A 57,671-nucleotide genomic window follows, 5' to 3' on the forward strand; every position below is an offset into this window, starting at 1 on the left:
ATTCCGAAATCGTCAACGCCGCGAAAAAATATTACGAAAAACGCCATATAAAACTCTAATCCATACCGATCCGGAGTTTGAAGATCGTTCTCGGATCTTACTTTAGATTTTTCTCCTTTTTGTGATTCTGAGAACGGTCCGTCTCGATTGCGCCGTCGACCATGTGAATTCTGCGATCCGCAAAGGCCGCGTATTCCGGATCGTGTGTGACGTAGAGAATCGTCGTCCCATTCTCCGCATTGGTGCGTTTTAATATCTCCATCGCCTTATCTCCGTTAGCCGTATCCAGATTTCCGGTCGGTTCGTCCGCAAAGATAAAGGAGGGATTCATGATGAGCGCCCTTGCGATCGCGGCCCTCTGTTGTTCTCCCCCTGACATCTGCGACGGATACTTGTCCTTGCAGTGCTCAAGGTCGAATTGTTTCAACAGATTTCTTGCATATTCTTTTTTGATTCCTTCCGCTCCCGTCTTCCGCGCCGGCATGAGAATGTTTTCTATCGCAGTCAATTCCGGAAGCAGATAGTGAAACTGAAAAACAAAACCGATATGTTGATTTCGAAAACTGTGAGTCTCCTTGCTCCGAAGCTCAAAGAGATCCCTTCCGTCCAAAAATACTTTTCCGGAACTCGGTCGATCCAATCCGCTCAGCATATACAAAAGGGTGGACTTTCCGGAACCCGATCTTCCCGTCAGAGATACAAATTCCCCCTTTTTGAGTTGAAACGTTACTCCTCGAACTACCTGAGTCGGAGGTTCTCCGAACGATTTGACAAGCGACTCGCAGGTCAAAGCGTACGATTCTTCCTTGCCCGCGTTTTCGAGCGAATGATTTCGAACTTGATTGTGGTTCACGTACTACCTCGAATGATTTCTACCGGAGACAACTTGGAAGCGGAACGCGCCGGAATATAAGCGGCGATTCCGCTGGTGAGGACGGAAAGTAGGAACGCGTTTACGTAGATCATATAATTCCAAGAAATTTTCATAACGTTGATCATCGGCCCTTTTTGGTTCGCGCCGCCCAAAGGATATCCGTCCAGGGAATAACAGGCCAAACCTCCGAGAATCAATCCGAAGACCGCTCCGATCAAACCCAAAAGAAGTCCCTGAATGATAAACAAACGAATCGTGTCTCCTTCGTCGAAACCGACCGATCTCAGGATCGCGATCTCTTTCTTTTTGTGATTCACCACCATGTTCAACACGTTGTAGATTCCGAAAGCGACGACCAAAATAATCGTGAACGTAGTCGTGTCCCGGACTATATTCTGAGTTTTGAATACGGAAAGAATACTTTCGTAGGCTTGATCCCAACTCTGCACCTTATCTCTCGTAAAAAAAGCCCATTCCGTCGCGACGTCCGCCGCCTTGGAGACGTCCTTCAAACGGATCGCGATCTCAGAAACGATTCCGTTGGCCTGAGTGATTCTTTGAACCGTACGAAGGGAGGCGTAGACCGAAACTTCGTCGATCATCCGATTCCCTACTCTTATGATCCCTCCGACCTTTACGTTCGATATCGTACCGTTAGGCGAAATTACCTGCACTATATCTCCCGCTTCCGCCCCCAAACGCTCCAAAAGCCCTGCGCCCGCGAAGATGATATCGCCTCCACGGTCCAAATCTTTCAGATTTCCCTTCTCCACATACTTACCGATCGTAGTAACCCGCATCTGTCTCACGGGATCGATCCCCTGTAACTTGCCTGGAAGAGTTTGTTTTCCGAATTTGAAAATCAATTGGCGATTGAGCTGAGGAGCGTATGCCTCCACTCTTTCATCCTGATCCAATTTCAAAAACCAACCTTTAACGTTTGTTAGTTGGGTAGAATCCGTCTTCCCCGAAGGAGGTTTGATCCAACGTACGTAGTCTCCGTCAAAAAAAACTCCCTTGAAACTTTCTTCCTTTAGAACTTCGTCTCTCGGCGAAATACGGATCTGCGCGTCGTTGTTTACGAGTTGATCTGTGATGTATTCCTGAAAACCGAGCATCATACCCGAGAATACGACATACCCTGCGGTTCCCAGAAGAATCCCCAAAAACGTAAGAAACGTTTGTTGAGGTCTGCTGATCAGTTGTCTGATTGCTAAAAAGAACATAGTCCTAAACTAACGCCCTCCGTCCAGATAGACGGTGTCGGTTTCCAACACGACGTTCTCCAAAACCTCGCACCATTCTCCGTCGACCGCGCCCACTTTCGCGTCCAAGAGCATAACCTTGCCATTTCGCCTAACGCGAATTTTTCCTTTTTCGACGGATTTAACCGGAATCAAAAGTGCGTTCTCCTTTCTCGCGACTTCCACCGCGACGTCCGCGGTCATTTCGGGAAGAGTTCCTTCGGGCATCGATTCGACGTCGACCCTCACATAAAACTGACCGTCCGAAGGATATACTTTGTTGACCTTACCCGGAACCTTATTTCCTCGAATCGTTTCAAAACTCAACTCCGCTCTTTGACCGGGTCGTATTCTAAGAACCGAATCCTGATCCAATGAAAGAAGAATATAAGTCTTTTTTAAATCCATCATCGTTAGGACAGGAGCGCCCGGCATCACGACCTCGCCTTCTTGAAACGGAAGAGAAGTTACGGTTCCGGAAAAAGGAGCTCGGAAGCTGGTTCCCGAATCCGAGATCAGAAGCTCCTGTCCTTCTTTTACGATCTCCCCTTCTTTAACAAAAATCTTTCGAATCGAGGAAGTGACTCCGAGTTTGAGGTGATAGACCCGATCCGATTTTACGGTTCCCAGAGAATAAACCAACTCGACGATGGGTCCGATTTTAGGCGAAATTTCAGTTCTCTTTTCCCGAATCACAAGATAAGATCCGAAAGCGAGAATTAATACCAACGCTGCGATGGAAGCGATTCTGCCCAAACGAGAAGTCCAGATAAATTTTATAAAAACCAATGCTCTGTTCATTTTAATGAATCACACACCTTATCAAGCTAAAAGAAAACGACTCTTTGTATTCCACAAAGGACAAACGTAATACGAAAACAATCCGGAATTACAAAAGAAATAAATGACATTTATCATGGAACCGGACTCGAGCCAAGTCGTTTTAGCAAGTCTCGTCCGCTTGGAGAATCATTCACCGGAAATCTTTCCGATCCCTTCCATCCCTTTTTGAATCGTATCCTTGAGTCCCTTTTTACTTTTGGAATCCGAATTCAATCTTATGTTCAAGACATTGTTCTCGTATTCGATGATCGTTCTGAGTTTTTGAAACGAAGCTCGAAGCGAGTTGACGGAACAATTCTCGCTTAACGGATCAAAGGATTCTCGATTCGTTTTGACGAATTCGGGCTCTTCGATCGCGCTCAGATCCTTTGCAAACTCGGCTCCGTTTTGAAACAATTCTCTGGAGTCGTTGTAAGAATCGTTCGTGAACACCATCTTGTCATACAACTTATCCACGATCGAAGAATTCTTATCCGAAAGAAAGGATCTACAACTCAAAAGAAATCTATGTTCCAGATATAATTTTCTCTGTACTTCGAACAAACGCGCGTCGTTATCCAGCTTTGATTGTTCCTGATTGGTATGATTCACGCCTTCGTTGATTCTATAACCGCCGATTCCGATCGCAAAAAGGAGGGAAACGATCTGAAAATATTTACTGATCTCAGTATCTCCTCCGGCGATTTTTTTGATACTCGTATTGATCCATTCTATAAACATAAGATCCAGATCCAGAATCCCGTGTTCTCCAAATAAAAAGGAAAAGATAAATTTTAAAAAACCCAAAAGAAGAACGATCGACGCAAGGATACAAACTATAAAGGCGCCGATAAGAGCAAAAAGAAAAATATCGTTCCAAAGAACCCTAAAAAGATTGGAGGAATTCAGAATCGAATTCCATAACTTTACGATCCAATTCCCGTAATTATAATAGTCGTTGAGATACAAATAAGCTACCGAAGACGAAACCTTATATTCTTTCCCGTTGATTTTGGAAGAATGCAAATCCTCCTTCCATTGATCGCATTTCCGTTCTTCGAGTTTGCAGAGTTCGGTTAGAAACGATTTTCTTTCATTGGAGAATTTTTGATCTTCGGAACAAAAGAAACGATCGCAGGAAAACGTTGAAAGTTTACTTTCGGTCGAATAGATTCTCTGATCGGAACTCAAACTCATCACGTTGACGAACTGCGCTTCCAAACAAGCGAGAAACGAATCGATCGTTTTCGAATCCAATCCATCCTTGTTTTCCGGATCGTTCGATTTTTTTTCATTTGATGAACTTACGGACGAAGAATGGAACGTATATTTAGAATCGTCAGTGATCAAAAAAGAGGTTTTACAAAACTCGATCTTTCTTTGGGTCAGATCATACAATTCCACTTTTGCCTTTAGATCTTGGATCAGATCGCTTCTGCCGAGGAGGTCCACAAATACGATCAGAAACGAAATCACGACTATGACGATCAACGCTCTCAAACGCCTGCCGGGATAAAGTCGGGAATGTATCAGTTCTTTTAAATCCATTGATCGTCTCGGAAAATAAAATTTCGACGTTAGATCGCTTTTCGGAGAGAATCGAATTCGAATCGTCTCCTTCCGAAAAGCTCAAGGCCAAGGAATAAAACGCAAACCGTTTCAAAATCAATAGATTTTCTGAATATTAGGAATATTTTTTATAGAATAAAGATGGATTTGAAAAGCGCCGAATCTTTTTTATAGATGGAAAAGAAATTGATTCCGGACGGAAAAAAGTATGCTCTATCTAATCTTCAAATACGCGGTGACTTCGCTTTTGATCGTAACCGTTTCCGAAGTCGCAAAGAAAAACGATAAACTCGCCGCTTTCATCGGTTCGCTTCCGATGATTACGCTTTTGACGCTGATTTGGTTGAAAGCGGAGGAAGCGGATTCTTCCAAAATCGAAAATCACGCGTATTATACGTTCTGGTATGTGATCCCAAGTCTCCCGATGTTTTATTTCTTTCCTAAAATCCACCATTCGATCGGATTTTGGCCCGCACTCGGAACGAGCGTCGTTTTGACGCTGTTCCTTTACGGGAGCTTCGCCCTTTTTCTAAGAAAATTCGGAATCGACTTGTTTTGAAGATTGGGACCAATACAAAGCTCGATTCAAAAAGAGATCTCACGAGAATTTCAAAATCCTTTCGAACTTGTGCTCCACGAATCAAAGGAACGTAAAATGTACTTGCGAAGTAGGAATCTATGACTTAGATTCGAAACCGTTCCAATCCGATTTTGAAACAGCGACTCTAAACGAGGAATATGATCTCTTCGCAAAAGACATTGGCTCAAATTCGAAATCTCGATAGGTCCGAATCAGAATTTGTTGTATAGAATTCGTTTTTTTTTCGTCCATTGTCCCTATAGTGCAAAATACCTTGAAAAAAACAAAAATAATCCTTCTCATCGTCTTCTTTAACATTCTCGCCATTGTCTACGGAAGTATATTATATTTTATTTATATATCCGACCGTTTTCCGATCGCCTTTCTTCTGCTCGTGTCCCTTTCGTTAAAGTTAGTCGTCCCGATCGTCTGATTTTCGTAAACCTTACCGTTCGCTTTCCATTTTCCAAAAACGCGTGAGAATCATCTTTTATACAATAGAATTCTGCGAATTCGTTGGAACTTGGGATTCTTCACCGGCTTCTTGAAATATTATAATCAAGGCATTCATCATTTATAAGAGAGGAAGTATTTATGTATTTTTTCCCGTATCTTTTTTGTAAGATAGAAACCGGAAGGCCGCCGCTAAACGCCCAATGATTGATTTAAAATTCAAAACGTCGAAGATGAAAGTAAAAAAGAACAGAAGTTCGTCGGATTCTTTCCTGTCGATTCTCCTTGCGTTCGGGATTTTTGCATTTCACGCTTGGGGTTGTCTGCATAACGATTCCACAAGCGATACTCTCGTCTTATTGGGAAACCCGATTTCGGACACGCTTCCAAGCAAAGGAGCCGACCCGATCCTTCCCAGCGTTCAGTATTCAAACTCTTCTCTTGTCTTTGTAAAAAATATCGCCATTACTGCCTTGCAACCGAGTGCGACGGGCAATCCGACTTCATTCTCGATTTCCCCGGCGCTTCCTTCCGGACTCAATTGGGACGGTTCCACCGGAGAAATTACGGGAACTCCGACCACGGCTCAGAATGCGACTTCTTATACGATCACCGCGACCAACGAAAACGGATCCAGAACGACGACGATCGATATCACAATCCAAGCTCTGAATTCTTTTTGGGCGGGTTATCTGAAGGCTCCGAATCCGGAGAATATCGCTGCAAACGGGGATAGTTTCGGAATCAAGGTGGCGATTTCCGGCGACACGATGGTCGTCGGGGCTCCGGGGGAAGATAGCAACCAAACTTCTGTCACAAACTTTCCAGGCCCGGTTTTGACGGCGGCAACCGATAACGACGCGGCTGCGAATTCCGGAGCCGCTTATGTTTTCCGGAAAACCGGAACGACTTGGGCCCTAGAGGCGTATCTAAAGGCGCCTAACGCGGAATCGAGCGACTCATTCGGAACGAGCGTCGCGATTTCGGGCGATACGATCGTAGTCGGCGCGATCGGGGAAGACAGTAACGTAACGAACCTCGTCAACGCTCCAAACGCGGGCTTAACTCCCGCGGGAGACAACGACGCTTCGGCGAACGCAGGAGCGGCTTATGTTTTTCGCAGAACCGGCGCCGCTTGGGCTTGGGAGGCATATTTAAAACCGCCTAACACGGGTTCTACGATTCAATTCGGTAATTCGGTCGCCATCGTAGGAGATACGGTCGTCGTAACCGCGATCTATGAAGACTGCGATCAGACTTCAATCACGAACGCGCCTTCCACTTTTGTAAGCAACACGAATGCGACCGACGCGGGGGCGGCCTACGTGTATGCAAGGACGGGAACGACTTGGGCATTTCAGGCGTATCTCAAGGCGCCTAACGCGGAGGCAAACGACAATTTCGGTTCCAGCGTTTCCATCTCCGAAGATTCGAGCACGATCGTAATCGGCGCCAAAGGAGAATGGAGCAACCAAACTACGATCTCCAATGCTCCGGATCCGAACCTCACTCCGGCAGGCGACAATGATTCGGCCTTGTCGGCAGGAGCCGTCTATGTTTTTCGTAAAACCGGAACCAATTGGGCTTGGGAAGCCTATTTGAAAGCTCCAAACGCGGAGCAAACGGATAGCTTCGGAACGAGCGTATCCATCTCGGGAAATCGCATCGTAGTCGGAGCCAACGGAGAAGACAGCAATCTAAATACTGTGATCAGCACTTTGGGTCCAAGTCTGACGCCGGCGGGCGACAACGACGGAGCGACGAATTCAGGAGCCGCGTATGTGTTTGTCCGTTCCGGTTCGACTTGGTCTTGGGAAAGTTATCTCAAGGCGCCTAACGCGGAAGTCGTCGGCGGTTTTGGGGACGGATTTGGAATCAGCGTCGCGATCTCGGGCGATATGATCCTCATAGGAGCCGCAGGAGAAGACAGCGTTCTTCCTTCGATCGTAAATTCCCCGTCGGCCTTTCCGACCGCGGCAACCGATAACGACGCGGCTACGAATGCGGGAGCGGCTTATGTTTTTCATAGGACAAACTCCGGTTGGAACCTGCAATCCTATCTCAAAGCGCCTAACGCGGAGAACGTCGGAGGCACGGGCGACGGCTTTGGAATCGCCGTGGCGATCTCGAACGAATGTGTAGTCGTCGCATCTTCCGGAGAAGATAGTTCGCAAGCGTTGAATGTGTTCGCGCCTGCCACGCCTTCGACCGCGGCGACCGACGACGATGGAGCTCTGAACTCAGGCGCGGTCTATACGTTCGACCGATAAGACGACGCTCGCGTCCTCGTTTAATAATCGAAGGCCTTACTTCGTTTCCGGGATCGGAAGGGATTCTAAAAAAGAATCTGTTCCCCTTTCCCGGAGGATTTTCGAGGAAGAATTACGTCCGGAAATTCTTCCTCGAGAATTCTTAGCCTTTCGTAAAAACGCGAATTACGAGCGGAGAAAGTTTCTTTTTTTGCAACCTCCTCCGATAATCCGGCTCGTATTGAACGTATGAAATCAGCAAATTCCTCCCAAAACGATAAACGAATTCATAAAAGATATAAGGCTCCCGACGCGGAACCGGGTTTGCACCCGGGAAGTTCGCATCTGGTTCGAAGAATTTTGGACTGGTTCGGCAGATTCTACGGTAGTCTTTTTTACAAAGCCGAGGTCCAAGGACTTCACAATGTTCCCAAAGAAGGGACCGTTCTCGTCCTCGCCAAACACCAGAGAAACGACGACATTCCTCTGGGACTTTCCAAAGCGCTCTACAAAGTCCGTTGGAGCATCTGGGCCGTGATGAAAGATTCCATGGCGGCTCCGATCTTTTTCGACTTCTTTTTAAAATGCGGTGGAATTCCGTTAAACCGACTGGAGCCCCGCAAAAGCAAAAAGGACCTTCTCTTCGCGAGAAAAGTATTATACAACGGTAATATGCTCGTCATCTTTCCGGAACAGACTACGGTTCCTTACAAAATGGGAAGAGGAAGAGCGGGTGCGTTTCGATTTATCGTAGGCAAGCCCGAATCGCCGCTGCCGGTCCTTTGTCTCGGATTGGATTACCAACCCAGAGGTTTTTTAAGAAGAACCAAACTTACGATCCGGATCGGAGAATTAAAACATCTGCACCCCAATCAGGATCCGGAAGAATTCTTACACGAACGTATGCACGACATCGCAAGTCTCACCAATCTAACCTATCCTTTCGCCTATAAAAAAGGCGCGAGCGATAGTTACGAAGAATCAGAGTCCAACACGGTAGGTTCCGCAGTATGAGAATTCCTCCCGCAAAAGGAAACAAACGGGCCCTTCTCGTGGAAGGCGGCGGAATGAAAGGCGCATTCGCAGGAGGAGCATTACATTCTTTGCATACGATTCTTTCTCCCAAATATTTCGATCTCGTAGTCGCGGTCTCTTCCGGCGCTTGTTCCGCGGCTTATTACGTTACGATGCCGAAACCGGAACCCGAAAAAAGTTTAAAAACTCTTGCGATTTGGTATTTCGAGTTGGCCGGCCGAAAACTGATCTCTCCGTTTCATCCGTTTCGGGGAAAAACGTTTCTGGATCAGGAATATCTCGTGGACGATCTCTTCGGCGAAAAATATCCGCTTCCCGCCGAGAACTTTGAAAAATTCGGCCTCCCCGAATTCAGAATCGCGGTGAGTAACCTGCACACGAGAAGTATAGAATATGTGAGGGCCACCTCTGCAAACATATTCGATCTTTTGAAAGCGGCCACTTCCCTTCCGATCGCGACGAGAGGAAGGCATCGGGTCGACGGCACTCTCTATTCGGACGCGGCGGTTCTCAATCCTCTTCCTCTGGAAGATCTGATCGAAGCGGGTTATAAAGACATTACGGTTGTCTTAAATTCTCCCGTTGAAAAAGTTTCTCCTCCTTTCGGATTTTTTACGAGTTTTCTTTCCTTTCCTAAGGATTGGAAGATGGCCCGTTTGATGAGCCGTTGGCATCATCACCACTTCAACGTAGCGCGCGAAGTGGCGCAGAAACCTCCGAAGGGAGTTCAGATCCACATGATCTCTCCCGAAAATCAATTGCCGGTGACACTAGTGACAACAAACGGATCCAAACTGAAAGAGACCGTGGATTTGGGAATGAAGAAGGGAGAAGAAATCGGAGCCTTTCTTTTAAGAAAGTTTAGTAAAAAAGAATTTTCCGGTAAAAAAGCGCAGACCGATCGCAAACTCGTGAAACCGACCCGATCCAAATCGTCGAAGGCCAAACCTTCCCAAAAGAAAAAAGCGATTCGCTAAAAGAAGTTTACGCCGCGATCCTTTAAGAACGATCGCGGCCTTTCATTCTTCTTTTGATCTTTTCTTTTATCGCTTACACAAACTTCCCTCCAGCTTTTGAAATAGAATCTGGAGTTTGTCCGTTTTTCATTTCCTCGTTCAAGCCTTAGAACCTTGTATCAAAGAATCGTTTCAAAATAGGATGAAAGAAGCAAAGAAGTCGGAATAAAAAGAGACCGTATGAAATTCCGGCTCCGAAAAGAACCGACGCACGAAACCGGAATTTACTTTAGAAACTCATTTGATCTTTTCGCCGATCAACTCGTCCAAGGACAAAGCTCCTCCGCCTCCGATCATGAGAACCAAGGCCATCGCGATGGCGAGGATATGATATTCAAATCCTTCACCCGCTTGTGTGTTAAACCAATTCATAAAGAATCCGTTCGCTCTTACAAAAACCGCTGCTCCGATCATAGTGAGCGCGATTCCGAATGCGGAAAATTTTGTCGCAAATCCCAGGATCAATCCGAGGGCGCCGAAAGATTCCGCAAAGATGACGAGTAACGCGACCGCGGACGGAATCCCCTGCGACTGAAAAAAACCCATCGTAGCGCTGAACCCGAATCCTCCGAACCATCCGAATAATTTCTGAAGTCCGTGGGGAAGCATCACAACTCCGAGTGCGATTCTGACTAAAGTTAAGATCCAACTCGATTCCGTTTGAAAGAATTTTTCGATCATTTCAATCTCCTTTAAGATAAGGAAACTATAGAAAATGAAAACGAAAATGTAAATGGACGGATTGTATATTTTACGGTGCTTTTCGTCCGAAGTCCCGGAATCGTTCCGGAGAAATTCCAGTTTGGGATTTGAAATAGCGGCTGAAATAAGCGTTGTCCGCAAAACCCAATTCCCATGCAATTTGTGTAATATTCAATTTTGAATGTAAAAGCAGACGTTTGATTTCGAGTATAATTCGTTCGTGGATCACAGACTTTGCGGACTTACCCAATTCTTCGTGGCAGATTCTGTTCAGCGTATTCGGCGCGATTCCGATTCTTCTCGAATAATACGAAGTGTTTCTTTCCTTTAAAAAATTCTCCTCCAAAAGTTTTTGAAAAGAGACGATCGTCGAGTCCGGGAGAATTTCGTTCTCTTGCTGCAGATCGAATTCTTTTTTAGTCTGAAGAAGAACCACCTGCGTCAAAACGAGCAGCATTTTTTTTTCGGATTGAGAATCTTTTTCATCGATGAGTCTTTCAAAATCGGATCGGAGACGCAAAGAATCTTCGATCCGAATTTTTGGAGAACTCTGTGCGAATTGAAAAAAAGGATATTCTCTGAGAGTGGAAACATTCTCTCCTTGATCCGTGAAAAAATCGGACGAGATCTTGAGCGCAAAACCTTTCACAGGTTTTGCGAATTTCCAAGAATGAACCTGACCGGGTTTTAAAAAGAAAAGCGATTCGGATTCGATCGTATTTTCCTGAAAGTCGATCGTATGAGTTCCGGCGCCTTCCAAAAAGAAAAAAAGCGCGAAGTAAGTATGTCGATGCGAACTATCATATTCTCGAAAACTCGGAGGCAATTCCTCCAAACGACCGACGTAAAAAAGAGGTTCCGTCTTTTCCTCGACGAGGTCGGAAAGATGAAGCACGGGTGGAATACTTTCAACCTTTGACATTCTGTTTCCAAAAAAACAAAGATCTCGTAAAATTACAATCCGGAAGAATAGGAGATCCTTTTTTTAAGTTCCGAATTCTCGAAGACAAAACCCGCCCTAAAACGAGTGATTTTCCGAGTGGATCCCTCCTAAACCGCATTTCGGTTTATAGTGTTAAACCGAAATAGAGCGAGTTTCTCTTTTAAGATTCGGAATTACGATCGAAAAAAAGAAAATGGTTTCCCGATTCGGATTCCTTCTTTAAGACATTCCTTATGTTTCTTAAAAAGAATAGGATAACGAAGGCATTCTTCCTTTTGATTCTACTCTTTTTATTCTTCGTATCCTGCGGGCAAATCCTCGTATTCGAAAAACCTCCTCTTGTGTCGCGGGGAATTTTGGATCTGAGAACCGCGGACTGGGACTTTGTTTCCAAAGGTTACCTCAGTTTGGACGGAGAATGGGAATTCTTTTGGGAACGACTTTATGCGGGGATCGATCCTTCGACGAAGAGCGGAAAAGAATTCAGATCCGACTTTGTAAACGTTCCGGATTCCTGGACCAACTATTCGCACGACGGAAAAAATTATTCCGGCTTCGGTTATGCGACATACCGGATGCGCGTCCTCTTAAAAGAACCTAACAACGATATGGCGATCAAGATGTTGGAAGCGGCAACCGCTTACAACCTTTACGTAAACGGCGTGAAAGTTTTATCGAGCGGAAAAGTCGGAATTTCCAAAGAGACGAGCAGTCCCTTGTATCGTCCGGCGGTAAGCGCTCCGATCCGTCTGGAAAAAGAAAACGAGATCGTAATCGAGGTATCCAACTTTTCACATTCGAAGGCGGGCGTTTGGGCGAAGGTTTTGCTCGGCGATCACCGGAATTTGTCCGCACTTCGCGAAAGAACGATTTGGCTGGATCTATTTATCTCGGGCGGTCTTTTTATCGGCGTTTTATATCATCTCAGTCTTTTCTCACTTTTGCGAAGGGAACTTTCTCATTTTTACTTCACCTTGATCGGACTCGTTGCGATCCTTAGAATCGTGCTGACGGGAGAACGTCTTTTGTTCGCCTTACTTCCGAACTTTGATTTTGATCTCAGTTATCGACTCGAGTTGTTATCCGTTTATATAGGCGGTTTTATTTTGGCCCTTTTTTTGCGTTCCATGTTTCCGAACGAATTCCAGAAGAAGCCGGCTTATACTTTCGTCGCGGTCTTTTCGATCTTGTCGTTCATCGTTCTTTTTACGGATCTTGCCTTTTATTCAAGGACGCTTCCCCTATTCAGTCTTTTCGTATTCTTGGAATGCGTTTACATGGTCTATGTTTTGATCCGCGCGATACAAAACGATCGAGTGGGAGCTTGGATCGGACTTCTAATCTGTATTCTTCTTTTCTTAATCGTCATCAACGATCTTCTTTACGCGAATATGATCATCAACACTTCCTATTTCATATCGTACGGTATTTCTATTTTTTTCATCGCACAAGCCTTTATCATCTCCAAACAATTCGCCATAGCCTACTATCTTTCGCAAAAACTCAGCGACGATCTTCAGACTTCAAACGACCGATTGATTTCCTTGGACAAACTTAAGGACGAATTTCTCGCGACCACCTCGCACGAACTCAGAACTCCGCTCCAAGGGATCATCGGAATCGCAGATTCTCTCAAAAGAGGCGCAGGCGGCGATCTTTCGGCTTTTGTTGAAAGACAGTTGGGAATGATCGTTTCCAGCGGAGAAAGACTTTCCAGTTTAGTTAACGATATCCAAGACTTTTCAAAACTAAAACACAGCGACCTCAATCTAAGAAAAATCCCCGTGGACATCAAACAGGCGGTTGATTTCACTTTGGACTTAAACCGAGTCAACGTGGATCCTTCCAAGACGATTTTGTTAAACGAAATCGAAGCGAATTTTCCTCCGCTTATGGCGGATGAAAATCGACTTCAGCAGATTCTCCAGAATTTGATAGGAAACGCGATCAAGTTTACCGAAAAAGGAAAGATTTCCGTAAGCGCCGCGCTCGTCGACGAGAACACCTCCGAAATCAGCGTAAGCGACACCGGAATCGGAATTCCGGAAAATCAGAAAAATAGAATATTCGAATTCTTTGAAAGAGTTCAATCCGGAGACGCAGGAAACGCGGGAGGCACCGGATTAGGACTTCCTATCAGCCGAGCGCTCGTGGCCTTACACGGCGGAGAATTGAACGTAGAATCGACTCCCGGCAAAGGATCTCGGTTTTATTTTACGATTCCAGTCTGCAAAGAAATACCGGATTCTCTCACAAACGAATGGAAGAAGAATTATAGTTCTTCGTTGAATTCCAAGCCGCCTTCGACCGAGCAGGAGCGAGAGACCGAATTCAAAGAGTCGGCCGATAAAATTCGGATCCTTGTCGTCGACGACGAACCGGTCAACTTGGAAGTCATTCAGAATTATCTTTCCTTGAGAAACATGGAATGTCTCGTCGTTCAAAGCGGAGGCGAGGCTTTGGAAATTCTCAAAAAGGATTCGGACTTCCAGGCAGTGATCCTAGACGTTATGATGCCCCGACTTTCCGGTTTGGAAGTGGCAAGAGAAATCCGAAATCGATGGAGTCCCATCGAATTACCGATCCTCATGGTCTCAGCGAAAAACAGGGACAACGATCTGATCGCCGCGTTGAACGCGGGGGCAAACGACTACTTGGTGAAACCATTCGACTTCGAACAGTTGATGAACCGAGTCAATAACTTACTCGAACTCGTACAAGGACACAAGGATAGGATCGATCAAGAAAACGAAAAACGAGAAGCGATCCAACAGGTCAGACAAAAGATCAACATAGATCTTCACGACCACCTCGGAGCGAAATTGATCGATTTAAAATTTCTATCGGAGGAACTTCTCAGCGGCGCGATCGAACCGAATCGGAATCTATTTGAAAAGATCCACGGCACCGTAAATCAATCCATCGGAATGTTACGCGAACAGATGCTCAAGATAGAAGACCTTAACTTAGTATCCGAAAATTTCATCACAGGCGTAAACCTCGTCCTGCTCAGGCGTTATTCGGACGCGGGAAGAGAAATCGATTTTCAATGTGAAGACGAACTTTTGGAAATTTTCGATTCTCACAAAGACGAAGCGAGTCTTATGGAATTTTTCGGAATCATCAACGAGGTCACCAACAACGATTTGAAATACGGAAAAGGAATCTCTAATTGGAGTTTCTACTTCCAAAATAATGAAATTCGAATGAATATGAATTCCGAGTCAAGCTACAAGCTGACAAACAACAGATCCGGAAGAGGAACCGAAAATCTAATCGAAAGAATCGTTAAATTGGAAGGAAGAATGGAAATGTCCCTCTTGCAAAACGTCTACTCGATCGATCTCAGAATCGTCGCGAACCGTTTTTTATCGATCTGATTTCGAACGTAAGAATCAAGGAAGAATATGACTGCAAAAAATATTAGAATCGGAATCGTCGAAAACGACGAGAACTACAAAAATCAAATTCTAAAAGTATTGGAATCGGTTCCCGATGTGGAAGAAATCCTACACTGGGACTCAGCGGAGTCATTCTGGAAGGATCCGAAAGGAAGAACGTTAGACATCGTTTTCTTGGACATTCTTCTTCCCGGAATTTCCGGAGTGGATTTGGCGGCTAAACTTTCCGAAAGGGATCCTTCGATCAACAAAATCATGTTGAGCAACATGAACTCGGACGAACTCATCTACAACTCGCTTCGTTACGGCGCGATCGGTTATATCCTGAAATCGGAGCTGAAGGATATTCTGGAAGTCATCGACACAGTGTTACGCGGAGGAGCCATCATCACTCCCACGATCGCCTTCCGTGTGTTAAACAGCTTCAAACTCAAAAAAGTCGCGGACGGGGTAAAACTCACTAAAAAAGAGAAGGAAATTTTAGACCACATGGTGACGGGAAAGACGATCAATCGTGTCGCGGAATTCTTAGGCGTAAGCAAATATACGATTCAACACCACGTAAAAAATATATACAAAAAATTGAATGTTCACAACCGAGCCGAATTGGTAAAAAAAGCGACCGATTTCGGCCTTCTTCCCATGAGCGGCTCGAACTTAGGCGAAAAAAAAGATTAAGAACCGAGCATGGAATCAATGTTCGTATATTCCATGCCGAACGCATCCGAAACCGCCCGATACGTGATCTTTCCGGAAACCACATTGATTCCCTTTCGAATCGCCTCCGAATTCAGAGCGGCCTCCTTCCAGCCTACATTCGCAATTTCTAATACGTAAGGGAGCGTCGCGCTCGTTAACGCAAGAGTCGACGTTTTAGGAACCGCTCCCGGCATGTTCGCGACCGAATAGTGTATGATCCCGTCGACCGTGTAGATCGGATTCTCGTGAGTGGTAGGAATCGAAGTTTCAAAACAACCTCCTTGATCGATGGCGACGTCGATCAACACGGATCCCTTCTTCATCGTTCTAAGATGATCCCGAGTGACAAGTCTCGGCGCCTTGGCGCCGGGATATAAAACGGAGCCGATGACAACGTCGGCGATTCTTAAAAGTTCCCGAATTTTGGAAGGAGTCGAAGAAAGAGTGATACAATTGCTCGGCATTATTTCCGAAAGATAACGAAGTCGATCGGAGTTCGTGTCCAAGATATAAACCCGCGCACCCAAACCGGCGGCGATCTTTGCAGAGTTCATTCCCACGATGCCTCCTCCGATTACGACCACAACTCCGGGTTCCACGCCGGGAACTCCTCCCAAAAGAACTCCGCTTCCTCCGTGGACCATCTCCAAATACCGAGCCCCTTCCTGCGCGGCCATCCTTCCTGCGATCTCGCTCATGGGAATCAGAAGCGGCAAGGAACCGTCCTCTTTTTGAATCGTTTCATAGGCGATACAGACCGCGTTGGTTTTTGTCAGAGCAAGGGTCAGGTCCTTCGAAGCGGCCAAGTGAAGATAGGTGAATAGAATTTGATTTTCTCTCAGCAAGGAATATTCGGAAGGTTGCGGTTCTTTTATGTGCAGAATCATATCCGATTTTTTGAATATATCGTTTTTATCGTTAAGAATCTCCGCTCCGTGTTCCACATAATCGGAGTCTGAAAATCCGCTGTTTAAACCTGCGTCCTTCTCTACAAAAACGGTATGCCCGTGGTGTTTTAGAACTTCGACTCCGGCTGGGATCATACTCACCCGATTTTCAGCGACCTTGATTTCTTTTAGGATTCCGATCTTCATAGTATCTCTCGTTTTTATTTTTACGTGGATAGGATCTTCTAAGATTTCACCCTTCCCTGCATTCCTGCAATTGCTTTTACAAAAAGCCGAAGGTTCCCTAACAAAAAAGATAGGCACGGATCGATAGTTACGATTTTCCTTCTAAGCCGGTCCATAACGAATTCGGTGGCCGTTAGTATGAATTCACCGAACTCATACTTTCTGATTCTCCAAGACCACCTTTGAAAGACTCGATTTCGACGACCGCATCCGCGAGTTCTAAAACTAACGTTTCTGATTCCATAAAAATCACAATGCCTTATTTATAAGCACCGCATAACGTTCTTTTCAATTCTTATAAAAGCAAGAATTGAATACAAAAAATATTTTCTTAAAATGATTCTTGCAAACTTTATTCGTCTGAAAGACAAAAGACGAAGATGCCCAAGACAAATTTCGACATACTATGGATCATTCTTTCCTCCGGACTTGTTTTTTTTATGCAGGCCGGTTTTCTTTGTCTTGAATCGGGACTTACAAGAACCAAAAACTCGATCAACGTCGCGATCAAAAATATTACCGACTTCGGAATCGCGACCCTAATCTTCTACTCCGTCGGATTCGGTCTTATGTTCGGAAGCAGCGCTTTCGGTTTTATCGGATCCGATTCTTTCTTTCCCGAATTTTCAACTGCACATCCCGAGATCGCGGTTTTCTTTTTATTTCAACTCATGTTTTGCGGAACCGCGGCAACGATCGTTTCGGGCGCTGTAGCCGAGCGTATGAAGTTCGGCGCCTATATCGTCGTCACAATCGTCATCTCCGCGGTCATCTATCCGATCTTCGGTCATTGGGTTTGGGGAAAGGATCTATCAAACTGGGAGACCGCAACGGGCTGGCTCGGTAAATTAGGTTTTATCGATTTTGCCGGTTCGACGGTAGTTCACAGCGTCGGCGGATGGGTAGGACTCGCCGCGATGCTACTTTTAGGAAACCGTTCGGGAAGATATGCGGAAGACGGATCGGTGCGGTATATCACGGGTCACAATCTTCCGCTTGCGATGCTCGGAACGTTGATCCTTTGGCTCGGATGGATCGGATTCAACGGAGGAAGCACGTTAGCGTTCACAGCATCGGTTCCGAAAATCATCGTCAACACAATGTTCGCCGCCGCAAGCGGTATGGCCGCATCTCTCATCTACGGCTGGATCCGACTTCAATATGCGGAAGCGACTCTTCCTTTAAACGGCGCGTTAGCCGGTCTTGTCGCGATTACGGCTTCCTGTCACGCGGTCAACTCACTCGATTCGGTTTTTATAGGTTTTGTCGCCGGAATCATCATGTATGAAACGAGAAGTCTATTGGATAGAATTCAGGTCGACGACGCGGTGGGAGCGATCCCGGTCCATCTCGCGGCCGGAATTTGGGGAACGTTAGCCGTCGGTCTCTTCGGTAATTTGGAAATACTCGGGACGGGTCTAACTCGGTGGCAACAGATTCAAGCGCAGGGTATCGGAATTCTTACGTGTTGTGTTCTCGCTTTCGGATTGAGTTACGTCATTCTAGGCGCGGCGAATCGTTTTTTTAAATTTAGAGTCTCCGAATTGAACGAACAGAAAGGTTTGAACTATACGGAGCACAGAGCGACTACCGAACTCATCGATCTTTTCTTAGAGATGGAATACCAGAAAAGGACGGGCGATCTGAGTAAGGATCTTTCGATCGAGCCGTTCACCGAGGTCGGACAGATCGCGGAACGTTACAATTCCGTTTTAGGCAGAATCAGGATGAACATCAAAGAAAAGGAAATTCTCACGAAACAACTGGAAGAGAATCTCAATCTGATTCAAAACGATCTTTCGACCGCGAAAAAAATCCAATCCGGAATCCTCTCTCAAAAAGACAGAACGATCGGAGAACTCGAGATCATCATACGTTATCTGCCACTCAGCGAAGTCGGAGGAGACTTCTTTGATATTATGGAGCTTCGTCCGGGACTTACCAGATTTTTCCTCGCGGACGCGACCGGACACGGGGTGCAGGCCGCTTTGATTACGATGGCTATCAAAGCGATCTACGAATCCCTCAAGCGAGGAATCTACAGCGTGACCGAAATTTTATATCACCTAAACAACGAATTCCTGCACACATTCAAAAACTTGAATCAATTCTTTACTTGCATTGTGTTGGACATCGACACAAATACGGGAAACATCCGATACGCGTCGGCTGGGCATATTCCGCAGTATCTGATCTTAGAAGATAAGATCGTAAAACTGGAAAAAACGGGAAGAATCGTCGGGGCCATCTCCAAAACCGAATACACATCGAACGAGATCAAGTTCAAACCGGACTCCAAACTGGTGCTGTTCACCGACGGGCTCGTCGAACAGTGGAACGACGAAAAGGAAGAATTCGGGGAGGACAGAGTCGAAAAGATCGTTTACGGAATGAATTCAAAACCTTTGCGGGATGGCATCGATTCGTTGTTAAGCGAACAGGAAAAGTTTTTAGCCGGAGTCTCCAAACAAGACGACATCTCCATCATCGGAATCAACTGGAAACAGAACGGAGTCTGAGAGTTTGATTTCGTTTAACGGATAACAAATTCCTTTTCAATTTTTATAGAAAAGAATTCGTAAGATCGGATTCGCCTCAACAAAGGACGACAAAAAGAATGAGCGATCGATTCTGTTTTATCCGAACTTCTTTTACCTCCGAAAGTACCGGCTCAATCCGCAATGACCTTGTTGTTAGTATGGTACGTCTTACTCAGAATCGCTTCCCTTAGCGGACTCGAACACTTTGATTCCGAAAATTCTGCTGAAAGAAGTTCCTTTAACGGTCGTCGTTCTACTATATATAAATTTGAAAAAAGAAGTCTTCTCGTATCCGGTCTGAGCTTCGTATTCGTGATTCCAGATAAGTCCGCCGATCGCCGGAAAACCGAAAATTCCGCGATTTCTAAAACCCCGTTCCGCCTTCGTTTCGGAGAAGTAAAAAAGTCCTCCTAAAACTTTCGTGGATTCCTCTTTATAAACCTCGGAACGATTGTTGTAGTAGATCAACCCAAAAAGACCGCCTAACGTTAAAGAACCGTCCTTATCCTTGGAATGGTAGGAAAGAATCGGAGGAAGAAGCAAAGAATAACTTTCCGCGGTCTCGCTGTATCGATAGACCGGAAGAAAATTATGAATCCTTTCCTGCGGAGAATTGAGATAGTGAATCCAGAGAAAGTTCCAGTCCGTCATTTGCGGAGTGGATTCGTATCCGGCCAAAACGCCGCCTAACACGGACCAACGAGTTCGATCCTTTTCGAACTGAGACTGAAAAACGCCCAAAAACAAGGACAATTCCCTTTTTTGTTCGAGCAAAGAAGATTCCAAATCGACGAGATAGAGAAAATTATAACGATTGCTTGTGGAGCTTCTTCCTTGGTAATAACCCATTAGAAATAACGAATATTCTTTTCCTTCGTTAAAAGAAGTGTAAACGAACGGAAACAAAAGGAATGTCTTCTCCGCGCCGCTTCGATCGCTCGAATAATATAGGGATGGAAACAGATATAAACTTTTGGTTCCGGCCTCGTCGTCCCGTTTGTAATTCAAAAGAATACCGAAAAGATTCGTATGAGAGCGGATTTTCCCCTGACTCTCGTTAAAACTCCGATAACTCACGATCGGAACGATCCATCGGTAATAGTCATAGTCCTTATGATCCGAACTCTTATAAAAGAAAAACGGAAATAGATAAGAACTCGTTTCGTGCTCTCCTTCCATTCCGTTTTTTTCATATCCGAAAAGACCAAGAACGGCTTTGAACGAAGTGGATTCGGATCCGTTGTGAAGATATTGCGTGTTCTTATAGTTCGCCAAAAACAACCAATCGAATCCCCAAACGTCCTTTCTAACCTTGTCTTGACGGATCCTTTCTTCGAACGTATAGAGCAACGGGATCGGAAGAATCGAATAGAATCGACTCGCATAAAGATTCGCTTCCGCTCCATCCTGAACCGATTTTGTCTGAAAAAACAAAGGAGTGAAAGTAAAATCGTCGACGTAACCTTTTCGAACCACTTCTTCCTTTTGATACCAAAAAGGTAAGAACATGGTTCTTTTGAGTCCGGTCTTTTGATCCGTCTTTTTTCCCGCCAAGAGCAGGAAATTTATTTCAGAAGAAGTCGGGGTTTCTTCGTTGGAATAAAGAATCGGAATCAGGCTGGAGGAATAAATTTGAACTCCGTTCTCCTGTTTTGTTTTTCTAAAGAAGAATAAAGAAACGTTCCAAGACCGACTTTTCTGATTCGGTTCGGTTTCGGAAGAATAACCCGCCAAAAGACCGAGTAAAACTCTAAATTCGAAACTTTCCTTTTTTAGGATCGGAAGTTTTTTTTGTTCCAAGTCCGCAAGAAACAACCAAGTCCAACCGTTCGTTTCCGTCCGAGTTTCATTTTCCGTAATACTCTCATAAGTGTAAAAAAGAGGGATAGGAAGGATCGTATAAAAGTTGTTATTCGAGTAAGAATCGAGTTTCGAAGTCCCCTGCTTCAGACTTTTGTGAAAGTAGAGAAGCGAGAAAACGGTAGAGTCGATTTGCCCGAAAGGATTCCTCTCTTTTTCATAATAAAAAAACGGCGGAAGAAAGAGTCTTTCGTCTTGAGTGACCGAATTCTTTCTATAACTAAAAATCAAGGCAAAGGTAGCGTCATAAGAATCCGGAGTCCGTTTCGCGGAATAAAAAAACGGCACCGTATCCGACTTAAATTTCCAATTCTCCCCTTCCTTGATCGTCTTACCGAAATAAAAAGGAAACACGTAAAAAGAGGAGACTTCCTCTTTCTCGTTTTGTTTCCACTGCGATGCGCCGGTCAAAAGCAAAAAATTCCAGGAAGAAGCATCGGGCGAAGACGCGCTGTAATGACCGAAAACAAATCGGTATTTTTCGGAATTCTCCCTTCCCCACAAAAGAAAAGGAATCGGAAGAATCACGTTCAACTCGGAAACATAAGATTTATCTAATGCGTTAGCCTCTTCCGACCTTCCGTAATAAAAAGGACTTAATAAGAAAGAACTTTTGGTTTTTAAGGAAACGTCCTCTCTAAAAGAATATAAAAAGAGAGGCGTGTAAAGATTTCTGTCCTTTAAAACGACGTTTCCATCGTTTATACGGTCCTCATAGTTTCTAAAGTAGAACGGAAAGAACACGCTGTAACCGGAGCCGTTGCTGTTGTTTCCGGAATGAGCGTAGTCTTCGGACGCCTGATACAAAGGAAAAAGAATACCGTGAAAGGAGGAATGTTCAAACGTTCCCGTTTTTTCCTTGGTGCGATAGTAAAAGATACTTTTGGTTTCGATCGAAGACGCGGATTCTCTGTGGGCAAAAAAAGGAAAAAAACGATAAGCGACTTCCTCTTTCGATTTCGAATAACGGATGAGAGGCCAAAGAACAGAATATTCCTTTCGATCCTTTTCCTGTTCCATTACAAAAAGAAAGATCCCGAGAGATCGAACATAGTCGTTTCCTTTTTTCTGTTCCGCGTATAAGGGAAACACGACTCGATAGGATTCGTCGCCGATCGTACCCCAAAAAGTAGGCAACGGAAGAGGAAAGGCAAAAATCTTATCGTCGTTATTTTTGCCCCAGGTAAACCAACCGAGAGGCAGAATCCGAAAGTGTTTTTTATCGTCTCCGGATTGATAACTCGCGATTCCGAATAACGCTTCCCAGCCGAAATAATTTCTTGAGTTCTCCCTCGCTAGTTTTTTATAAGAGACGAAATTCGATCCTTCCTGCGGCGGGTTTTGTCCTTTCTCTTCGCCCACGACCGCGATTCGAACGTCTTTTTTAGCGTCGTCTTTTTTCGGATTCTTCGCCTGAGGAAGAACGGGAGCGGACTCTTCTTTTTTTTCGTCTTCAAAGAATGTGAGAGGATTGGAAAGTTCCTTACGAAGCGAAACGCTGAAAAGATTGTAAACGAAGGCGTAATCCAAATCCACATAGAATTCTTTTCCGGAAGAACCCGACTTCAAAGAAGCGTCGAACTTACCTCCCGTCTGGGAAACGGAAATTCCGCCGAAGTAGAGTTCCAAATTCTTATTCTTCTCATAGTATTTGAGATAAGCCGGAAGAAAAATATCACCCCTCGAATCGGCGTTTTTCCATTGCCAATAAAGAGGCGCCACAAATGTGGAACTCGTTTTTTCCTCTCGGTTATCGGAAGAATAATAGAACAAAGCCCAGTCCCGATCCACACGGGAAGAACGAAGTCGATAGTGAATCGGACTAAAGGAAACGTAATCCTTATCGTCTCCCCCGAATCTATAGTAAAAAGGAAGCCAAAGATTATATTCATTTTTTTGAAAGTAGTGCAGAGGAAGAATCGTTCTCGTCGTAGTCTCCCCCGCTGGATCTTTCCATTGATAATACAAACCGGCCAAACCTAAAAAGGATTCACCCGTTTTTTCTTTGGAAGAAAAATAGATCGGATAAAATCTCCGAAAGGAAGAATCGTTCGAACCGTATTCGTGGTAACCGAGAACAAACAGTTCGTCCTCCGTTTCGGAGTAATGCTTGTAATAAAAAGGCGCGATCGTACGTTTTTCGGTTTCCGTTCCGGTGTGAAAGAAAAGAAGCAAAGGGATCGAGAAGTAGGAATTCTTTTTATGAAAGTAGAACGGAAAAAAGAAGGACGAAAGATATTCTCCTTTTGCGTCCCGGCTCCAATACGCGTTCAAGACCAAGGTTTCAGATTCTTGTTTTCGGCTATGACGATACGTCGGAAGCGGCAATAACGTAAATCGGGTAAAATCGTCCCCGTCGTAGCTGTGATGATAGACCGGAAGAATCGTCAAATAAGAATCTTTTTTGTAAAAAAGAATCGGAACGCTGATTAACTGGGTAAGCCCCTTCTCTCGTTCTCTTTTAAAATAGGTGTTCAGATAGTAATCGTGAGCGACCTCTGCCGATCGATGCCGATAAAAAAACGGCCCGGCACGGTTGTCCGATCGCTCCCCGTCCGTCCATGAAAAATAAAACGGAACCAGATGCTTATATTCATTTTTCTTAAAATACCAAAACGGAAAGAATACAAAGGCGGCCAACTCGTCTTGTTGATACTCGGAATACGTGTTGATTATATAAGTCGAAGAGGAATTCGGATTTTTGTTCCTATAATACAAGGGACCGGCGAAGGAGGCATCGTCCTTGGAATTCTCCCAAGAAAAAAAGACCGGAAACAAATGAGCGAATTCATTCTTCTTCTGAAACCAAAAAGGAAAGATCGTAAGAGCGGTTAATCCTTCCTTGTCTTTTTTCCAATAGGTGTTGAATATTAAATTTTCGGAATAGTCCTTCGCGTCTTTGCGGTAAATAAGAGGAAAGATAAACTGAGTAAACTCTCCCGCGTCGTAGTTGTGATGATACAACGGAAACACGGTGAGATAGGATTCTTTCTTGTAGAAAAAAATCGGAGCGCTCACGACTTCGCTCAAACCCTTGTCCTTCTCCCACTTCACAAACGTATTCAGGAAATAGTTTGTATTATGATTGGGGGACTCCGAATGATAATAGAGCGGACCGGCGTATCCGGATTCTTCTTTGGAATCCTTCCAGGAAAAAAACACCGGAAATAGGTGGAAGTAAGAATTCTCTTTGTAAAAAACAAACGGAAAGAACGTAAAACGGGAATCGGATTGATCCTTTGAAGACGACCAATAGAGCAACGGTAAAACCCGGAAGTAACTCCAATTTTTTTCCCGTCCCCATTGGAACAAAAGAAAGTTTCTGATCTTATAGTCCTCGCCGTTTTCTTGTAAATATAAGGCCAAGGGAAGAAACAAAAACTTTGTTGTTTCGGAACGTAAGGAAACAGATTTCGATTTATACCAACCGATCGGACTGAAAGAATATTCGGAATACGAATCGCTCGTCTTCTCTTCGTCTTGGAACCAGATCGGAGAATAAATCGTAAACTTTTTGGATTCCCTACTCGATCTCGATTGATGATAGAAAGGAAAAAAAGTAAACGAATAGTCTTCCCTTATTTTCTCCGCCGAATAATGAAGCAGCGGAAAAAAAACAAAAAATCGTTTTTCCAAATCGTGTCCCCAATGAAAGAGGGTCAGGGTCGTTTTCGATTCTTCGGAGGATTCTTTATTAAAAAACAAAAGTGGAAGAATTATAGTGGAAGCGGATCTTACTCCGCCGATCAGCTCGTTCTCCTTCGTGATCAGAGGGAAAAAACCGGGATACATCGAAAAACTTTTCTCAAACCCGGGACCCGAAGAATCGGAGTTGTATCCCAACCAATAAAAATGAGTCGATTCTCGATACCCGGTTCCTCCTCCGGACGGCTGGACGGTCCTACGATAATATACGGGGGATAAAAACGTACGGTCGTCGATTCCCTCGGAACTCAAACTTCGGTAACTATAAAACGGAAAAAGATAACTTTTCGAGGCGTTGCCGGATTTTGCCTCAAGAGAATTATAAAAAGGGAATATTCTAAATTGCTTAAATTTCGGATAATCCGTGTATCGGATAAACCACAGGACGTGCACCGAACTGTGTCCTTCCCAGCGTTCCCAGTCCACGAACCCGGCTCTCAGAGGATATTTCTCCTCCTTTTCGCTTCCGAAAATCTCCTTTTTTTCGCGGACGAGTTCGTCGAAAGGATCCTCGGCTTGGGACCAAAGAAGAGCGGGAGAAAAAAATAAGAATAAAAGAAATAAATAATTTCGCATCGTATTAAACCGAAACGGCGCTTTACAGATCGATTTCAACCGTTTTCCGTTTGCCTTTTTCGCCGGAAAGAATCCGGATCTTTTTTTTAGGAACGTTCCACTCTTCCGAAAGCGCTTCGATCACCGCCTGATTGGCCTTTCCTTCCAGCGCCGGTTCCCGGACCGCAATGGTAATCGAACCGTCGTCCTCTTTTCTTAGAAAGACTTTTTTTGAATTCGGTTTTACGTGAATCGTAAACTTCATTCGAACTTCGTTCGTTAGGCGACCCGATGTTTTTTACGGAATCTGCCGGCTAAAAGATATATACCTTCCACGCGGAAAACGAGACTGGAAACAAAAAAAAGTATCATCGCCGGAAGAATTACGGCGCAAAGATTGATCCTGGAAGCCTGAGCGTAACTCATACCTCCGTCCTGAAGCAAGTTTAGAATGGGAGAATATAAGAATAAATTGTGAAAGATCAAATACGTTCCCAGGATAAAAAAAGGAAGAATCATCTTGGAAATTTTTTTCAAAAGGGAAAGCCAGGGAAAATCGACCCTGTGCTTTTTCAAAAGGGTTCCGAGAAGAATAAAAGTGATCGAAGCGGAGATCGCCGAGGAGAGAGCGATCGCCGAATGTTTTAAAAACCATACGAGCGAAAGATTGAGAACGATATTGATCGTAAACGAAGCGGATTGAATCTTCAAAGGAGTTTTCGTATCTTGGAACGCGTAATAGGAGGAAATCAAAATTTTGTTAACGCTAAAAAACGGGATCGCGATCGAATAAAAGATCAGAGGCAACACCGCCGTATGAGTCGCAAGGTGATCCCATTTCCCTCCGAAGTAAATCGAATCCAAAATCGGTCCCGATAAGATCGACATTCCGATCGCGGCGGGAACCGTAAGAAAAACGGCAAACTCAAGAGCCGCGGACAATTCAGTTCCGACCTCGGACCACCGTTCGTTCTTTAAGGACTGAAGGAGCGCGGGAAGAATCGTCGTGGCAAGAGCGACTCCGATGATTCCCGTGGGAAGTTGAACGAGTCTCTGCGCGTAATCCAAACTTACCACCGCGCCCAAACCCGGATTGTGATTCTGAACCCAGTTCGCGAGAAAAATATCCACGAGAAGGCTCAGTTGATAAAAGCCTCCGCCCAGGGCAGCGGGCATCATCAGACGAAAGATCTTCTTGATCGCGGGGTGTTTCCAGTTCCAGTTGATTTTCGGCATATCTCCCTTTTTCCAAACAAACCAAGCCTGCACTATAAATTGGATCAAACCTCCCGCAACGATCGCGGAACAAAGAACGATCACTCTGTCGTGAAGATCGGAAATAAACGGAAACAAACCGATAAAGACGAAAAGATAACTGAGATTCAAAATAATCGGAGAAAGAGAAGGGACAAAAAAACGATTTTTAGAATTAGAGATCGCCATAAAGATCGCGGAAAGACTCGCGGTGACGATGAGAAAAAAGAGAATATAGGTGAGCTCTATTACTAAATTAGAATATTCTTGAGTGCCTCCGACCAAGATCGGAAGAAAAAACGGCGAAAACAAAAACATCACTCCGACGAGAAGCGAAAGAACGAAGAATAAAAAGGAAAGAACGGCGCCGCTCATGACCTTGGCTTCTTCTTCGCTTATCTTGCCCGACTCCGCGTAGAGAGGCATAAAGGATTGGGAAAGAGTTCCTTCCGCCAAAAGATTCCGAAACATATTCGGCAAACGATACGCCACCGAAAACGCGGAAGCTACCATACCGGTTCCGAAGGAAACTGCCATAAAATGATCTCGTACGAGACCGAGGATTCTGGATAAGAACGTATAAAACGAAAGCGCGATACTTCGCGAAGCGGCGTTGGACAACTAAAGGTTTCCTAGAAGTTTTTCTAGGTATCGAACTCCGCCCATGGCATTTAGGTCAAACTGAATCTGACAAGCCGGACATTGATATCTTCCCGGCTTGGAAACGCGAATGCGGCTGCTGCAAGCTCCGCAGTAGATCATCCTTTTTGGAAAACGTTTTTCGTCCTGAATCGCTTGATCCAGAATCGATTTGGCGGCGTAGGACGCAGTCGACGTTTCTGAAGAAGAACTCGATTCTTCCGTTTTGGAAACGCCGGAAGAAATCATAGAAGAACTCGTCCCCTCTTCCTGTAAAAACGCCTCCAATCTTCGGGACTGACTCGAAAGACCGTGTTCCGGCGAACCGGGTTCGGAATTAAAAACTTCCTTCGCTTCGGTTTTCGGATCTTCCGAAGACGCGACCTCCGACTCCGGAACCGTTCGAATTTCCGGAATATAAACGGACTGAGAACCTCCGAAGCCGGAACGAGAAGCCGAAGTCTCCTTGGAAGAATAGAACTGGATCGGAGTATTTCTTTTGATCCGGGAAATCGGAGAGGATTCTTTTTTAGAACTTCTCTCGTCCTGAATTTTGATCAAGGAAAGATATTCTTCGGCTCGGGAAGGATCTTCGAAAAAAGAAATCGTTTTACCGAAACCTAAAAAGCTGAGTAACGTTTTACATTCTTCGTTGAACGCGCAATAGGCGGAAGAAGCGCCTCGGTTTTTAAGAAAATTCTCAAAGCGGGCGAGGACGCTGATTCCTTCCGCTTCGATGTATTCGAGTTCCTCGCAGGAAAATAAAAATTTCCGAATTCCTTCCTCCCATTTCGCCTTGAGATAAGAATAAAAATCCTCCGCGCTCGAAGCGTCGAGTTTCCCCTTCAGCTTGAGCTTGAGAATATTGCCGGAAAGTCTGGATCGGATTTCCACGTTCTTTTTGTTATCCTAAGTAGATCGCGTCCAATACTTCTTCTTTGGAGGCGGCGGTTGGGTGAATCGTCGCAATCGTCGGCTCCGAACGAGGAACGGAAGCGTGCGCGACGGGAGAAGATTCGATCGGCTGCGTGACGACGGAAGCAGCCTGCGGATTTGCGATCGGAGCCGCGGTCAAAACCGGTGCCGGCGCCGAAACGACCTCTTCCATTCTTTCCTCTTCCTTTCCAAGACTTCCCGGAATCGGAAGAGAATCCAGAGGACTGGACTTTCTCGCAAGCACCGGAACGTTCATCTCGGAAGAATGAGAGACCTTTTCCACGAGAGGTCTCGATCCGAAATCGGGAACCGATTGTTTTGTGGAATTGCCCAAGGTCAAAAGGAGATACACAAATTCTAAGAATAAGGCCGCACCGAGCGCAATGAGGGAATAATTACGGACCAACCACTCCAAGAGTTCCGTCTGTTTGGAAACAAAGGTGCGAAAGTTACCTCGGTCGTAGACCATGTGAAGAGCCGCCACCCGATCGAGCTTAGTAGGATGAAAAACGGCCGCGGAAAGAAGAATTTCGGGTTCGTTGATCTCCGGAAAATAACCCGCGAGTTTGGAGAAAAAGCCGCTCTTCGCGACGACTTCTTTTTTTTCACCCATAAGAACCGGAATCCCGATCTGCCATTTGCGAAGACGAAAAGCCCTCGTATAAAGCGCGTCCTGATAAAGAGCGACCGGTTTTCTTTTTTTCAGATCCTCTTGCAGATATTCCGGATTGGAATGAGCGAGAACGATTCCCGATTCGGTGGTCAAAAAAAGTTCTTTGATCGTATAACCGTCCGAATCCTTTTCGGACAACTTAGTCATACGATTGAATACGAAGTTGATATCCTCGTAGTTACGGTCCGCGCCCGAGTTTTCCGCGGCCTTTGCAAGAGTGCCTAACGTATCACGCGCTCTGTTATCGGAGCCGATTTTTAAGAGTTCGAAAGAAGCCAGAGAAGATTCTAAAAACGACCAGGCCACGGCTCCGAGCGCGACCGCTTCGCAGACGATCAGCAATAAAAGAAAATAGAATATACTTTTGAAAATCTTCACTCTTCTGACCTCTCTTTCATCAATCGGAAGAAAGGAGGTTTTCTCTTGAGGATAAAATAGAAGAACGCGCGTTTTTCAGCGGGAAACCGCGTTTTCGGAAGAAAGAAGAAAGGAATTCAGATTCTTTCGAACCTCGGAAAGAAATTGACTGCGTTTCAAAATTCCCGAATCCAAACCCAATGTTTCCACGCTCGTCATGTCCATCCAATTTCGACCGCAGGGATTGATACAACGAAAGGCGCGAAAATCGTTATTCAAATTAAAAGCGACTCCGTAACTCGTAAAAAAAGACTTAAAGTTCACGCCGATGGAACAGATCTTCTTGGAAGGATCGGATTTAAGATAAAGTCCGGGAGAATCCGGATCGGAAACGAGCTCCAAGTTCCAGGTTTTCAACGCGGCGTCCTCGAGCGCGCCCAAAAAATTCTCCAAATAAGAACGGATCGAAAGATTCCGTTTTTTCAAATCCACGTGGGAATAGATCACGAGCTGACCTGGTTCGTGGGCCGTAAAGTCCCCGCCCCTTTGGATAAAATGAACCGAAATTCCTTGGGATTCCAGAAATTCTTTTCCTAAGAGTAGATTCTCAAGATTATAATTGATTCCGCCGGTGATCGTGGGACCGTGTTCTAAAAACAGAACGCATTCTTTCCGAAATCGGCGAAATTTTTCCTGCAATTCCACATAACGAAGGTATGGAAATTCTCCTTTCAGTTCGATCATTCTCACAAGATTCTTTATATGGAAAAACTTTTAGAAGTCATCTCTTTTATCCTGCAAAAATCCCCGAACGGAAGGGATCGTTTGTCCCTTTCCAAGCTGATCTACTACGCGGACGGGGTTTACTTTCAAAAAAACGCAAAACTGATCACAAATCAGGCTTATATCCATCTGGAGGATTCTCCCTGCGCATTGGATTTTCAAGCTGCGTTGCTTCATTTGAGAAAAAACGGTCTAATAGATATCAAGCCCAAACTTACGGAAAAAGGAATCTCAGGATTTCAAATCGTTTGGACGGGTGAACCCGGAGAAGAGGCGGTCGATCTGAACCGACAGGAAAAAAGAATCATCCGCAAAATTTTGGAAAATTTTAAGAATGCGGTCTACGATGAGAATCGGGTATATCCGAATCTCTACGAAAACTACATCATTTCGCCGCTTTTTGCGGAAATTCCGTTCAGCATGGATACCTTGAATACCAAAATTCACTTTTTTAAGAGGAAAACGCTTTTAAATATCTCCGGCAAAATTTTTAAGGTACTATTTAGTGAATAACGGGACCCTAAGATGCAGATAACCATAATGAAAGGTAAAATCCACCGGGCTACGGTTACGGACGCGGACCTGAACTATGAAGGCAGTCTGACCGTGGATATGGATCTTGTGGACGCGGCGGGAATGCGGGTCTACGAGAAGGTTTCCGTTGTGAACGTTAACAACGGAGCCCGCTTTGAAACTTACATCATCGAAGGAAAACGCGGTTCCGGAGAGATTTGTTTGAATGGAGCGGCCGCCAGACTCGGAATGAAGGGTGACAAGGTCATCATCATCACCTACGCTCAAGTGGAAGAGAAAGAACTTCCCTCTAATTACTCCCCAAAAGTAGTTCACGTTGACGAAAATAACCGGAAACGGTAATTTTTGCAAAAAACGACTTTCCGAACCTAATTTCCGGCTCGCAGAGACCGATATAAATTAGTAAGAATTCCATCGGACCAGAATAACTATGAAATCTTTTTTGAGAATCTCTGTTTGCCTGCTACTTCTTTTCCTTGGTCAGTCATCCTATAGCCAAAACGCAGAAAAACCCGATCCGAACAAAAAGGACGGAGGAACAGAATACTATCCCCTCTCCTACTACGACGAACGTTTAGCAGTGAAGAACATATCCTTCTTCCGCAGACACTCCGATAACGGAAAGGGAGAATTTCTGGACGTGATGGTGGAACTGGAAAACCGGGACTTTGAACCCGCCAAGTTTTCGGCCTACATCCTCGCGGTAAACGAAACCACGTCCGTGAGCGCCGAAAAAAGAGAACTTGTTCCTTTTCCGAAATGGAGAGGTTACGATTCCGAAAACAATACATTTGTTATCAACTTTCAAAACCTGATGCCTCAGAAACTCGAACCGAAGTCGGTTTGGGGAGAAGAAAAATTCAACAAGGTCAAGAAGGATTACGATGATAAGATCGCGAGAGGCGAAACCGTAAAAATGGGGATCCCCGGTCTTACGGAGATCATCACATTTCTCACAAACCACCCTGAGAATGCCTTGGAATTTACTATCTTCGGAGAACAAGGTCCTAAAAAAGATCAGGTTCTGATCAGCAATTTCGTGGATCAAACGGAAGAAGAGAAAAAGAAACAAGCCCACGAAACTCTCAACAAACACACTTATACGATTTACAACGCGAAGTATAAGACGACTCTGATGTCGCACCACTATACCGAGTATAGACCCGGCTATGTGAGCTACAACAAAGTAGTCATTTTGATCTTCAATCCTTTGAAAGAGAAAAACAAACTGGTTTACAGAAGATTTATCGACGTAGCCGGAATCAAACTCCTCAACTAAGAACAAAACGATCTCCGGGCGGGAACTTCCGCCCGCTCTCGTGTCCTTACTCGATTCTTAATTTCAATCCTCAGTTCTTGAGTTCGTTTTCTATCATTGATTTCTTTCCAATTCTAAAACGAAGAAAAAAGAGATTCCAAAGCTAAGGAAATCGCAATCAGCGTTCCTAAAAAAAATCGCCGGTTTCATTCTCCGGAAACGAAAAAGAAGAATCGATTTTGAAATATAAATTCCTTTCTTCCAAAACGGGACAGGAGTGATTTTTCCAAAAAAGGAAAAACCCACTCCTGCGAAAAAAACTTTTAAAAAAAATCAGAATGCGGATCGAATGTGGACGTCGCACGACTTGTAAAATTCTTTATTTGTACTGAATGAGAAAGACGTCTTGGGTTCCGGTGGAAGCCATGCCGTCTAACGTTCCGTTGGTAAACCCGGTCGTATAAAGATTCCCGAAAATATCCGAACGAATTCCGTTTCCATTCGTATTGGAGCCGCCGCCCGCGCCGTCCAACCTCGACCATTGTTTGTTTCCGCCGCTATCATACTTCACGACAAAAAGATCTTGAGCGCCGATCGCGGCAATCCCGTCAAAACCGCCGATCGATTGACCCGTCGCAAAGACGTTTCCAAAAGAATCGGACGTGATCCCGAAGGCGCTTTCGTTTCCTCCCGGATTTCCCAAAAGACGAGTCCACAATCTGTTACCGGAAGAATCGTATTTCACGACGAAGATATCCTGAATTCCCGTCAGAGTTTGTCCGTCCAAATTCGTTCCCGTGGCTCCGGTCGTATAAATAACGTTAGCCGATCGATCCAAGACGATTCCAAAGGCGGCCGTAAGAGAGGAACCGCTCGGACTTCCCAAAAGTTTCGTCCATTGTTTGTTGCCGGCCCCGTCATACTTCACCACGAAAAGATCCTGAGTCCCGGACAAAGGCTGCCCGTCCAAATTTCCGAACGTAGATCCGGTTGTGTAAACGTTCCCGGAAGCGTCCGTCGCGGCCCCGAAGGAACTCGTATTCGCTCCCACGGCCCCTAAGAGTCTCGTCCACTGCTTGTTGCCGGCGCCGTCGTATTTTACGACAAATAGATCTTGATTGCCCGTGAGAATCTGTCCGTCCAAATTGTTGTTCACCTGACCGGTCGCAAATACGTTTCCTGAAGAATCTGCGGCGATCGCATTGGAAGAAGTTTGAGTTCCGGGCGCGCCCAAAAGACGGGTCCATTGTTTATTTCCCGCCGCGTCAAACTTGACTATAAAAGTATCCTGAATTCCGGAAAGGACTTGCCCGTCTAAGTTTCCGTTCGTCTTACCCGTAGAATAGACGTTTCCGGTCGAATCCGAAACGATTCCCGCAGAGGAAGTATTGGACCCGATGACTCCTAACGTTCTGGACCATTGTTTATGTCCTAAGTTATCGTACTTCGCGACGAAAATATCGAAGAGACCGACCAAAGGATGTCCGTCCAAATTGCCGTTCGAAAATCCGGTGATGTAAACGTTTCCGGAATCGTCGCTCGAAACGCCCAGTGAATTCGAAGTGGCACCCGCAACTCCGAGGAGCGTGGTCCATTGCCTTTGACCGGCGTTGTTGATGGCGACCGGCTTTCCCGAAACGGAAAAACTAGTTCCGCAAAACGAGGTCGGATCTTGGGCCAAAATTTTGAGCGCCGCGGTCTTTAAAAATAGATCCCCGCTTGGATCGCAGAGATTGTTGGAACGAATCGCACACCCGGAAACGAAAAAATAGAAGAATAGAATATTCCACTTTAAAAATATTCTTAATTTAAAAACAATCATTGCTCGCCTACTCATAAAAGCTGAAACAAAACGGATTTAGAAAAATGAATAAAGGACGTTCCTCTAAAACCGCTCCCTACGCATCATATCCGCAACGTTATTTAAAACAGCCTCTCCGTACGAGGAGAGTCAACTCATCTGGAACCTAAGACAGAAACGGGGAATCAACTTCCTACAAAATGGCATAAACTACAGCGTTTCAAAATGCAGGATTCAAAACAAGACTTGAAATTTATGGACCACGGCGATCCGACATTACGGAAAGAAAGGAACCACAACGTGATTTCGAATTGGAAACGATTTAGCTCCGAACGCTCCTTTGCGTTTTAGCGATTTTTATCGTGAATCCGATTTAATGATTCGGATTCCACGTGTGAGTTCCTACACTTGAAGTCTCATCAGCTTTTGCAAGATCGTCGATCACGCGTATCACACAAAAAGACGTGTGAGTTCCTACACTTTAAGTTTCATCAACTTTTGCGAGATCGTCGATCGCGCGTATTACCCAAAAAAAAGTGTGAGTTCCCACACTTGAAGTTCCTCAGCTTTTGCAAGATTGTCGGTGCCGCGTATCACCCAAAAAAAAGTGTGAGTTCCCACACTTTAAGTTTCATCAGTTTTTGCGAGATCGTCGATCGCGCGTATTACCCAAAAAAGTGTGAGTTCCCACACTTGAAGTTTCATCAGTTTTTGCAAGATTGTCGGTGCCGCGTATCACACAAAAAAACGTGTGAGTTCCTACATTTTAAGTCTCATCAGCTTTTGCGAGATCGTCGGTGCCGCGTATCACCCAAAAAAAAGTGTGAGTTCCCACACTTTAAGTTTCATCAGTTTTTGCGAGATCGTCGATCGCGCGTATTACCCTAAAAAGTATGAGTTCCCACACTTGAAATCTTTTGGAAAGCCATCCAGAAATGCGTTTCATTCTTAAGAGAACGATCCTCGTTTGGTGAAAAAATCAATCTTAGAAATCAAAAGGAAATTTCGGCAAAAAACTCGGCATCGGACGTTTTAAAGGATTCTTATTGAGATTTGAAAACTTCGAAAGCCCAACTCGTTCTTTCAAAGAGGGAAACTGACGTAAGGAAATAAGATCGCTTCGTATTTTTTGATAAGATCTAACTTGAAAGGAAGAATTTGAATTCTTCTTAAAAAAGAAGAAAACAAAGAGAGATTTCAATTTTTTTTGAAATCGTAAGATCGTAAGCGAGAAAGAATATTTAGAGAGATTTTCTGGAAGAACGTTTTGTCTGTTTCTTATAACGTTCGATGCTCTCGGGGACATATCTAGTCGACCAATCCGCCCCGCTCATATTCTTTTCAATCCAACCGGTGCCGTGGTCCCAGCGTCCGTCGGACAAAAAATCAAAGAAGTAAGAGGAGTTCATGTAACGATAGGAGTCCATGATGTCGAGAATGTCCCTTTTTACGGGGAAACCCTGGCCGTTTTCGCTTTCTGAAAAGAAGCTATTGTCCATTGGTTCAATTCTATGAACAGGCATTTCCAATGTCCATTCTTTTCTTATGTTCGCATTGACGGGGATTTTCCTAATCCCAGAGCGTCAATTGCCCCTCTTCCGGAATCTCCCGAGGCTGAACAATCTCCTTTTCGAGCTTTTTGCCGTGTAGGACCTCCTGACGCCGTTTTTTCACCTTTCTGGCTTCTTCCAGGATTCCTTCCAATTTCTCCTCTAAAAAATAACGCAATTGCTGCTCGATTTCGTTTTCTGTTTCTCGGATCAACACCATTCTATCCTCCAACTTTCCCCGGATACGAGGAACAGAATAAATCGGACCCCGGACAATGTTTTCCGGAAAGACTGGATTTATTTCGGATTCGTCAAAAAATTGCAAAGAGAAAGGCCAATCGATGCTCAACATAACGGAACTCACGGATACTCTTTTGAACGGAAAGGATATCGATATCGAATACAAATTCGTATCGGAAGAAGACCATCAACAGCTCTATAATTTATTGCTCAATATTCTAGGAAAGATCGATAGACTTTTTCTAACGGAGGTTATTTCTACCATTCTCAAAGAAATTCTGATGAACGCGAACAAGGCCAACGCAAAAAGAATTTTTTTTCTAAAGAAGAATCTGGACATCCACAACGCAGATCAGTACGCCAAGGGAATGAGAACCTTTCAACAGGAAATTACACATCACTGGGACGATCAAAAAGAAAGTCTGATCAACAGTAATTTTCAGATCCACCTCCGCGCGAAGATGATCAACAACAGCCTCGCGATTCTTGTTGAAAACGACGCGGCCCTTCTTCCTCAAGAAACGGAAAGGATCAAAAAAAGAATCGAGTCCGCAAGAAAATACAACGACCTTTCCGACGCGTTCATGGATATCTCCGATTCTCAGGAAAGCGCCGGACTCGGTCTTGTGCTCATCCAGCTTCTCCTGAAAAACTCAGGAATCGGATCGGATAAATTCAAAGTGGATACGGACGGAAAACTCACGAGAGCGACTCTCGTCGTTCCGCAGCAGATCGTCCCCATCGATATCACTACAAAACTCAAGGAAAGAATTTTGGCGGAAATAGAAGGACTTCCCCCGCTGCCGAACACACTTACGAGAATTATCTCCCTTTGCAACAACCCGGATTCGGATCTTTCCATCATCGCAAACGAGATCGAAAAAAATCCGGCCTTGAGCGTGGATCTTTTAAAACTCTCCAACTCGGCGGGGTTTGCGAGCAGAAACAAGGTAAACACAATCGTACAAGCCGTCAAAGTTGTCGGACTCAAAAACGTTCGAAACCTGCTCTATGTTTCCGGGGTTCGAAAGATCATGGATGGACGTTATGCGAAATTGCAAGAGGTTTGGAACCATTCCAATATGTGCAGTTTTTTCATCCGTCATATCGCGGGTCGGGGCGGAATGACCAGAGTTGCGGACATCGCCGCGGCGGGGGCCCTTTTACACGATCTTGGAAAGTTCATCCTTTTATCCTTGGACCAAAAACTTTTCATCAAATTGTCCAATTATCAAAAAGACAGAGACTTCGGAAGTTCCACGATCTTAGAAGAGATCTCGATCGGAATTTCACATCCGACCTTGGGCGGACTTCTCGCAAAAAAATGGGACTTTCCTCCCGACCTCGTGCAGATGATAGAATTTCATCACAGACCTTTTATGACGATGGGAAGCGTCTATCACGACTTAGTCGAACTCGTTTATCTCGCGAATATGATGGTGGATTGTATCGATAAAAAAGCGTCTTTTTTCACGATAGACGAAACCATACTTCAAAAATACGACCTCTACGATAAAAAGACTTTTGAAGAAACCTGTGAAAAACTTCGAAAGCTCTACAACATCGCGAGAATGGAGAATTAAAAACGTTTGAAATCCGATCCCTTACTTTCCGTGGAGGAAGTGACCTACAAACCTACCGGAAAGACGATCTTAGACGGAGTCAGCTTTCAAATCTTAGAAAACGAACACTGCGTGCTTCTGGGAAGAAACGGCGCCGGTAAGAGTACTCTCGTAAATCTCATCTACGGAATGATCTGGGCGACTTCCGGAACGATCCGACTCTTCCAAGAAACCTACGGAGAAACGATCGTCCAGGACTTAAGAAAAAGAATCGGAATCTTAGACTCTTCTCAACAGGAGAACGCACTCCAAAGAAAACTAACGGTTCTCGACGTGGTCTTGACCGGACTCTTTCATACGATCGGATATTACAGGGATCCTAGTGCCCAGGAAGAGACGAAAGCGCTTCGGATCCTGGATGACGCGGACTTAATCTCCAAAAAAGATCAACTCTACGTTACGCTCTCATCTGGAGAAAAGAAAAAAATTCTTTTTTTGAGAAGCCTCGTAAGCGAACCCGATCTTTTGATTTTGGACGAACCTTGTTCTTCCCTCGATCTCACGGCAAGAGAGGATTTTTTAGGATTTTTGAAACGATATCATTCGCAAAGAAAATTCACCTCCCTTTATATCACTCATCGACCGGAAGAAATACCGGAATTCTATTCCAAGGCAGTATTGTTAAAGAATGGAAAAATTTTAACCTCCGGTCCGATCGAAGAAACCTTCCGGGAAACGTATCTCCGGGAACTCTACGATCTTTCCTTAGAAGTAAAACGAATCAACGGAACCTGGTCCGTCATTCCTACGCGGGAATAATAAAGACTTTCATTTTCAAAATTCAATTTTTAGAATATAGAATCGGTTCCGTCTTTCCAACTCAAATCGGCGGCAAAATACTCACAACGGGGAAAAACAATTTGTACGAAATCAGAGAAGTAAAACATATCGGCGTATCCATACGCGCTCCTTGGAAAGCGGTCTACGAATATCTTTCCGATCCTAGAAACTTTCCGCAATGGGCATCCGGACTCTGCAAATCCATCCTTCAGGAAAGCGAAGAAGAATGGATCATCGAAGCTCCGCAGGGAAAACTCAAGGCCGTCTTCACAAAGAAAAACGAATACGGAATCATCGATCATACCGTGATCTTTCCTAGCGGAGAAAAAATTCATAATCCGATGCGGATTCTTCCCAACGCGTTCGGGAGCGAAGTTTTATTCTCCCTTTTTAAAACTCCGAAAATGGAAAACGCAAAATTCGAGGAAGACGCAAACTGGGTAATAAAAGATTTGAATGAATTGAAAAATCTAATGGAGAAAAAGTTCGGATCAAAATCGTAAACTTTGATCGTTTAAGAATGGAGTAAAAAAAACTTTGTTCAAAAACAAAAAAGGCGCCTTCGCGCCTTTCTAAAATTGAAAAAATTGAATCCTTTTCGAATCAGAAGTTACCGAGAAGAGCTTGGTATCTTGCGTTTTCTCTTTCCAGCATCTGAGCTTGTTTGATGTATTTTTGGGATTGAGCGTTGCTTGCAAGAAACTTACCGCCTGTCGATCTTCTCGCGATTTCTCTCAATTCTTCCGCTCTCTGCGCTTTTTGATGAGCAACGGCTCTCAGATAATTTCCTACCGCAGTCTTCTGTTCTTTTGTAACCGCGCTTTCTACGATTGCTTTCTCCAAGAGTTGATCTTCCACGTCTTCCGATACGGCGAAAACGGAGCTTGCAGCCAGAAAGCCCAAAAGGGAAATTACAGAAATCATTTTGTTAGTGTTCATGATTGAAACCTCAAGTATTGTATTTGTTTTTGCTTTAGAATCCATCTTCAAAAAATCGAATCGTTTTTAGGATGGCCTCTCAAGAACCAAATCGTCTTTGCTTCTCTATTACCAATACGACTCATGATTTAAAAAAAATAAATATTTTTTTTTAAAATTCCACTAATTTTATTTTCGTTCCGGTTATAGATTTTTGTTTTTAGAATATTCCATTTTTTGCATCTACAATAAGCACGATTCCTCGACCCGAAACAAACATTTCTGAAAATAAAGGCAGAGTTCCAATCAGAAAGAAGAATCGAATCAAATAAAGACGCTAACTTATTAAAATTTAAACGGGACATCCGTTTATGCGAGGCGGCCTTTGCTAAAAATTATACAAGGATACCAAGAGAACTCAAACAGAATTAGAAACTTTTAAAGTCTTCTTTTCTTTCTAGGAAGAAACTTTGATTCTTTCGACAGAATCGAAGCTACGCAATCGATTGTAGAAAGAAACCGCAGCGCAGAACGCCCCTTCCCGCCCAAAAAGTAAGCAAAGAAAAAGCAAATGCGTATTTTGTGAGAATTTTTGGATTCTACTTTTTCGAACGTTCTCCAGATCGGGAAGAAATTGACGAGAAATTCAACGGAGATTCTAATCCGTTAGGATTAAAGATCGAAGGATTCGAAAATCAAAGACCCGAATCATTGGAAAGGAAACGGATTTCGTCTTTTCCGAATGTCGGATTAACAAAAAGAAGAACGGTTGAAAGCGGTAAGAAATCGATCAAAAAGAAGAATCGGCACGATCCGGAAGCTCATAGCTCACATACTCGCATTCCGGAAAACGACTGCATTGAAAGAATTCCTTCTTTTTTGAAGTTTTCTTTTTCTGAAGAGTTCCTTCCTTGCAAAGGGGACAGATACCCCAACCGGCTTCCTTTTTACTCTCTCTCAGATTCGCCCAACCCTTGCGGACGGAACCGGATGTATTCTTGCTGATTTCGATTTGTTTCCGAAGAGTTTCCCAAAGTCGGTTTAATATCTCGAAAGAATCGGATTCGTTTTGTTCTATCTTATCCAGATCCGATTCCAATTCCGCCGTGAACTTTTCCCGGAAAAGATCTCCAAAACTCGCCTGTAAAAAGAAATTTACCTTCTCACCCAAAGGAAACGGAAAGAAGAATTTTTTATCTTGATCGACGTATTTTCGTTTCAGCAAAGTTTCCGCGACTGTCGCATACGTAGAAGGTCGTCCGATTCCTTCCTTTTCGAGCTTGGCTACCAGAGAACCCTCCGAATAACGAGAAGGCGGCTCCGTTTGTTTCGTTTCCGCTTCCGTCTTATCGACTAAAACCGCGTCTCCTTTTCCCCAAACTGGGATCGGTTTGTCTGCGGATTCGTTTAGAATTTTAAAACCGGAAAAGGTGGTTTTTTTTGTCTCGAGTTTAAATATTTCTTCCGTTATAAAAATAGAATATTCAGTTTTAATAAACTCTTCCGGAGGAAGAAGCGAGGCTACGGTTCGTTTCCAGATCAGTTCGTAAAGAGATGATTCCTCCTTGTTTAAAATTTTTTTCGCGTCCTGAGGAGTAAAGTGGACGTTCGTGATTCGGATCGCTTCGTGCGCGTCTTGAATCCTCCGGCTCGGCTTCTTGGTCTTAACGGCCGAATCCACAAATTCCTTCCCTAAATTGGAAAGGATCCAATTCCGCGCCTGCGAAACAAACTCCGGACTCAAACGTGTGGAATCGCTCCGCATATAAGTGATGAGACCTTCCCTTTTTCCGTTTCCAAGGTCGACCCCCTCGTACAATTTCTGCGCGATGCTCATCGTTTTTTTGGAAGAAAACTGAAACCTTCGGAACGCTTCCTGTTGCAGACTTGCGGTCTGAAACGGAGGCGGCGGAAAATTCTTCCCTTTGGATTCTTTTTTTTCTGCGATTTTTAAGTTTTTCTCTTTTTGAATTTTAGAAAGAATCGAATCCGCTTTTTCCTTGGAAAGAATCCGTTCCCCCACTCTTTGAAAAATCCCCTCCGCTCCCTTTTTATCCCTCAAATAAATTACAATATTATAATATACTTCCGATTTAAAATTACGGATTTCCTCTTCCCTGTCGCAAATCCATTTTAGAGCGACGGACTGAACTCGCCCGGCCGAAAGTCCCGGACCGATTTCCTTCCAGAGGACGGGACTGATAAAATATCCGATCAAACGATCTCCGATTCTTCTCGTTTTCTGGGCTTCCACAAGGGATTCTCGAATTTGGGTCGGATGTTCGATCGAGGAAAGGATTGAATTTTTAGTAATTTCGGAAAAACGAATCCGGAAGACGTTCGATTTTTTTTTGAGGCGATCCCGGATAAAGGCGCTGATAAATTCTCCTTCTCGATCCGGGTCCGTGGCTAGAAAAATCTTCTCGGAATCCTTGGCGGCCTTTACGATTTCGGAAACTACTTTTTTCTTTCCGGGGAGGATCGAGTATTCCGGTTCGAAACGATTCTTGAGATCGATTCCAAGAGTTGTCTTCGGAAGATCCGCGACATGCCCGAGCGTGGCGAGAATCTTATATTCTTTTCCCAAATAACCGGAGATGGTTTTTGCTTTGGACGGAGATTCTACGATGAGAAGAAAGGACACGAAGTTTTAGATTCTAACTTGGTCCGAGGTTTTCAATCAAATATCCGTTTTGATACGTCGGGTTTTTCCGCTTCGTTACAAGAAACGGTTTTTTACGAGGAGGCCAGATCGTTCTCAAAACAAAGGCGCGGATTTTAAAAACCGCGATCGTCAGAATTTCAATCCAGAGAATCGGTTTGGGAAATCCCATCGCGTCCCTCAACGGAGGTTCCATCAAACTGAAAAGACCGTGAAAGAGAATCGTTTGAATTCCGGGAATCCTCGGAATCCTTCCCGCAAGAATACGAAGGGTCGCCTGGCCAAGACGTTCGCTTTCCGGAATCCGTTTGAAATTCTCCCTTTCAAATTTTCGATTCCATGTTTCAAACGTGTCGTAGTCGTCGGGAAGATCTTTGATTCCCATGAGCTTTCCGATGTTCTTCCACATGTAGAAGTTGGCGAGTCTTTCTTTTTCGGATCCTCTTCTCCATCCGAAACGAAGATTCCAACGAACTGGCTCGTAGATAAATGTGCTCAATGTATAAAGAAAGTCCTCGTTGGAAATCGGATATTTTTTGTGAATCTGGTTGAGCCTTCGAATCGCCGCCCTTCCGTTTTCGGACTCGGTTCCGTTTTCTAAAAACTCTCCCAAGAGAATCGCGGTATCGTCGTATCGTTTTTGTCCGAAGTTTTCGAATTGTTTGGTCTTGTCTAAAATTTTTGCGATCGAGGGAATCGCAAACGTTTTAAAGAATCCTAATGCTAAGGAGATTTCTATATCCCTCGGAAAATCGTAACTTCCGGAAAGAAAGGAGATCTTATGAAAGTCCTTCTCCGGATCCAATTTTTGAATTTGATCGTATATCGCATATCGGTTCCACATACCCGCAATTTGCAGAATACGGCGCGTGATGCAAGAAATTTTATTTTCAATTCCTTTGACATAAAACCTTCCAAAAGAATATAAACGTTCGTTCACAACCGAATAGATTCTTCTCATTAAAGAATTTCTTTTTAATCCGAAATGAAATCCGTTCCCAAAGAGCTTCGCGGAATTGAAAGCATCTCTCAAGAGATCCTCGAACTCCGATTGCCCTTGAAATAAAAAATTTAACTTGAAACGAATGGAAAATTCGACCCGAAATTCCTCCGATACGACCTTGATCAAATTTCAAAGCAAATCGGAAGGAAATACAAACATATATATCTTTTCAAAATTCTTATAATTAAATTGATAAGAAGAAGAAGAAGAAGAAGAAAACGTTTTTCCGTCCGGATTTGATTTGTATCGTATTCGAAAATGATATTCCAAAAATGGAATCTGATATAAAAAAACCCCGGAACCGATTTCGGCTCCGGGGTTTTCCGATGGAGAAAATGTAGATCAAAAATTCTTATGCGTTTGAAGGCACCGGAAACAAACCTTCGATCGAAAGATATCTTTCTCCCGTATCGTAAGAGAATGTAAGAACCTTTGAACCCTCCGGTATTTCCGGAAGTTTTTTTGCAACCGCTGCCAGAGAAGCTCCGGAAGAAACTCCGATAAAAAGCCCTTCCTCTTTTGCGGCTCTTTGTGCGAACTGAAAGGCTTCGTCCTTACTCACTTGGATCACTCCGTCCAAAAGATCCGTGTGGAGGTTTTTAGGAATGAATCCGGCTCCAATCCCTTGGATCGGATGCGGTCCCGGTTTTCCTCCGGAGATCACCGGAGAAGCCTCGGGCTCCACGGCGAATACTTTCAATTTTGGAAACTTTTGTTTTAGGACCTGAGCGACTCCCGTGATATGTCCTCCGGTTCCGACCCCGGTAATTACGAAATCCAATCCGTCCGGAAAGTCTTTTGCAATCTCTTGCGCGGTGGTTTCGACGTGAACTTTGATATTGGCTTCGTTTTCAAACTGCTGAGGCATCCAGGCTTTCGGATTTTCAGCGACGATCTGTTTTGCTTTTTCGATCGCGCCCGGCATTCCTTTTTCTCTCGGAGTGAGCTCGAACTCAGCTCCGTAAGCCGCCATGATTCTTCTTCTTTCGATGCTCATCGATTCCGGCATCACCAAAAGAAGTTTATATCCCTTAACGGCTGCAACAAGTGCAAGCCCGATTCCCGTGTTTCCGGAAGTCGGTTCTACGATGATGCTGTCTTTCGTGAGCTTTCCCGATTTCTCCGCGTCTTCAATCATAGAAAGTGCGATACGATCTTTGATGGATCCGCCCGGGTTGGATCTTTCTAATTTTACATAGATTTCGCTCTTTGTGTTGTACAAGCGGTTGATTTTTACGTGGGGGGTGTTCCCAATCGTTTCTAAAATACTCTTAGCTTTCATTTCTGTTTTCCTGCCTCTTCCAAGGGTTCTTTGAGTTTAGATGTTGTTATATTAGACATTTATTTCAATATAACAAATAGATTCAAGAAAAAAAATCCTTTCCACCGGATTCTTTCTACAAAAGGACGGGATTTTTACGGCTTTAGGATTTGGAGAAAAGTGTGAGTTCCTACTTTTCCGGAGAAATCCTAGATTTCCTGGAGAACTACGCTTTGCAGAAAAGATTCCGCCGTCGGTCCGAATTCGATCTCCAACCCCCTAAAAACCGCGAAGATGGTCGATATGTGCACGTTCGAATCTCCGGGGGTCGCGGCGTAACCTCGGATTTCTTTTTCGAGAATTTCCAGGGAACCGAGAGGAATCACCGCGTGGGAAAATATTCTTCCATAGAGTCCGCGATCCCTTCCCGAAGAAAAGATGGAGTTCGTCGAAACGAGATTGGTTGTGGAAAGGTAAGGATCGTTCCGCAATCTTCTCAAGACGGTTTCCTTTTTTAGATTCTTCTTTAAACGAAAACGAAAACGGACGAGGTGCATATACGGAGAGTTGATCGTAACGGAAGAAGAAGTCACCGGAACTTTGATTCCGATTCTAGAATAGAGTTCGTTTAACAATCGGCTGTGGTGGGTTCCCCATTCCGCCTCGGGTTTTACGAGAAGCGGTCCCGTTACGTGAGGATCGTCCTTTGCCATGTCCGCGTCCCGGCGAATGACTAAAAAGTCGGCTTCTTCCAGGATCGATTCCAATTCTTTGGGAGATTCCTCCGTTAAGATACGAAGTGTTCCCGCAAGTGTGTGCGTGTTGCAGGTCGCGATGTGAATCATTTTCGGCAGATTCTTCCCCAAGGAATCTTTTGCGTCCGGATACATAAACTGCGGTCCGAATTTGTGTTCGCTTCCTTGTGCTATGAATATTTTAATATTAGAATATTCTGATGTTTGGTATTCGTTGATCCTCGAATCCGCGACTCCGGGCGGAGAACAGTCGCAAAGGACGACGGATTTGGAAAGCGCTTCTTCCTTTTTTATATAATCCGGAAAAAATTTAGAAACCTCGTTGTCGATCGTTTCTACGACTATGGCTCCCTTTTCCACAAGAGATAGAATCGCCGGGATTTCGGATTCTTTGAGTCGAAAGGGTTCGATGTAGACTTGGAATTGCTTTAGCTTCTCCTGAAGAATCAAAAGAAGAGAAGCGAGAGGCCAACCGATAACGCCGGTTCCTCGAATGTAAACCCCGGAGGGAAGTTTTGAATTCATGAGAATTTCCTTTCCTTCGGGGACGGTTTTGTCGGAGGTACGACGGGAATTTTGAGTGAAAATTTTCCTTGAAAAAAGCGAGATTTCGTGTTAGAGGATTGCTCGTCTCTTTTTCCCCGCCAGCCCGCCTCCTCCACCCAATCAGGGTGGGGCGCGCGGGTTTCACGGCGGAACGTCGGAGGTACGACAAATCTTCCTTGAAAGGCTTTTCTATTTTCAAAGGTTATCATTCCTTTTCCCTCTTTTTTCCCCTAACTCCGGGAATAGAACGGATCTTGAAGATAGTTTTCTTTGTATTTGATATAATTGCCCGTGGTTCTTGTGATGATCTCTCTTTCTTTTTCCGTAATATCTCGGACGATTTTTCCGGGAGAGCCCATGACCAAAACTCCGGGAGGAATTTTTTTTCCGGGAGTAACCAGAGTTCCCGCTCCGATGAAGGCGAATTCCCCTACCTCTACGTCGTCCATCAACGTTGCGCACATCCCGACGAAGGAATTGTCTTTCAATCTGCATCCGTGAATCGTCGCCCTATGTCCTATCGAAACGTTGTTTCCAATCTCAACCGGATAGACGTCTCTCGCAACGTGAATCACAGTTAGGTCTTGGATGTTCACATTCTCCCCGATTCGAATGTAATTGACGTCTCCTCTCACCAAAGTCTGAAACCAGATCGAAGAATTTTTTCCAATCACAACATCTCCGACCACCTGGGAACCCGGCGCCAAAAAAACGGATTCGTGGATTTTCGGTTTTTTTCCCATGTATTCTAGAATCTGATAGTTTGACTTCATCGACGTTCCCCTCTTCTTTCCCTTTCCAGAACTTTCCTCGGGAGTCTTCAAAACAAGTCTAAAAAAAAGATTTTCTTTTGACCCCAATCTTCGAAGGAAAAGAATGCACGCATGAGCCGCAGTTCTTCCAATCAGGAAAAAGAAAGAAGAGAAAAAATAAAGTCCCTCCTCAAACAAGCCGGGATCGGACTTCTTTCTGGGGCGGCGATCGCATTCCTCATTCGATTCTTCTTTGTCTTTCCTTTTGTTTTGGAGAATCGGGACATGCTTCCGGGACATTCTCCGGGAACTCGAATTTATTTTTCCCGTTTTGTAGATCGTTCCAATCTCTACCTCGGAGACTTGGTCCTTGTAAGACATCCTACGCAGGAAGGAAAAGTTCTCTTTTTAAGGATCGCAGGAAAACCCGGTGAAACGGTTCAGATGAAGAATAAAATTCTTCTCCGAAACAACAATCCGGAAGAAAACCTGGGATCCGGAGCCGGTTATACCCTTCAATTTGAGGACAAACGGGGCCCCTTCCCCGCAAGTTTTTCTCTTCGAGACAACGGAGAACCGCTCATTCTCAAGGACAGGGATTACTTTCTTCTCTGCGACAACCGAGATTCTTGCTCGGATTCTCGGGACTTCGGACCGGCTCCGATCGAAAGTATCATCGGAAAAGCCCTCTAAAATAAAGAATGGGCCCAGCCCTTTGTTTCCGATGCTTTCCCGATTTAAAGAGCCTTTCCCCAAAACCTGGAAGCGTAGGAACTCACACATTTTTGGACGACAAAAGAACGATCCGACGTTCGAAAATCAATCTACGGGACGTAATTCGTAGGAACTCATACGATAGATTAGAATTTTTTAAAATGGCATTCTTTCGTCTTTCGAGCTTTTGAAAAAAGCGCAAACATTCCAAAGACAAAGAGGAATGGATTTCCTTTTAAACGCGCGTCCTCTTTCGAAAATTTGAAAATCAATTCGCTCGCGTCTTCCATCGTTCGCAAGGCGCCGCTCCGGATTGAAATTTCGTTTCCGTCTTTCATCTTTCGTAAGAAGATATCGCTCTTCCCGGATTGAATTCCGAATCCTTTTTTCTAAATCGAACGTTTTCGTTTTCAAAAAAGAAAAACTTTCCGAACCGGTATTTCTTTTTAGAAGGCCCAAACCCATATTTCCTTTTTCAGAAAGATCAGGCTGCAAGAACCTGTCCGGTTTTGGAATAGGTTCAGGTTCTTATCTGGATTTCCAAAAAAAGAAAAACAATTCCCTCCTAAATTTCCAAAATTCGATTTTACTCGAATGGAATCGATTGGGCTTTCAGGTCCTCTTTTCGTTTTTTGGACGGGATCGAATTGATAAAGACCAAGAATTAAAAAAGGAAGAATCGGTTTCAAAAACTTTAAATTCTAATGTAGAAATTTTGAATGTATTTTCGGTCGATTTTATAAAATTTCGCTTGGGAAATTTTTTATTTTTATTTTTTCGTCCTTCTTTGCGAAAGAATTCTTACTTTCTCTCGAATTGTGTGTTGCTTTCTTTTTCGTTCTATGTAAAATTCTGGAGCGAATCAGATCGTATTTCCTTCTCTTATCCTAACAAATGATGAAACTCTCCGAACTTACATTTCAATTGATAGTGGAATCCACTCCGAACGCGATTCTTCTCGTAAACAAAGAAGGAAAGATCGTTTATATCAATGCGCAAACGGAAAAACTCTTCGGTTATCTCAAAGCCGAACTCATCGGACAAATCGTTGAACAACTGATTCCTTCCCGTTATCGAAGTCGGCATCCCGGATTTAGAAATTCTTTCTTCGATTCTCCTCAGGTGCGACCGATGGGCGCCGGAAGAGATCTTTTCGGTCTGAAAAAAAATGGAACCGAATTTCCGATCGAAATCGGACTCAATCCCGTCCCCACTGCGGACGGAACCCTGGTCCTTGCGTCCATCATCGATATCACCGAGCGTAAAAAAGCCGAAGAACGATTTCGCCTCGTAGTGGAATCGGCGCCTAACGCGATGATTCTTGTAAACCGGGAAGGATCGATTTCCCTCGTCAACAACCAAACCGAAAGACTTTTCGGATACGAAAGAGAGGAATTGATCGGACAAAAACTCGAAATTCTTCTACCGAATCGATTTCGAAACGAACATCCGGAACTCAGATCCAAATTTTTCTCGGAACCCTCGGTTCGTTCCATGGGAGCGGGAAGAGATCTTTTTGCGTTGAGAAAGGACGGAGCCGAAATCCAAGTCGAAATCGGACTCAATCCGATCGACACCGACGAAGGTGCGATGGTTCTCGCTTCGATCATCGATATCACCGAACGTAAGATCCAAGAGTCGACCCTCATCCGAAAAAACGAACTCGAAGCGAAAAACAAGGAACTGGAACAGTTCGCCTATCTCGCATCTCACGATTTGCAGGAACCGCTTCGCACCGTTTCGAATTACATCCAAATCCTTCAGGAAGACTACGGAAAAACGTTAGACGAAACTGCTCACGGCCATCTCAAAACGATCGATCTCGCGACAAAAAGGATGAGCGCGCTCGTCAAGGCGCTCCTGATGTATTCCAGAATCGGAAGGAATCGAAAGCTCATCCAGGTGGATTGTAACGTTTTAATGGGAGAAGTCGTTTCCGATCTGGAAAGCCTGATTCTTCAATCCGGAGCCAAGATCGCAAAGGACAAACTTCCCTCTCTCAAGGTTTATGAAATAGAATTCAGACAACTCCTTCAGAATCTTCTCACGAATGCGATCAAATTTCGGCAGAAGAATCTGTTGCCCGAAGTCCGAGTTCGGGCCGTGCAAGAGGGAGATCTCTGGAAGTTTTCGGTTCAGGACAACGGAATCGGAATTGCCCCGAAATACTTCGATCGTATATTCTTTATTTTTCAGAGGCTTCATCACGAATCCGATTACGAAGGTTACGGAATCGGTCTTGCCAATTGCAAAAAGATCGTAGAGTTGCACGGCGGTAAGATCTGGATCGAATCCGCTCCAAAACTCGGAAGCACGTTTCATTTTACGATTCCCAATCTAACGTTATGAACCAGAAAGTAAATTGTATCCTTCTCATCGACGACAACCATTCCGATAACTTCGTTCACGAACGAGTGATTCGAAAAGGCGACTTCGCAGACCAGGTAGTCTCTAAACAATCGGGCGAATCCGCTCTTAAGTATCTCTTGGAAAGAGCCGCGACTTCCGACCCCCGCCCCGATCTGATCTTTCTGGATATCAATATGCCCGGAATGAACGGTTGGGAATTCCTGGAAGAATACGACAAACTTCCCAAAGAACTCCAGGGCAAAATCGTAGTCGTAATGCTCACGACATCGGACAATCCGGACGATCGGGCCAAGGCGAGAGAATTCGGAATCCTCGCGGACTTTAAGACCAAACCTCTGACGGATGCGATGCTACAGGAAATTTTCGACGCCTATTTTTAAAATTCCCTTCGTTTTCGCCGGAAAAAACGGATTTTCAAGAGAATGTTCCGGGAAAATACTGTAATCAAATCTTAAAAATTCTCCCATTCGACGTTTGTCGAAACCGGGAGATCTTGAATAAATCTAAACAACAAAGGGAAGAAAATGACAAGAATAGCCATCAACGGATTTGGAAGAATCGGAAGACTCGCTTTCCGCGCAGGAATCAAAGACCCCAATCTGGAATTTGTCGCAATCAATGATTTAGTTACTCCTGATAACCTGGCCTACCTACTCAAATACGATTCCACACACGGAAGATTTCAAGGAACCGTAGAACATACCGACAAAGAACTCATCGTTGACGGGAAAAAAATTCTCTGCGTTTCGGAAAGAGATCCCGAAAAACTTCCGTGGAAAGATCTGAAAGTGGACTACGTGATCGAATCCACCGGGCTTTTTACCGACAGAGCCGGATCCGAAAAACACCTCAAAGCGGGCGCTAAAAAAGTAGTGATCTCCGCTCCCGCAAAAGACAAGGACATTCCTACTTTTGTGATGGGTGTAAACAACGACAAATACAACTCGGCAACGGATCACATCGTGTCTAACGCGTCTTGCACCACCAACTGTCTCGCTCCGATCACAAAGGTGGTTCTTGACAACTTCGGAATCGAAGAAGGTTTGATGACCACGATTCACGCGACAACCGCGACTCAACCTACCGTGGACGGACCTTCCAAAAAGGACTTCCGCGGAGGCAGAGGAGCGATGCAAAACATCATTCCCGCGTCGACGGGAGCCGCTAAAGCGGTGGGACTTTGTATTCCGGAAGTGAACGGAAAACTCACAGGGATGTCTTTCCGAGTTCCGACTCCGGACGTTTCCGTAGTGGATTTAACCGTAAGAACTACGAAAGAAACTTCTTTGAAAGAAATTTCCGCGAAGATGAAAGCGGCTTCCGAAGGTCCGATGAAAGGAATCCTCGGTTATACCGAAGACATGGTCGTATCCAACGACTTCGTAAGTTCCACACTTTCTTCCATCTTCGATATGGACGCTTGTATCGAATTGAATTCTAGATTCTTCAAATTGGTTTCCTGGTATGACAACGAGATGGGATACGCGAACCGAGTTCTCGATCTCATCCGCTATATGGCGAAGAAAGGTTGATTCATGGAATTGCCTAGACTCGAAAACGTCGACCTCGCGGGAAAACGTGTTTTCCTGCGTGTGGACTTCAACGTTCCGATCGAGAACGGAAAAGTTACCGACAAGACCAGAATTGAAAAAACGCTCCCGACAATCGAGCTCCTCCTCAAAAAAGGAGCCCGCGTCATCATCGCGAGTCACTTAGGAAGACCCAAAGGCCAAGTGAATCCGGAATTCTCCATGGCCCCCGTCGTGGAAGCGTTCCAAGGACTCGTAAAAGCCAACGTTCTTTTTTCGAAGAACGTGATCGGAGACGACGTAGTTAAGTTATCCAAAGAATTAAAAGACGGAGAAATCCTAGTCATCGAAAACGTCCGCTTTCACAAGGAAGAAGAAGAGAACGAACCCGGCTTTTCCAAAAAACTCGCGGCCCTCGCCGACGTTTATGTAAACGACGCTTTCGGCGCGGCTCACAGAGCTCACGCGTCCACGGAAGGAATCGCACATCTTCTTCCTTCTTACGCTGGGCTTTTGATGCACAAGGAAATCGTGGAACTTTCAGCGCTTCTTTCCAAACCGGCTCGTCCTTTTGTGGCGATCATCGGAGGATCGAAGGTTTCTTCCAAGATCAAAGTTCTTACCAATCTTTTTGACAAGGTGAATCACCTTCTCATCGGAGGAGGAATGGCTTACACATTCTTAAAATCCAGAGCGGTTCCCGTGGGAAATTCTCTCGTGGAAAAGGAATTCGAAGTGCAAGCATTTCAGTTGATCGAAAAGGCCGGAGTCGCAGGAGTCGACCTTCAGCTTCCCGTGGATCATATCATCGCCGATCAGTTCAGCGATAAAGCGAAGACCAAGTCCGTGGACAAAATGGGAATCTTAGAAGGCTGGATGGGAATGGACATCGGTTCCAAAACGGTCTCCAACTACGAGAAGATCATCAAAAACGCGGGAACCATTTTCTGGAACGGACCTATGGGAGTTTTTGAAATGGATAAGTTCGCGTCGGGAACGATGGCGATTGCAAAAGCGATCGCAAAGTCCAAAGCGAAGACCGTGGTCGGCGGAGGAGATTCCATCGCGGCGATCAATAAGGCCGGAGTCGCGGACAAGATCACTCACATCTCGACCGGCGGCGGAGCTTCTCTCGAATTCATGGAAGGAAGAAAACTTCCGGGAGTCGAGGCTCTCAAGAAAAAAGAAGCCGAATAAACGATCGAATTCAAAATCAAGCGCGGATCCCGATCTTTCAATGGAAACGGATCCGTTCGTAGCAGATCCTCCGTCTTTTTCAAACAAACCCAATATTAGAATTTTAAGAATTCAAAACAGAAATTCCTCTCTCAATAAAGAGGGCCGTCCATATCATAGATACAATGTAGTACATCGGGAAATTGAAACCCGAATCGATAGGTAAGAATCCGATTTCCCGATTTGAAAAGTTCCTCTGAAGGCTCCAATTCTTTCCAAGAAAAATCCTTTGCGTCAAAACATTCTACGGTTCTTCTTCCAAAAAAGAAAAAGCTCCGATCTTCCGGAACGCTCATTTCGAATGTAAGTTGAAAATTTTCGGAAAGCCATTCCTTTGCCGGCCAAAGATCGTATTCGATCACTCCCCAGAAATCGGAATCACCGAAAGAAAGATATCCGAAACCGGTTTCATCCTGACCGGGCCGCATCGCATAACGGATTTCCACTTCTTGAATTCCAACCGGAATCGTAAGTTGAAACTCCGCAATATGAGGAGTGTCAAACGCCTTCGATTCTTCGTATTTCATTCTTTGTTCTCTCATGGATCGGGAAAGGGCTTTCAGGGATTTTTTTTCTTTCGATTTGACTGAGATTCGTTTTTGATTGTGAAGAATTTCCAACGTGGCCGATGCGGGTAAGACAAATGAAAAAAGATAATCTCCTTTCTTTAAAGAATGGATCCGATAGTTAGCTTTGATCGAACACTCATCGTCGCATACGATGGATAGTTTTTCCGCTTCCAAACGTACGTTCTTTGACTTGGAAATCAGAACACTTCCCGGAGCGGCAGTGACCGATCTGGGTGCGCGACTATTGGACTGAAGCGAAAAAAATGGTAGGATACAACAAGATATAAGAAATCGTTTTGTCCACTTAGAATATGGAGTGAGATTCAAATCGAACCTTCCATTACGGATTCATCACCGATCCGTTTGATCTGAGAAACGAAAATGAATTTTATTCCATTCCTTCGCAAGCACATATTTTCGCGAATCCGACCCGGAATTCCTCCAAAGCGATGACCGTCGTAGACGGAGGCGATTCCATGGCGGCGATCAACGAAGCCGATGTTGGGGATAAGATCACTCATATCTTGACCGGCGACGGAGCTTCTTTAGAATTTACGGAAGGAAGAAAACTTCCGGGCGTAGAAGCCTTGAAGAAAAAAGAATCCGAGTAAACTTACTTTCTTTGCGGACTTCCAGGAATTAGCAAGGATCGTGCCTGAAGAACTCGTATATAGCATATCCCTTTTCGAAGATACTAATCTACAATTCAATCGATTAACGAAATGATTCAAATAGATGGAAAACTCATTCAATAAAGCACCTCTTTCATTTTTAGCTGGAATGTCGATTCAAACTCTACGATGGTTTACAATTATCTTTCTCGAGAATTACGATTGGTAAACTGACCAAATCTCAGGGCTCCTTTTTAAAAATAAAATCTACACTTTTCCTACATCGCATTGTTCGAAAAACGAAAATACGGGGACTCACACTTCTGTGGAAAGATAAATGAAAATCGAAAATTGCGCAAACCGCGGCTTCGTTTTAACTATAAAAACGACTGTGCGGAATTTGAATTACGTTAAACATTTTTTATTCTCGGAATTCTTATAAAATTATTCAATAATAGTTTAATATACTAAAATACAAAATCTCAATCTATTGCTACGCTCTCCACGATACGAAATCAAAACGGGAACAAACGAACATATAATCGGAATAAAAATAACAAATTTGAATTTTAAGATCCCGTTTCTTATGTTAGCGTACATCTCAGATGATTCCACTGGTTACGCGGCGAACGAGAGATAATTTTCTAATTTCAATTTTGGTTTCCGTGATTTTAGTCCTCGGTTGTAACCCCAAAAGTGCGGAGGGAACTGATAAGGGCAAAAACGAATTCTTTTTAATCGAAATATTAGCTAGCAATTCACCCGGCACTCCTAAGGCCAGAGAAGGCAATCAAAAACCGATTCCCGAAATTCCTGAGATTGTTTTACCTGCAGAGATCGTTTCGCTTTCTCCTAAAAATGCCTCTACCTATTTCTTGGACTGGGCGGATTTAGGAATCAAATCGTTTGATAATTCCTGCGGTTTTAACGGAAACGTTCAGATACAAAGGACGCTTCCTACCACTAAATTAGTCCTTGAGGTTAAATTCACACAAAACGTAAACGGAGGAAATATTCAAGTTTTTCGAAAGGGAATTCAAATACCCGGGAATTTTACAATGCCGGATGGACGCACCGCAAGATTTGAATCGGATGATCCTGGCGATTTCGCATCTTTATTTGCATATTCGGCGACTGCTTCGGATTTTAAAAGAGATTCCGACGGAACTGAAATTCTTCCTGTCACTTGGCAGTTTCGTGCTAATTTTTCCGGAACCAAAGGTTTCGCATCCACTATGACAGAGAATTGCAACATGATCAATGGAAAGAATCGCTGTAACGTGACAGCAATTCAACAAATGTCTGAGGAATTCCAGGATGCTTTCAAACAAGACTACTCTGGTTATTTTTATTCCGATCTATCTTACTACGAAATCTATAACAACAACTTACATAGCTATGGGTATTTCACAATGGAATGCCAAGGTCCAAGTGTGATTTCGGCAAAAGTGCAAAAAAAAGAATTTTGGTCTTTGGAAACTAATGCGACATTTCCGGACATTCCAATCAATGCCCAATCAGGAAATTATACGGTCGACAGCGTCACTACCGGCTATACCGCGAACCCCGATGAGGATTTTTTTCAATTTACGGTCTTTAAATAAAGCAAATTTGTTTCTATTAGGGAAATCGATTCCTTTTTTTCAACTCACGAATCGGTCTTCCTATGAAAGCTATTGACCGTGAGCTAAACGATTGCTATTTTTCTCGGATTGAAAAAGGAATTCAGACTCCTAAGAATTTAGGATCGTCTTCCCTTCTCTTAAAAAGTCCTTGAAGCCGACGGGCTTTCCGACAAACTCTTCCCAACTTTCACGAAATCATCATCAATGAGGAAACCATGCGCAAGACAGTGATCGCAGGAAATTGGAAAATGAATCTTTCCGAAAAGGAAGCCATAACCTTGGCACAATCGATTAAGGAAAAAATTCCGGCCGCCGCAAAGGAAAGAATCCCGATGGTATTCCCTTCCACTCTTCACTTAGCGAGCGTCGCAAGAATTCTGGAAGGCACGGGAGTTGTCGTAGGAGCTCAGAACGCATATCCGTCCGGACTCGCCGCGTTTACGGGAGAAACTTCTCCGGAACAACTCCGTGAAATCGGAGTGAAGGTAGTTATGATCGGACATTCCGAAAGAAGACAATTTTTGGGAGAATCCAGTTCCTTCTGCAACGAGAAGATTCACTTTCTTTTGAAGAACGGCTTCACCGCACTCTATTGCGTCGGAGAAACCTTAGCCGAACGGGAATCCGGAAAGACCTTCGAAGTCATCGCTTCCCAAATCAAAGAAGGACTCAAGGGTATCGAGAGCAATTCATTCTCCAATTTGATTCTTGCCTACGAACCGGTTTGGGCGATTGGGACCGGAAAAGTTGCCACGCCCGCACAAGCGCAGGAAGTGCACGCGTTTATCCGAAAAGAAGTAGCGGGACTTTTTGTAGGAGCCTCCGGAGTTGCAGAATCCCTTTCGATTCTCTACGGAGGATCCGTAAAACCCGACAATATCGCCGCACTCCTCAAGGAAAAGGACATAGACGGCGGGCTCGTGGGCGGGGCCAGTCAGAAGATCGATTCCTACGCGGGTCTTTTCTAAACGAACGAACGGAAGAAGCGCACAGAGAAGAGTATTTTAATTGTCACACCTCTGCGGCTTCATAAACTGGCAAAGGATTCAATTTTTTTTCAGGAACTGATATGTTAAACGGAGTCATTCTTACATTATTCGTTGTAGTTTCTCTCTTTTTGGTTTTGCTCGTGATGATTCAAACCGGAAAGGGCGGAGGACTGTTAGGCGGAGGCTCGAGCCAATCCGTTTTCGGTTCTTCCACTGCGGACGTTCTTACAAAAGCGACCCGAGTCACCGCGATTCTTTTTATCATTCTTTCTCTTTTTCTTTCCTTTCTCTTTGCAAAGAAAGAAGACAGATTGATGCCGGAAACCCCATCGACTCTGACCTCGCCTCCAGAGGAGACTAAAAGTGAAAGCACAGCACCTACTACCGCTCCGGCTCCCAACGCGCCATCTACGGCTCCGGCAACCGCTCCTTAATACCAAACAAAATCCAATCAGAGAAGAATTTGGAACGAAACTTCTATCTTCTCTGATCGGAAAGATTCCTTCTTTCTACCCTCTTCTTGTCGTTCTTTATCTATTTGTAACGTTCTCTCTATTTTCTCAAAGCAGAGAACCGGACGATCACAAAGCGAACTCGTCCGGCAACGCGTCGATCCTCAATCGAAGGATCCTAAGAATCTACGAAGACCTAGGCGTCGCGAGAGAACTTCTCAAATTGGAAAGAATCGATTCCGTGCCCAACGGGACATACATTTCCTTCTCGGGAAATTTTCCGAATCGAAAGGGAATCAAGGTCACCAAACATTCCATTTCGGAAGGAAGGAGCGGGATCGAAAGAGCGGAAAGCAAATCGATTCTTCTGGAATTTACGGGCACAACTCTCTCTCGGGTGATAACCGAAGTGAAAGCGGAGAATGCGGACGGATCGGACACGACGATCATCCGTCTGATCGACGAAACTCCTCTCGATCAAAACGTGGACGATATTCTAGTCGAGTCCAATCGAAACGGAAAGGAAATGCGTTACGCGATCCAGCTTCTTCCGGACGAAGGAATCAACCGGGAACGGTCCGCCTTTAAACAGGAATTCTACTTAAAACTCTTGGAAGATTTTCTAGTTCAGGTTTTGAGACTTCAAGAAATGCAGAATCAAGAATCTGCAAAAAATAAAAAAAAGTTACTGCAAACTTTTAAAGATTCTCTACAATATTGAATCTTCATGTCCTCGTTGCAGGAAAATCTCTTAGAAAGAGCCGGTGAATTACAATCCATTTTGGATGGGATTACCGAGCCGTTGGTATTGATCGATCCGGGTTTTCGCATCCGGAGGGTCAACCGGTCCACGCTCGAATTTTCCGGTCAACCGTCCTTTTCCTCCATTATAGGGAAAAAATGCTACGAGGTTCTCTACAATCGAAACGAGGTCTGTCCCTATTGTCCGATGAAGGACATGAAGTCCGGAGAGGAAAACTTCAATCGATACTTTGAATATCCCAAAGCCGACGTCAACCGCGAGATCTTTCACTCCGTGAGAGGACAAAAGGAAACCTTATATCTGGATTTTTATCCGATCGAAAAAGACGGAGTCATCGGTTCCGTTTTGGAAAAGGTAAGCAATATCACGAGAATCAAGGAAAAGGAAGAGGAGAATCTAAGAATTCGAAACCTTGCCTCCTTAGGAATCTTTATCTCCGGAGTCGCGCACGAACTCAACAACCCTCTCACCGGAATGAGTTTGACCTTGCAGAGTCTCTTAAACAATCTCACTTCGATCGATCCAGACTTTTTTAAAAAACGTCTGGATATGATGAAAGAGGATCTAACGCGTGCGGCGATGATCGTCTCCGATATCATCAGCTTCGCCAAACCGGACAAACTCGTGACGACAACGGCCGACATCTACGAGACCATCCAAAAAGCGAAGGAAAACGTGGTTTGGGTTTACCCGGTCCTTTCAAAGAATATCGCCTGGGAAATTCTCTGCGAACCGGGAACTACGTTTCAGTTCAATCCGGTCAAGATGGAACGTCTTTTTATCAATCTATTTAAGAATTCCCTACAGGCTTTCGACTACGGAGAAGGAAAGATCCGGGTGGAAGTAAGAAAGACCAGGAACATGGTTCATATCATCGTGGAAGACAACGCTGGAGGAATTCCGGATAACCTCATCGATAAAATCTTTTCTCCGTTTTTTACGAAGAATAAAACCGGAATCGGAACCGGACTCGGACTTTCGATCTGTCATTCGATCGTTCGAGAACACGGAGGGGAATTGTCGGTCCGGTCTTTTGAAAGGAAAACCCGTTTCCGCGTATCACTACCCTTCACTCAGATCAACGGGTATTCTTCCTGATGCACAATATT

At 44.5% G+C, this 57,671-nt stretch carries 48 protein-coding genes and 1 pseudogene (1 of these 49 running past the window's edge); 26 read left to right on the top strand and 23 right to left on the bottom strand.

Features of this window, described 5'->3' with window-relative positions:
• Positions 1 to 97 precede the first annotated feature (97 nt).
• The 4 genes from CH376_RS07915 to CH376_RS07930 all read right to left on the bottom strand — a co-directional run bounded on the left by CH376_RS07915 (position 98) and on the right by CH376_RS07930 (position 4,488).
• Positions 98 to 790, bottom strand: coding sequence for an ABC transporter ATP-binding protein (locus tag CH376_RS07915; protein ID WP_100784089.1), 693 nt, complete (start codon positions 788 to 790; stop codon positions 98 to 100).
• Positions 791 to 849: 59 nt separating this feature from the next.
• Positions 850 to 2,100, bottom strand: coding sequence for an ABC transporter permease (locus tag CH376_RS07920; RefSeq protein ID WP_100783989.1), 1,251 nt, complete (start codon positions 2,098 to 2,100; stop codon positions 850 to 852).
• Between the two features lie 9 nt (positions 2,101 to 2,109).
• Positions 2,110 to 2,919 (bottom strand): efflux RND transporter periplasmic adaptor subunit, encoded by an 810-nt coding sequence (locus tag CH376_RS07925; protein WP_100783990.1) that lies wholly within the window; start codon positions 2,917 to 2,919, stop codon positions 2,110 to 2,112.
• 168 nt (positions 2,920 to 3,087) lie between these two features.
• A complete protein-coding gene (locus CH376_RS07930) occupies positions 3,088 to 4,488 on the bottom strand; it encodes a hypothetical protein (protein ID WP_100783991.1) in 1,401 nt (466 codons plus the stop codon).
• Between the two features lie 229 nt (positions 4,489 to 4,717).
• Here CH376_RS07930 and CH376_RS07935 point away from each other — a divergent pair, with 229 nt between their 5' ends.
• The 5 genes from CH376_RS07935 (at position 4,718) to CH376_RS07950 (ending at position 9,803) form a co-directional block, all read left to right on the top strand.
• Positions 4,718 to 5,068 carry a DUF3147 family protein gene (locus CH376_RS07935; protein WP_100783992.1) on the top strand — a complete coding sequence of 117 codons (351 nt, stop codon included), beginning with the start codon at positions 4,718 to 4,720 and terminating at the stop codon, positions 5,066 to 5,068.
• Positions 5,069 to 5,363: 295 nt separating this feature from the next.
• Complete coding sequence (locus CH376_RS24415; RefSeq protein ID WP_207769135.1) at positions 5,364 to 5,522, top strand: hypothetical protein; 159 nt, start codon at positions 5,364 to 5,366, stop codon at positions 5,520 to 5,522.
• 253 nt (positions 5,523 to 5,775) lie between these two features.
• Positions 5,776 to 7,812, top strand: a complete 2,037-nt coding sequence (locus tag CH376_RS07940) for a putative Ig domain-containing protein (protein ID WP_165781674.1) — start codon at positions 5,776 to 5,778, stop codon at positions 7,810 to 7,812.
• A 228-nt stretch (positions 7,813 to 8,040) separates the two neighbouring features.
• Complete coding sequence (locus tag CH376_RS07945; protein ID WP_100783994.1) at positions 8,041 to 8,805, top strand: lysophospholipid acyltransferase family protein; 765 nt, start codon at positions 8,041 to 8,043, stop codon at positions 8,803 to 8,805.
• A complete protein-coding gene (locus tag CH376_RS07950; protein WP_100783995.1) occupies positions 8,802 to 9,803 on the top strand; it encodes a patatin-like phospholipase family protein in 1,002 nt (333 codons plus the stop codon). The genes CH376_RS07945 and CH376_RS07950 overlap by 4 nt, the downstream gene beginning before the upstream one ends.
• 276 nt (positions 9,804 to 10,079) lie before the next feature.
• Here the strand turns inward: CH376_RS07950 and CH376_RS07955 are convergent, their stop codons facing one another.
• Positions 10,080 to 10,523 carry a DoxX family protein gene (locus CH376_RS07955; protein ID WP_100783996.1) on the bottom strand — a complete coding sequence of 148 codons (444 nt, stop codon included), beginning with the start codon at positions 10,521 to 10,523 and terminating at the stop codon, positions 10,080 to 10,082.
• 70 nt (positions 10,524 to 10,593) lie between these two features.
• Positions 10,594 to 11,466 carry a helix-turn-helix domain-containing protein gene (locus CH376_RS07960; protein ID WP_100783997.1) on the bottom strand — a complete coding sequence of 291 codons (873 nt, stop codon included), beginning with the start codon at positions 11,464 to 11,466 and terminating at the stop codon, positions 10,594 to 10,596.
• A gap of 254 nt (positions 11,467 to 11,720) precedes the next feature.
• On the opposite strand from CH376_RS07960, the gene CH376_RS07965 reads away from it, so the two are divergent.
• Both CH376_RS07965 and CH376_RS07970 read left to right on the top strand, forming a co-directional pair.
• Entirely contained in the window at positions 11,721 to 14,867 is a 3,147-nt protein-coding gene (locus tag CH376_RS07965; RefSeq protein WP_100783998.1) for a hybrid sensor histidine kinase/response regulator, read from the top strand.
• A gap of 27 nt (positions 14,868 to 14,894) precedes the next feature.
• Positions 14,895 to 15,566: a LuxR C-terminal-related transcriptional regulator gene (locus CH376_RS07970; RefSeq protein WP_100783999.1), complete on the top strand. Its 672-nt coding sequence runs from the start codon at positions 14,895 to 14,897 to the stop codon at positions 15,564 to 15,566.
• Here CH376_RS07970 and ald read toward each other — a convergent pair.
• Entirely contained in the window at positions 15,563 to 16,681 is a 1,119-nt protein-coding gene (gene ald, locus CH376_RS07975; protein WP_100784000.1) for an alanine dehydrogenase, read from the bottom strand. The two genes, CH376_RS07970 and ald, sit on opposite strands and share 4 nt — an antisense overlap.
• A 419-nt stretch (positions 16,682 to 17,100) precedes the next feature.
• Here ald and amt point away from each other — a divergent pair, with 419 nt between their 5' ends.
• On the top strand, positions 17,101 to 19,239 hold the full coding sequence (gene amt / locus CH376_RS07980; protein ID WP_100784001.1) for an ammonium transporter: 2,139 nt from the start codon (positions 17,101 to 17,103) through the stop codon (positions 19,237 to 19,239).
• A 189-nt stretch (positions 19,240 to 19,428) separates the two neighbouring features.
• Here the strand turns inward: amt and CH376_RS07985 are convergent, their stop codons facing one another.
• The 6 genes from CH376_RS07985 to lipB form a co-directional block, all read right to left on the bottom strand.
• Entirely contained in the window at positions 19,429 to 25,401 is a 5,973-nt protein-coding gene (locus CH376_RS07985; protein WP_338063532.1) for an LA_1737 family protein, read from the bottom strand.
• Between the two features lie 22 nt (positions 25,402 to 25,423).
• Entirely contained in the window at positions 25,424 to 25,645 is a 222-nt protein-coding gene (locus CH376_RS07990; RefSeq protein WP_100784003.1) for a DUF167 domain-containing protein, read from the bottom strand.
• Between the two features lie 14 nt (positions 25,646 to 25,659).
• Positions 25,660 to 27,255 (bottom strand): murein biosynthesis integral membrane protein MurJ, encoded by a 1,596-nt coding sequence (murJ, locus tag CH376_RS07995; RefSeq protein ID WP_100784004.1) that lies wholly within the window; start codon positions 27,253 to 27,255, stop codon positions 25,660 to 25,662.
• Positions 27,256 to 28,167 carry an STAS domain-containing protein gene (locus tag CH376_RS08000; protein WP_100784005.1) on the bottom strand — a complete coding sequence of 304 codons (912 nt, stop codon included), beginning with the start codon at positions 28,165 to 28,167 and terminating at the stop codon, positions 27,256 to 27,258.
• A gap of 10 nt (positions 28,168 to 28,177) precedes the next feature.
• The gene (locus CH376_RS08005; RefSeq protein WP_420843534.1) at positions 28,178 to 29,260 is read right to left on the bottom strand and encodes an LIC_12071 family protein; all 1,083 of its coding nucleotides are present in this window, start codon (positions 29,258 to 29,260) and stop codon (positions 28,178 to 28,180) included.
• Positions 29,261 to 29,335: 75 nt separating this feature from the next.
• Positions 29,336 to 29,983: a lipoyl(octanoyl) transferase LipB gene (lipB, locus tag CH376_RS08010; RefSeq protein ID WP_100784007.1), complete on the bottom strand. Its 648-nt coding sequence runs from the start codon at positions 29,981 to 29,983 to the stop codon at positions 29,336 to 29,338.
• An 18-nt stretch (positions 29,984 to 30,001) separates the two neighbouring features.
• Between lipB and CH376_RS08015 the strand changes: the two genes are divergently transcribed.
• From CH376_RS08015 to CH376_RS08025, 3 genes are all read left to right on the top strand, one after another.
• The gene (locus CH376_RS08015; RefSeq protein WP_100784008.1) at positions 30,002 to 30,535 is read left to right on the top strand and encodes a type II toxin-antitoxin system antitoxin SocA domain-containing protein; all 534 of its coding nucleotides are present in this window, start codon (positions 30,002 to 30,004) and stop codon (positions 30,533 to 30,535) included.
• A 27-nt stretch (positions 30,536 to 30,562) separates the two neighbouring features.
• Positions 30,563 to 30,898 carry an aspartate 1-decarboxylase gene (gene panD / locus CH376_RS08020; RefSeq protein ID WP_100784009.1) on the top strand — a complete coding sequence of 112 codons (336 nt, stop codon included), beginning with the start codon at positions 30,563 to 30,565 and terminating at the stop codon, positions 30,896 to 30,898.
• A gap of 88 nt (positions 30,899 to 30,986) precedes the next feature.
• Positions 30,987 to 31,835, top strand: a complete 849-nt coding sequence (locus tag CH376_RS08025) for a hypothetical protein (RefSeq protein WP_100784010.1) — start codon at positions 30,987 to 30,989, stop codon at positions 31,833 to 31,835.
• A 358-nt stretch (positions 31,836 to 32,193) separates the two neighbouring features.
• Here CH376_RS08025 and CH376_RS08035 read toward each other — a convergent pair whose 3' ends face one another.
• From CH376_RS08035 to CH376_RS08045, 3 genes are all read right to left on the bottom strand, one after another.
• On the bottom strand, positions 32,194 to 33,636 hold the full coding sequence (locus tag CH376_RS08035) for an SBBP repeat-containing protein (protein WP_100784012.1): 1,443 nt from the start codon (positions 33,634 to 33,636) through the stop codon (positions 32,194 to 32,196).
• Positions 33,637 to 34,856: 1,220 nt separating this feature from the next.
• Positions 34,857 to 35,114, bottom strand: a complete 258-nt coding sequence (locus CH376_RS08040; RefSeq protein WP_100784013.1) for a hypothetical protein — start codon at positions 35,112 to 35,114, stop codon at positions 34,857 to 34,859.
• A 70-nt stretch (positions 35,115 to 35,184) separates the two neighbouring features.
• Complete coding sequence (locus CH376_RS08045; RefSeq protein ID WP_100784014.1) at positions 35,185 to 35,385, bottom strand: LIC12077 family protein; 201 nt, start codon at positions 35,383 to 35,385, stop codon at positions 35,185 to 35,187.
• A gap of 121 nt (positions 35,386 to 35,506) precedes the next feature.
• On the opposite strand from CH376_RS08045, the gene CH376_RS08050 reads away from it, so the two are divergent.
• From CH376_RS08050 to CH376_RS08060, 3 genes are all read left to right on the top strand, one after another.
• On the top strand, positions 35,507 to 36,988 hold the full coding sequence (locus tag CH376_RS08050) for an HDOD domain-containing protein (protein ID WP_100784090.1): 1,482 nt from the start codon (positions 35,507 to 35,509) through the stop codon (positions 36,986 to 36,988).
• A gap of 6 nt (positions 36,989 to 36,994) precedes the next feature.
• Positions 36,995 to 37,786 (top strand): ABC transporter ATP-binding protein, encoded by a 792-nt coding sequence (locus CH376_RS08055; RefSeq protein ID WP_100784015.1) that lies wholly within the window; start codon positions 36,995 to 36,997, stop codon positions 37,784 to 37,786.
• Between the two features lie 101 nt (positions 37,787 to 37,887).
• The gene (locus CH376_RS08060; RefSeq protein WP_100784016.1) at positions 37,888 to 38,310 is read left to right on the top strand and encodes an SRPBCC family protein; all 423 of its coding nucleotides are present in this window, start codon (positions 37,888 to 37,890) and stop codon (positions 38,308 to 38,310) included.
• Between the two features lie 100 nt (positions 38,311 to 38,410).
• On the opposite strand, the gene CH376_RS08065 is transcribed toward CH376_RS08060, so the two are convergent.
• The 6 genes from CH376_RS08065 to CH376_RS08100 all read right to left on the bottom strand — a co-directional run bounded on the left by CH376_RS08065 (position 38,411) and on the right by CH376_RS08100 (position 45,725).
• Entirely contained in the window at positions 38,411 to 38,746 is a 336-nt protein-coding gene (locus CH376_RS08065) for an LIC10421/LIC12816 family protein (RefSeq protein ID WP_100784017.1), read from the bottom strand.
• Between the two features lie 769 nt (positions 38,747 to 39,515).
• On the bottom strand, positions 39,516 to 41,369 hold the full coding sequence (topA, locus tag CH376_RS08075; RefSeq protein WP_100784018.1) for a type I DNA topoisomerase: 1,854 nt from the start codon (positions 41,367 to 41,369) through the stop codon (positions 39,516 to 39,518).
• A gap of 13 nt (positions 41,370 to 41,382) precedes the next feature.
• On the bottom strand, positions 41,383 to 42,348 hold the full coding sequence (locus CH376_RS08080; protein ID WP_243394650.1) for an oxygenase MpaB family protein: 966 nt from the start codon (positions 42,346 to 42,348) through the stop codon (positions 41,383 to 41,385).
• A gap of 394 nt (positions 42,349 to 42,742) precedes the next feature.
• Positions 42,743 to 43,672 (bottom strand): cysteine synthase A, encoded by a 930-nt coding sequence (cysK, locus tag CH376_RS08085; RefSeq protein ID WP_100784019.1) that lies wholly within the window; start codon positions 43,670 to 43,672, stop codon positions 42,743 to 42,745.
• A gap of 188 nt (positions 43,673 to 43,860) precedes the next feature.
• The gene (locus CH376_RS08090; RefSeq protein WP_100784020.1) at positions 43,861 to 44,931 is read right to left on the bottom strand and encodes a hypothetical protein; all 1,071 of its coding nucleotides are present in this window, start codon (positions 44,929 to 44,931) and stop codon (positions 43,861 to 43,863) included.
• Between the two features lie 251 nt (positions 44,932 to 45,182).
• Complete coding sequence (locus CH376_RS08100; protein ID WP_100784092.1) at positions 45,183 to 45,725, bottom strand: gamma carbonic anhydrase family protein; 543 nt, start codon at positions 45,723 to 45,725, stop codon at positions 45,183 to 45,185.
• A gap of 111 nt (positions 45,726 to 45,836) precedes the next feature.
• Between CH376_RS08100 and lepB the strand changes: the two genes are divergently transcribed.
• The 5 genes from lepB to CH376_RS08130 all read left to right on the top strand — a co-directional run bounded on the left by lepB (position 45,837) and on the right by CH376_RS08130 (position 51,514).
• Positions 45,837 to 46,397 (top strand): signal peptidase I, encoded by a 561-nt coding sequence (lepB, locus tag CH376_RS08105; RefSeq protein ID WP_100784022.1) that lies wholly within the window; start codon positions 45,837 to 45,839, stop codon positions 46,395 to 46,397.
• A gap of 918 nt (positions 46,398 to 47,315) precedes the next feature.
• Positions 47,316 to 48,767, top strand: coding sequence for a PAS domain-containing sensor histidine kinase (locus tag CH376_RS08115; RefSeq protein ID WP_100784024.1), 1,452 nt, complete (start codon positions 47,316 to 47,318; stop codon positions 48,765 to 48,767).
• On the top strand, positions 48,764 to 49,168 hold the full coding sequence (locus CH376_RS08120) for a response regulator (RefSeq protein WP_100784025.1): 405 nt from the start codon (positions 48,764 to 48,766) through the stop codon (positions 49,166 to 49,168). Before CH376_RS08115 ends, CH376_RS08120 begins: the two co-directional genes overlap by 4 nt.
• 144 nt (positions 49,169 to 49,312) lie before the next feature.
• The gene (gene gap, locus CH376_RS08125; RefSeq protein ID WP_100784026.1) at positions 49,313 to 50,320 is read left to right on the top strand and encodes a type I glyceraldehyde-3-phosphate dehydrogenase; all 1,008 of its coding nucleotides are present in this window, start codon (positions 49,313 to 49,315) and stop codon (positions 50,318 to 50,320) included.
• Between the two features lie 3 nt (positions 50,321 to 50,323).
• Entirely contained in the window at positions 50,324 to 51,514 is a 1,191-nt protein-coding gene (locus CH376_RS08130) for a phosphoglycerate kinase (RefSeq protein WP_100784027.1), read from the top strand.
• 131 nt (positions 51,515 to 51,645) lie between these two features.
• Here CH376_RS08130 and CH376_RS08135 read toward each other — a convergent pair whose 3' ends face one another.
• Entirely contained in the window at positions 51,646 to 52,449 is an 804-nt protein-coding gene (locus CH376_RS08135) for a hypothetical protein (RefSeq protein WP_420843536.1), read from the bottom strand.
• Positions 52,450 to 52,562: 113 nt separating this feature from the next.
• Here CH376_RS08135 and pgk point away from each other — a divergent pair.
• The 7 genes and pseudogenes from pgk to CH376_RS08170 form a co-directional block, all read left to right on the top strand.
• Positions 52,563 to 52,733 (top strand): annotated as a pseudogene (gene pgk / locus CH376_RS08140) (phosphoglycerate kinase); the annotation flags it as partial.
• A 1,058-nt stretch (positions 52,734 to 53,791) separates the two neighbouring features.
• Positions 53,792 to 54,337 (top strand): hypothetical protein, encoded by a 546-nt coding sequence (locus CH376_RS24010; protein ID WP_125231898.1) that lies wholly within the window; start codon positions 53,792 to 53,794, stop codon positions 54,335 to 54,337.
• Between the two features lie 236 nt (positions 54,338 to 54,573).
• Positions 54,574 to 55,326, top strand: a complete 753-nt coding sequence (gene tpiA, locus CH376_RS08150) for a triose-phosphate isomerase (protein ID WP_100784029.1) — start codon at positions 54,574 to 54,576, stop codon at positions 55,324 to 55,326.
• Between the two features lie 101 nt (positions 55,327 to 55,427).
• Positions 55,428 to 55,781, top strand: coding sequence for a preprotein translocase subunit SecG (gene secG / locus CH376_RS08155; protein ID WP_100784030.1), 354 nt, complete (start codon positions 55,428 to 55,430; stop codon positions 55,779 to 55,781).
• Positions 55,782 to 55,845: 64 nt separating this feature from the next.
• Positions 55,846 to 56,520: an endostatin-like outer membrane lipoprotein LenA gene (lenA, locus tag CH376_RS08160; protein ID WP_165781678.1), complete on the top strand. Its 675-nt coding sequence runs from the start codon at positions 55,846 to 55,848 to the stop codon at positions 56,518 to 56,520.
• 6 nt (positions 56,521 to 56,526) lie between these two features.
• Positions 56,527 to 57,660: an LIC_12097 family sensor histidine kinase gene (locus tag CH376_RS08165; protein ID WP_100784031.1), complete on the top strand. Its 1,134-nt coding sequence runs from the start codon at positions 56,527 to 56,529 to the stop codon at positions 57,658 to 57,660.
• Positions 57,660 to 57,671 carry the 5' portion of a response regulator transcription factor gene (locus tag CH376_RS08170; protein ID WP_100784032.1) on the top strand. 981 nt of this gene lie beyond the right edge of the window, so 12 of the gene's 993 nt are visible here — the first part of the coding sequence; the start codon lies at positions 57,660 to 57,662; the stop codon falls past the right edge of the window. The genes CH376_RS08165 and CH376_RS08170 overlap by 1 nt, the downstream gene beginning before the upstream one ends.

This window comes from Leptospira adleri (assembly GCF_002811985.1).
GTDB classification, from domain to species: Bacteria; Spirochaetota; Leptospiria; order Leptospirales; family Leptospiraceae; genus Leptospira; species Leptospira adleri.

Coding starts and splice junctions, on each gene's coding strand:
- CH376_RS07920 (WP_100783989.1), bottom strand. CDS start 2,100: ATGTTCTTTTTAGCAATCAGACAACTGATCAGCAGACCTCAACAAACG.
- CH376_RS07925 (WP_100783990.1), bottom strand. CDS start 2,919: ATGAACAGAGCATTGGTTTTTATAAAATTTATCTGGACTTCTCGTTTG.
- CH376_RS07930 (WP_100783991.1), bottom strand. CDS start 4,488: ATGGATTTAAAAGAACTGATACATTCCCGACTTTATCCCGGCAGGCGT.
- CH376_RS07935 (WP_100783992.1), top strand. CDS start 4,718: ATGCTCTATCTAATCTTCAAATACGCGGTGACTTCGCTTTTGATCGTA.
- CH376_RS07940 (WP_165781674.1), top strand. CDS start 5,776: ATGAAAGTAAAAAAGAACAGAAGTTCGTCGGATTCTTTCCTGTCGATT.
- CH376_RS07945 (WP_100783994.1), top strand. CDS start 8,041: ATGAAATCAGCAAATTCCTCCCAAAACGATAAACGAATTCATAAAAGA.
- CH376_RS07950 (WP_100783995.1), top strand. CDS start 8,802: ATGAGAATTCCTCCCGCAAAAGGAAACAAACGGGCCCTTCTCGTGGAA.
- CH376_RS07955 (WP_100783996.1), bottom strand. CDS start 10,523: ATGATCGAAAAATTCTTTCAAACGGAATCGAGTTGGATCTTAACTTTA.
- CH376_RS07960 (WP_100783997.1), bottom strand. CDS start 11,466: ATGTCAAAGGTTGAAAGTATTCCACCCGTGCTTCATCTTTCCGACCTC.
- CH376_RS07965 (WP_100783998.1), top strand. CDS start 11,721: ATGTTTCTTAAAAAGAATAGGATAACGAAGGCATTCTTCCTTTTGATT.
- CH376_RS07970 (WP_100783999.1), top strand. CDS start 14,895: ATGACTGCAAAAAATATTAGAATCGGAATCGTCGAAAACGACGAGAAC.
- ald (WP_100784000.1), bottom strand. CDS start 16,681: ATGAAGATCGGAATCCTAAAAGAAATCAAGGTCGCTGAAAATCGGGTG.
- amt (WP_100784001.1), top strand. CDS start 17,101: ATGCCCAAGACAAATTTCGACATACTATGGATCATTCTTTCCTCCGGA.
- CH376_RS07985 (WP_338063532.1), bottom strand. CDS start 25,401: ATGCGAAATTATTTATTTCTTTTATTCTTATTTTTTTCTCCCGCTCTT.
- CH376_RS07990 (WP_100784003.1), bottom strand. CDS start 25,645: ATGAAGTTTACGATTCACGTAAAACCGAATTCAAAAAAAGTCTTTCTA.
- lipB (WP_100784007.1), bottom strand. CDS start 29,983: ATGATCGAACTGAAAGGAGAATTTCCATACCTTCGTTATGTGGAATTG.
- CH376_RS08015 (WP_100784008.1), top strand. CDS start 30,002: ATGGAAAAACTTTTAGAAGTCATCTCTTTTATCCTGCAAAAATCCCCG.
- panD (WP_100784009.1), top strand. CDS start 30,563: ATGAAAGGTAAAATCCACCGGGCTACGGTTACGGACGCGGACCTGAAC.
- CH376_RS08025 (WP_100784010.1), top strand. CDS start 30,987: ATGAAATCTTTTTTGAGAATCTCTGTTTGCCTGCTACTTCTTTTCCTT.
- CH376_RS08035 (WP_100784012.1), bottom strand. CDS start 33,636: ATGATTGTTTTTAAATTAAGAATATTTTTAAAGTGGAATATTCTATTC.
- CH376_RS08040 (WP_100784013.1), bottom strand. CDS start 35,114: ATGGACAATAGCTTCTTTTCAGAAAGCGAAAACGGCCAGGGTTTCCCC.
- CH376_RS08045 (WP_100784014.1), bottom strand. CDS start 35,385: ATGGTGTTGATCCGAGAAACAGAAAACGAAATCGAGCAGCAATTGCGT.
- CH376_RS08050 (WP_100784090.1), top strand. CDS start 35,507: ATGCTCAACATAACGGAACTCACGGATACTCTTTTGAACGGAAAGGAT.
- CH376_RS08065 (WP_100784017.1), bottom strand. CDS start 38,746: ATGAACACTAACAAAATGATTTCTGTAATTTCCCTTTTGGGCTTTCTG.
- CH376_RS08080 (WP_243394650.1), bottom strand. CDS start 42,348: ATGAGAAGAATCTATTCGGTTGTGAACGAACGTTTATATTCTTTTGGA.
- cysK (WP_100784019.1), bottom strand. CDS start 43,672: ATGAAAGCTAAGAGTATTTTAGAAACGATTGGGAACACCCCCCACGTA.
- CH376_RS08090 (WP_100784020.1), bottom strand. CDS start 44,931: ATGAATTCAAAACTTCCCTCCGGGGTTTACATTCGAGGAACCGGCGTT.
- CH376_RS08100 (WP_100784092.1), bottom strand. CDS start 45,725: ATGAAGTCAAACTATCAGATTCTAGAATACATGGGAAAAAAACCGAAA.
- lepB (WP_100784022.1), top strand. CDS start 45,837: ATGAGCCGCAGTTCTTCCAATCAGGAAAAAGAAAGAAGAGAAAAAATA.
- CH376_RS08115 (WP_100784024.1), top strand. CDS start 47,316: ATGAAACTCTCCGAACTTACATTTCAATTGATAGTGGAATCCACTCCG.
- CH376_RS08120 (WP_100784025.1), top strand. CDS start 48,764: ATGAACCAGAAAGTAAATTGTATCCTTCTCATCGACGACAACCATTCC.
- gap (WP_100784026.1), top strand. CDS start 49,313: ATGACAAGAATAGCCATCAACGGATTTGGAAGAATCGGAAGACTCGCT.
- CH376_RS08130 (WP_100784027.1), top strand. CDS start 50,324: ATGGAATTGCCTAGACTCGAAAACGTCGACCTCGCGGGAAAACGTGTT.
- CH376_RS24010 (WP_125231898.1), top strand. CDS start 53,792: ATGCCGGATGGACGCACCGCAAGATTTGAATCGGATGATCCTGGCGAT.
- tpiA (WP_100784029.1), top strand. CDS start 54,574: ATGCGCAAGACAGTGATCGCAGGAAATTGGAAAATGAATCTTTCCGAA.
- secG (WP_100784030.1), top strand. CDS start 55,428: ATGTTAAACGGAGTCATTCTTACATTATTCGTTGTAGTTTCTCTCTTT.
- CH376_RS08165 (WP_100784031.1), top strand. CDS start 56,527: ATGTCCTCGTTGCAGGAAAATCTCTTAGAAAGAGCCGGTGAATTACAA.